Here is a 42,871-nt window from a genome sequence, read left to right as displayed (position 1 = left end):
ACGACTCACCGCCCTGGACAGCTGGGTGCACGACTACAACACTCGACGCGCCCACTCCGCCCTCGGCGGCCGGCCCCCGGCCACCCGACTCGCCGCATGACCGTCAACAAGGTGCCGGGTCACTACATCTAGGCGACCGCGAGCAGCGGCTCCGTGCTGTGTGCGGGCACCCGGGAACAGCGATGAGGCTGCTGATTGCGATGCTGACGCCGTGATGCTCCCCGCGCGTCGACTGGTCCTGGTGCACGCCCACCCGGACGACGAGACGCTGACCACCGGCGGCACCATCGCCCGCTACGCCGCCGACCCGGACGCCGCCGTCACCGTGGTGACCTGCACCCTCGGCGAAGAGGGCGAGGTCATCCCGCCGGAGCTGGCCCAGCTGGCGGCCGATCAGGCCGATCAGCTGGGTGGCTACCGGAGTGGTGAGCTGGCCCGCGCGACCGCCGCGCTCGGCCTGCGCGACCACCGCTTCCTCGGCGGAGTGGGTCGCTGGCGTGACTCCGGGATGGTGCTGGCCGGGCACGGCGTGCGCGCGGCACTCCCGGACGAGCTGCACCCGCGCGCGTTCGCCGCGCCGGAGAAGCTCGACGAGCAGGCCGGGATGCTGGCCGCGGTGCTCGCCGAGCTGCGCCCGCAGGTCGTCGTCAGCTACGCCGACGACGGTGGCTACGGCCACCCCGACCACGTCCGGGCGCACCACATCGCCGTCGAGGCTGCGGCTCGCACACCGGACGTGCAGAAGGTCTACTTCGCCGCCGTCGGCCGCTCGGCGCTCGACGCCGGGCTGGCCGATCTCGCCGGAGCCCCGGGCATGCCGTTCCGGCTGCCCGCCCCCGACGAGCTGCCCAGCGTGCCCGACGCCGAGATCACCACCCGGATCGACGTCACCGCGCAGCGGCGGGCCCGGATCGCCGCGATGCGCGCGCACGCCACCCAGATCGCGGTGTGGGAGGACCCCGGGCACGACAGCCGGGTCGCCTACGCGATGAGCAACAACGTCGCGCAGCCGCTGCTCGACGTCGAGACCTTCGTGCTGGCCGGCGGGGCGACCGCGCCGGAGACCGACCTGTTCGCCGGGATCAGGCCCTGATGCGCATCCTGCTGCTGGCGCTGCTGCTGGTCGACTCCGCGCTGCTGGCGGCGGGCGAGCTGATGTTCCAGCCGCTCTACCTGGGTGCGGTCCCGGCGCCGATCGGCACCCTCGCGGTGCTGCTGACGATGCCGTGGCTGGTCCGCAGCGCGGCCCTCGTCGCGCCCACCCCCGGCGTGGCGGGCTCCCCGGTGCTGATCTGGCTGCTGGTGGTCGGGGTGCTCGGACTCGGCGGCCCGGGCGGGGACGTGCTGCTGCCGGCCACCTGGCAGTCGCTGCTGCTCGTCGTCGCGGGCCTGGGCGCCGGGCTGCTGACCCTGCGGCGGGTCCTGGACGCCGGGTACGCCGACCGGGCGGCCGACGGCGGGGCGTCCCGCTGAGCCCACCGGCCGCCGATCACCGCGCGGTGGGCGGCACCAGGTAGTGGTAGCGGTGGTGCTCGGTGGCGCCGAGCCGGTCGTAGAACGCCCGCGCCCCGGTGTTGTGCACCGCGACCTGCAGCACCGCCCAGCGCGCGCCGTGCTCGAGCCCCCAGCGCGCCGCCGCAGCCGTCAGCGCCGCGCCCACCCCGCCGCGGCGCGCGCCGGGGACGACCGCCAGCCGGGCCAGGTGCAGGTGGTCCTCGACGACCGCGGCCCGGATCACCCCGAGCGGGCGGCCGCCGGGGTCGCGGGCCAGGCCGAACGCCGTCCGCGGGCCGCCGGGGCCCGGCTCCAGGACGTGGCGCTGCACCGCGGTCGGCGGGCCGCCGAGGGTGGCGTCCCACCACTCGCCGGTCGCGGTCCCGGCGAGCTCGACCTCCGCCGCGGACGCCGCGCCCAGCCGGTCGAGGCCGGCGACCAGCACCGCGACCTCGGCCCCGGCCTCGTGCCCGGAGTCGAGAACCCAGCCATGCCCGGCCACCGCCCGCGACCACGGGCCACCGATCGGGGTCTGCACCCGCGGCGCGATCCCGTGTTCCGCGGTGAACGCCCGGACGGCGTCGAGGGCGTCGGTGATCGGCAGCCCGGGGTCACCGATCGCCAGCGCGGCGTTCGCCCGGCCGGTGAAGCCGCCCGCGGCCCGCAGCCGCCAGGACCCGAGCTGCCGGTCGGCCTGCGCGGGCCAGGCGTCGGCGCACAGCGACTCGAGGCGGCCCACCGCCGACCACGAGGGCCGCTTCGGCGGCGCCGGCGGCACGGCGCGAACCGCCACGACGGCCGCCCGGTCGACCCGGACCGGTCCGCGCCGGGTCGAGACGACGACGGTGGCGACGCCGTCGCGCTCACCGCCGTCGGCGAGCTCGCCGACGGCGTCGGTGAACAACGGCCTGCCGTCGCGCTCGCCGATCCGGTACCGCAGCGACACGCGCGTGCCCAGCAGCCCGTCGATGTCGTCCACGGAGCCTTCCACCGCACCTTCCACTGCGCCGTTCACTGAGGGCATCCTCTCCTCTGACACGCGAGCACGCGCGGGCTAATCTGCCGTAGGCGTCACATCGCCCCGGCTCTTGATGCGATCACATCGCGATACATACTGAGAGCCGCCGTGCTGCCCGAGTGGAGGACCACCGAAGTGACCTACGTCATCGCCGAGCCCTGCGTCGACCTGCTCGACAAGGCGTGCATCGAAGAGTGCCCGGTGGACTGCATCTACGAGGGCGGGCGGATGATGTACATCCACCCGGACGAGTGCGTCGACTGCGGTGCCTGCGAGCCGGTCTGCCCGGTCGAGGCCATCTACTACGAGGACGACGTGCCCGAGCAGTGGGCCGCCTACACCAAGGCCAACGCCGATTTCTTCGCCGAGCTCGGCTCGCCCGGCGGCGCGTCGAAGGTCGGCAAGGTCGACAAGGACGTCGAGCCGGCCGCGAGCCTGCCGCCCCAGTCGCACGACGAGTGAGACCTGCTCGCAGAGTCGAAGCATCAGTGCAGGGCCGTACCGCTCTTCCCGATTTCCCCTGGGACTCGCTGACCGAGGACAAGTCCCTCGCCGCCGCGCACCCGGACGGGATCGTCGATCTCTCCGTGGGGACGCCGGTCGACCCGGTTCCCGCCGTCGTCCGCGCCGCACTGGCCGGAACGGCCGCCGACGAGCCGGGTTACCCGACGACGCACGGGCCCGCCGAGCTGCGCCAGGCGGTGGCCGAGTCCCTCGTCCGCCGGTTCGGCACCACCCCGGTCGACCCGGCGGCGGTGCTGCCGACGATCGGCTCCAAGGAGCTGGTCGCCTGGTTGCCCACGCTGCTCGGGCTCGGCCGCGGGGACATCGTCGCCGTGCCCGAGCTCGCGTACCCGACCTACGAGGTCGGCGCGCTGCTGGCCGGGGCGACGGTGGTGCGCCTCGCCGACGGCGAGACGCCCCCGCCGGGCACCCGGCTGCTCTGGCTGAACTCGCCGTCGAACCCGACGGGGCGGGTGCTGTCCGCGTCCGCGCTGCGCGAGGCCGTCGACACGGCCCGGGCCATGGGCGCGACCGTGGCGTCCGACGAGTGCTATCTCGCGCTGTCCGCGCCGCCGCACCGGGCGACGTCGGTGCTGCACCCCGATGTCAGCGGGGGCCGGCACGAAGGCCTGCTCGCGGTGCACTCGATGTCGAAGTCGTCGAACCTGGCCGGTTACCGGGCCGCGTTCGTCGCCGGCGACCCGTCGCTGGTCTCGGCGCTGCTCGAGGTGCGCAAGCACGCCGGCATGATCGTGCCGCGGCCGGTGCAGGCGGCCATGCAGGCCGCGGTGTCCGACGACGCGCACGTGGCCGCACAGGCCGCGATCTACGACCGGCGGCGGGCCCGGCTGCGCGCGGCGCTGGAGGCGGCCGGGCTGCGGATCGACCACTCCGAGGCCGGGCTCTACCTGTGGGCCACGGCGGGACGTCCGTCACGGTTGACGGTGCGGGACCTCGCCACGCAAGGTGTCCTGGTGGCCCCGGGAGAGTTCTACGGTCCGGCGGGCGCGCAGCACGTGCGCGTGGCCGTCACCGCAAGTGATGAACGGATCGAAGCAGCGGTGCGCCGGCTGACACCGGCGTGACCGCCTCCGATCCCGACAGGGCCCGCACCCGGCGGCCGGCCCGCACGGTGACCGTGCTGCTCGGGATGCTGGCGCTCGCCGCCAACCTCCGTGCGGCGCTGGCCGGCTACCCGCCGCTGCTGGAGACCGTGCGCAGCGACCTGGGCATCTCCGCCGGCGCGGCCGGGCTGGTCCAGGCCGCGGCGATCCTGATGATGGCCGCTGGCTCGTTCGCCGGCCCTGCGCTCGGCACCCGGTTCGGCCGGGAACGCGCCCTCGGCGCGTCCGTCGGGCTCGTCGGCCTCGGCAGCATCGTGCGCGGCTACCCGGCCTTGGCGCCGCTGATCGGCGGCAGCCTGCTGCTCGGGCTCGGCATCGGGCTGGCCGGCGTGCTGCTCACCGGGGTGGTCAAGGAGCACCTGGCGGCCCGGGCCGGCGCGGCCACCGGCGGCTACGTCGTCTCGATGATGGTCGGCGCCACGGTCGCCAGCGCGATCGCGGTGCCGGTGGCCGTGGGGCTCGGTGGCTGGTCGTTCTCGCTGGCGGTCTGGGCGGTGCCGGCCGTGCTGGCGGTGGTCGTGTGGATCCCGATCGCGCGCCGGATCGTCCCGCGGGATCAGGCCGCGCCGCGGATCCGGCTGCCGCTGCGCGACCGGTTCGCCCGGCAGGCCGCCTGCTTCCAGGCCGGCACCTCGGCGATGTTCTACGGCTGGCTGACCTGGCTGTCGCCGTACTACCAGAGCCACGGCTGGAGTTCGCAGCGCGCCGGGCTGCTGCTGGCGGTGTGGAGCGTCTCCCAGATCCCGGCCGCCCTGCTCACCCCGGCGCTGGCCGAGCGCCGGTACCGCTGGCGGTTCTGGTCGCTGGTGATGCTGGGCTCGTGCGTGGCCGGCACTCTGGGCGCGCTGCTGCTGCCCGACCCCCCGGTCGTCGGGGCCTGGCTGTGGGCGGTGCTGCTGGGCATCGGGCTGGGAGCGGGGTTCCCGCTGGGCCTGACCGTGATCGCGTGGCGCACCCCGCACGGGGCGGCCAGCGCGGCGACGAGCGGGCTCGCGCTCGGCGTCGGTTACCTCGCCGCCGGGCTCGGCCCGCTGCTGATGGGCCTGCTCATCGACGTCACCGGCGGGTTCGCCGCGGCACTCGCGGTGATCCTCGTGGCGGCCGCCCTGGAGGCCGGGGCGATCCTGCGGATCGGCGACCGACGCCCGGACGCGCCGACGGCCGAACCGGCGGACGGGGACGCCGCCGGCCCGGACCCGGGGCTCACAGCGCCGCGGCACGCTCCTTGACCTGCAGCCACGCCGCCCACCACTCGGTGCGCTTCTGGTCGGCCCGGGCGCGTTCGCGCTCCACGAGCCGGCCCGCGACGAACACGACGTGCGCGTCGGGGTACTCGCCCAGACCGTCGAGCAGCTCGCGGATCCGCTGCTCGGCGACGCACGCGTCCTGGTGGTCGCCGAGCACCTCCTGCAGCACCGCGGTCGCGCTGAGCAGCCGCTTCACCGGCTTGCCCAGTGCGGGCTCCACCAGCTCGCCGGTGTAGCGCACCCGCTTGCCGAGGATCCGCAGCGCGTGCAGCGTCTCGTCCGGCGGGTCCTCGCCCGCTCGTTCGACGGCCTTGCCCAGCTTGCGGGCCTCGGCGCGGACCAGGTCGGCCAGCTCCGGCTGGGCCCGGGTGGCCGACGGGGTGGGCAGCGGCAGCCGGATCGCGTCGACGATGCGCTCCAGCAGCGCCGTGTAGCGCGGCGCCTCGAGGGCCCGGAGCATGTCGGCCCGTGCCGTCTCGCGCTCGGCCACCAGCGCCGCGACCAGCCGCTCGGCGGCATCCTGCTCGCCGGCCGGCAGGGCGGCGGCCTCGCCGCGCAGCCGCAGCAGCATGACGTCGAGATCGCGGACCGGCCCCAGAGCCCGGCCCAGCCAACCCAGCTCGGCGCGCAGCCCGTCGGCCCACGCGGCGTCGAGCAGCGGCCGGGCCGCCTTCAGTGCCGCGCGCATCCGACGCACCGAGACCCGCATCTGGTGCAGGTCCTCGATGTCTTCCCCGGTGCGGGTGCCCGGGTCGTGCTTGAGCAGCGCGCGCAGCCGCAGGTCGAGCGCCGCGCGGACGTGGTGCGCCGGGGGGTCGGCAGGGGCGGCGGTCAGCGGCGTGGGCAGCGCGAGCAGCAACTGCGGCGCGTCGTTCCCGGAACGCTGCGCTCGGCGGGGGGCGGCGGAGGGCACGGGCGGAAACTCTATTCGAGCCCGCCGCCGCGTCCCCGGCGGCTCAGTTGGCGTGCAGGGCGGCGTTGAGCGCGATCCCGTCACCGGTCCGGGGGAGGGCCTCCACGGCGCCGGTCACCGAGTTGCGGCGCAGCAGCAGCCCGTTCTGGCCGGACAGGGTCCGGGCCGGGACCGTGCTGCCGTCGGGCAGCGTCACCTTCGTCCCGGCGGTGACGTAGAGCCCGGCCTCGACCACGCAGTCGTCCCCGAGCGAGATGCCGATCCCGGCGTTGGCGCCGATCAGGCAGCGCCGGCCCACCGAGATGACCTCCTTGCCGCCGCCGGACAGCGTGCCCATGACCGAGGCGCCGCCGCCGAGGTCCGACCCGTCGCCGACCACGACACCGGCCGAGATGCGGCCCTCGACCATGGAGGCGCCGAGCGTGCCGGCGTTGAAGTTCACGAAACCTTCGTGCATGACCGTGGTGCCCTCGGCCAGGTGGGCGCCCAGGCGCACCCGGTCGGCATCTCCGATGCGGACCCCGGACGGCACCACGTAGTCGACCATCCGGGGGAACTTGTCCACGCTGTGGACGGTGACCGGGCCGCGGGCCCGCAGGCGGGCTCGGACCAGGTCGAACCCGGCGACCGGGGCCGGACCGTGGTTGGTCCAGACGACGTTGGCGAGCAGCCCGAACTGCCCGTCGAGGCTGACCTCGTGCGGGCGCACCAGCCGGTGGCTGAGCAGGTGCAGCCGCAGGTAGACGTCGCGCGCGTCGACCGGCGGTTCGGCGAGGGAGTCGATCGAGGTGCGCACCACGACGGTCGAGACGCCGCGTGCATCGTCGGTGCCGGTGAGCGGTTCCAGGTCGGCGGCGACATCGGCGGCATCAGCCCCCAGCGCGGGGGCGGGGTACCAGGTGTCGAGAACGGTGCCGTCGGCGGTCACGGTCGCCAGGCCGGTGCCGGAGGCGCCTTCGTGGCGCAATGTGGTGCTCACGGACGTCGAATTTATCCGAGCGCGCGGCCGGCCGTCCTCCGGATGCGCCCCCGGGTAGCGTCGGCGACCGTGACCACCACCGTCCCGATGCTGGACCTCACCGCGGACCCCGTCGAGCTGACCGCGGCGCTGGTCGACGTGCCGAGCGTGTCCGGTGCCGAGGCGACGCTGTCCGACGCGCTGGAGCGCGCGCTGCGCGAGCAGGCCCCCCACCTCGAGGTGATCCGGTCCGGGGCGGCGGTGCTGGCCCGCACCCGCCTCGGCCGTGACCAGCGGGTGCTGCTGGCCGGGCACATCGACACCGTGCCGATCGCGGACAACCTGCCCAGCCACCGCGAGGGCGACCTGCTCTACGGCTGCGGCACGTCCGACATGAAGGCCGGCGACGCCGTCTTCGCCCACCTGGCCGCCACCTTGACCGAGCCCCGCCACGACCTGACGCTCGTGTTCTACGACTGCGAGGAGATCGAGGCCGACCGCAACGGGCTGGGTCGCATCGAACGCGAGCTGCCGGAGTGGCTGCGTGCCGACCTCGCGATCCTCGGCGAGCCGACGGGCGGCACCGTCGAGGCCGGCTGCCAGGGCACGCTGCGCGTGGAGATCCGCACCCACGGCCGGCGCGCGCACTCGGCGCGGTCCTGGCTGGGTGACAACGCGGTGCACCACGCCGCGGAGGTCCTCGCCCGGCTGGGCGCCTACAGCCCGCGCGACGTCGACATCGACGGCTGCGTGTACCGCGAGGGCCTGCAGGCGGTGCGTATCGCGGGCGGGGTCGCCGGCAACGTCGTCCCCGACGAGTGCGTGGTCACGGTGAACTTCCGGTTCGCCCCGGACCGCTCCGCCGACGCCGCGCTGGCGCACGTCCGGGACGTCTTCGCCGGGTACGACCTGACCGTCACCGATCTGTCGCCGGGTGCGCTGCCCGGCCTGACCGCCCCCTCCGCGCAGCAGTTCCTCGCCGCCACCGGTACCACCGCGCACGCCAAGTACGGCTGGACCGACGTGTCCCGGTTCGCCGCCCTCGGCATCCCCGCGATCAACTACGGCCCGGGCGACCCGAACCTCGCACACACCCGCGAGGAGCACGTCGACACCCGGGTGATCAACCGCAGCACGGACGTGCTCAGGCGTTTCCTGGGCTGACACCTCCGCTCACTACCCTGGCTTCATGACCATGAGTGGCGGCGACCAGCGTCCCGAGGAGAAACTGCGCGGTCCGGTCGTGCTGCGCCGCGAGCACCGCAAGGAGCTGACGACCACCGATCAGCGGCTGCTCGACTCGCGCGGCCCGAGCGACTGGGTGCACACCGACCCGTGGCGGGTGCTGCGCATCCAGGCCGAGTTCGTCGAGGGCTTCGGGGCGCTCGCCGAGCTGCCGCGCGCCGTCACCGTGTTCGGCTCCGCGCGCACCCCGCGCGACCACCCCGAGTACACCCAGGGCCGGGAGCTGGGCGCCGCGCTCGCCGAGGCGGGCTTCGCGGTGATCACCGGGGGCGGCCCGGGCACGATGGAGGCGGCCAACCGGGGGTGCTCGGAGGCCGGTGGGCTGAGCGTCGGGCTGGGCATCGAGCTGCCGTTCGAGCAGGGCCTGAACAACTGGGTCGACCTCGGCATCAACTTCCGGTACTTCTTCGCCCGCAAGACGATGTTCGTCAAGTACTCGCAGGCGTTCGTGTGCCTGCCCGGCGGATTCGGGACGCTCGACGAGCTGTTCGAGGCACTCACCCTGGTGCAGACCAAGAAGGTCACCAAGTTCCCGGTCGTGCTGCTCGGCCGGGATTACTGGGGCGGGCTCTACGACTGGATCGCGAGCTCCGTGCTCGGCAGCGGCAAGGTCGGCGAGAACGACCTGCAACTGCTGCACCTCACCGACGAGGTCGACGACGCGGTCAAGGTGGTCCACGAGGCCTACCGCGCCTGGGAGGAGACGCATTGAGCCGCACCGTCTGCGTCTACTGCGCCTCCTCGGAGGCCGTCCCGGCGCACTACAAGGAGCTGGCCGAGGAGGTCGGCCGGGAGATCGCCGCCCGCGGCTGGAGCCTGGTCTCCGGGGGCGGGCGGGTGTCGATGATGGGCGCCGTCGCGGCGGGCGCCCGGGCCGGCGGGGCCCGCACCACCGGGGTCATCCCGCGGGCGCTGGTCGACCGCGAGGTCGCCGACTCCCTCTCCGACGAGTTGCTGGTCACCGACACCATGCGCGAGCGCAAAGCGCTGATGGAGGCGCACGCCGACGCGTTCCTGACCCTGCCGGGCGGGATCGGCACGTGCGAGGAGCTGTTCGAGGTCTGGACGGCCGGCTCGCTGGGCATGCACGCCAAGCCGGTCGTGCTGCTCGACCCGGACGGGCACTACACCGGGCTGCTGACCTGGTTGAGCGAGCTGGTCGAACGGGGTTTCGCCAACACGCGTGCGCTGGATCGGCTGATCGTCGTCGCCGATGTGACGGCAGCCCTGGACGCCTGCGGCTCGCCCGCAGACGTGTCACGATCGGAGCTGTGATCAGCGCGGGGACGGCGACGCTCCGGTTCGGCAAGCGCGAGCCGGCGGCGGATCGGGCGCTGGTGATGGCGATCGTGAACCGCACCCCGGACTCGTTCTACGACCGCGGCGCCACCTTCGCCGACGACGCCGCGATGGCCGCCGTGGACCGCGCGGTGGGCGAGGGCGCCGACATCATCGACATCGGCGGGGTGAAGGCAGGCCCGGGCGCGGTCGTCGACGCCGGCGAGGAGATCCGCCGGGTGGTGCCGTTCGTCGCCGCCGTCCGCGCCAGGTACGCCGACATCGTGATCAGCGTCGACACCTGGCGCGGTGAGGTGGGCCGGCTCGCGGTCGCCGAGGGTGCGGACCTGCTCAACGACACCTGGGCCGGCGCCGACCCGACGCTGGGCGAGGTCGCCGCCGAGACCGGCGCCGGGATCGTCTGCTCGCACACCGGGGGTGCGGTGCCGCGGCGGCGCCCGCACCGGGTCCGCTACGCCGACGTCGTCGCCGACGTGCTGGCCGACGTCTGCGGGCAGGCCGAGCGGCTGGTCGAGCTGGGTGTGCCGCGCGAGGGCATCCTGATCGACCCGACGCACGACTTCGGGAAGAACACCTGGCACGGCCTCGCGCTGCTGCGTGGCGTCGACCAACTGGTCGCCACCGGCTGGCCGGTGCTGATGGCGTTGTCGAACAAGGACTTCGTCGGGGAGGCCCTGGGTGTGGGGCTGACCGAGCGACTGGAGGGCACGCTGGCCGCGACCGCGCTCGCCGCGTCCGCCGGAGCACGGGTGTTCCGCGCCCACGAGGTGGCTGCGACGCGGCGGACCGTCGACATGGTCGCGGCCATCGCAGGTACCCGGCTGCCGCGGCGTACCGTGCGCGCACTCGCCTGAGCTCCGCCCGCAGGCCCGTGCACCGGCACGGCAGCCGGCTCCCGGGCGTCACGCACCGGCACGCGTCGGCACCGGCAGCATCGGTCTGGCAGGTATCGGCAGGCAGGTATCGGCAGGCAGGTATCGGCAGGTAGGTATCGGCACTGAGAGGGGAGGCCCATGGACCCGGTCACCGAGCAGTGGTTCGCGCATCGCACGTGGCAGAGCCCCGATTGGCCCGTGGCGGACCTCACTGCGGGCAAGGACGGCCGGCGGGTGTCGGTGGTCCTGCCCGCGCTCGACGAGGAGGCCACCGTCGGCGCCATCGTCGCGGCCATCGTGCCGTTCACCCGGGGTCCGGCGCCGCTGGTGGACGAACTGGTCGTCGTCGACTCCGGGTCGACCGACCGGACCGTCGAGGTGGCCACCGCGGCGGGCGCCCGGGTGGTCCACCGCACCGACGTCGTCCCCGACCTGGAGCCGGTGCCGGGCAAGGGCGAGGTGCTGTGGCGCTCGCTGGCCGCGACCAGTGGCGACCTGATCGTCTTTCTCGACTCCGACCTCGTCGACTTCGATCCCGGATTCGTCCCGGCGCTGCTCGGGCCGCTGCTCACCGTGCCCGGGATCGGCCTGGTCAAGGGCTTCTACCGGCGCCCGCTGCGGCTGGAGACCACCCAGGCCGACACCGGCGGCGGCCGGGTCACCGAACTACTGGCCCGCCCCCTGCTGGCCGCGTTGCGCCCCGAGCTGTCCGGGATCGTTCAGCCGCTCGGTGGGGAGTACGCCGCCACCCGTGAGCTGCTCGAGTCGGTGCCCTTCGCGGCCGGCTACGGGGTGGAGATCGGGCTGTTGATCGATGCGTGCGACCGGCTCGGCCTCGACGGCCTGGCGCAGGTCAACCTCGGCGTCCGCAAGCACCGCAACCGCTCGCTGCTGCAGCTCGGGGTGATGGCCCGGCAGATCCTCGGTGCCGTGCTGCACCGCTGTGACGTGGCCGGGGGCAGATCCGACAGCGGCGCCGCGCTCACCCAGTTCCTGCAGATGGACGGCGAGTGGCTGCCGTCGACCCAGCACATCGAGGTGGTCGAGCGGCCGCCGATGAGGGAGATCTCGGCCCCGCGCGGTCGCGTGGGCTGAACCCGCGTGATGAGATTCGAGCATGGGTACGGCGCTGATCTACCTGCTCGTCGTCGGGGTGGTGGCCGCGGTGGTGTTCGCGCTGGCCGCCGCGGTCTTCGGGCGCGGCGAGGAGCTGGCCCCACTGGCGCCCGGTGCGACGCCCACCCGGCTGCCGACCGATGGGATCAGCGGCCAGGACGTGCGTGAGCTGCGGTTCCAGCAGGTGGTCCGGGGCTACCGGATGGGCGAGGTGGACTGGGTGCTGGATCGGCTGGCCGCCGAGTTGGACCGGGTGAGCGCGGACCGGGACGAGCTGCGGACCCGGATCATGGAGTTGGAGGAACGTGCCCCCGCGGGTGGCGCGCACCGCGCGGAGGACGGCGGATGAGTGCCGGCCGCGTCGAGCTGACCGTCCCGGTGGACGTGGCCGCGCCGGCCGAGGCCGTCTGGGCGGCGGTCACCGACTGGGCGGGCCAGGGCGACTGGATGCTCGGCACCCGGGTCGAGGTGACCGGCGGCGACGGCCGGTCGGTCGGCTCGACGCTGCGTGCGGTCACCGGGGTCGGGCCGCTCGGGGTACCGGACACCATGGAGATCACCGAGTGGACCGCGTCGGCACCGGGCGGCCCGTTCCGGTGCGTCGTCCGGCACACCGGCGCGGTGGTCCGCGGTGACGGCGTGTTCGAGGTCGCCGGGGTGGGCCCGGACCGGTCCCGGTTCCTGTGGAGCGAGCTGCTGGAGCTGCCGCTCGGGGCGCTCGGCCGGGCGGGCTGGCCGCTGGTCCGCCCGGCGTTCCGGGCGGGCGTGGCGTATTCGCTGGGACGGCTGGCGCGGCAGTGCGAGGCGGCGTACCAGCAGGGCCGGGCGCACTGAGGTGGCCGAACCCGCCGTGACGACCGCACCCGACGGCCGGGTGCGCTGCGCGTGGGCGACCTCCGCGCCGGAGTACGTCGCCTATCACGACGACGAGTGGGGCGTGCCGCTGCACGGGGTCGCCGCGTTGTTCGAACGGCTCAGCCTGGAGGGCTTCCAGTCCGGCTTGTCCTGGCTGGTCATCCTGCGCAAGCGGCCGGCGTTCCGGGCCGCGTTCGCCGGGTTCGATCCCGCGGCGGTGGCCCGCTTCACCGACTCCGACGTGGCCCGCCTGCTCGGGGACGCCGGCATCGTCCGCAACCGCAGCAAGATCGAGGCGACGGTGCACAACGCCCGGGTGGTGCTCGACCTGGGCACCCCGCTCGACGAGCTGTTGTGGTCGTTCGCGCCGGACCCGCAGCGACACCCGCGGCCCGCCACGATCGACGCCGTCCCGGCCACCACGCCGGAGTCCACGGCGATGGCGAAGGAACTCAAGCGGCGCGGGCTGCGCTTCGTCGGGCCGACGACGTGCTACGCGCTGATGCAGGCCGCCGGTCTGGTCGACGACCACATCGCGGAATGCTGGCGCGCCGCGCGGGCCGACCGCTAACGTGCGGCGACACAACGATTGCACAGTGTGAACGCCAGTCGTCTCCCAGACGAGTTGATCGCCTCGGTTGTACTCCACACAGAGCGATGGGGGAGAATATCCACACACATCCCGCCCGTGCGCGCTCCCCAAGCGCACCGGCGCCCTGAACGAGAGACAACGGAGGGAGCACGAGATGGCGGCGATGAAGCCCCGGACCGGCGACGGTCCCCTGGAAGTGACCAAGGAGGGTCGGGGCATCGTGATGCGCGTACCGCTCGAGGGCGGTGGTCGCCTGGTCGTGGAGATGACCCCCGAAGAGGCCAGCGACCTGGGCGACGCGCTGAAGGCGGCGTCGGGCTGACCGCCCACCCGGTGGCCCGGCCGGTGCTGCGGCCGGGCCACCGGAGCCACGCCGCCGCGACCCGCGCAGGCCGGCGCCGGCCACTCAGAGGCTTCGGTAGATCTCCATCGTCCGCTGCGCGGCCTGCTCCCAGGAGAACTCCCGCTCGGCGCGCTCCCTGCCCGCCCGGCCCATCTGCGCGGCCCGCTCGGGGTCGGCCAGCACCGTGTTGACCGCTTTCGCGAGCCCGGCCCGGAACTCCTCGACGTGGTGCTCGTCGAAGTGCACGAGCAGCCCGGTGACGCCGTCGTCGACGACCTCTGGGATGCCACCCACGTCGGAGGCCACCACCGCGGTCCCGCACGCCATCGCCTCCAGATTGACGATGCCCAGCGGCTCGTAGACCGAGGGACAGACGAACACGGTCGCCGCGGAGAGCAGCTGGCGGATCTCGGCGGTCTCGAGCATCCGGCGCACCCAGAGCACCCCGGGCCGCGCCGCGGACAGCTCGGCGACGGCCTTCTCGGTCTCCTCGGCGATCTCGCGCGTGTCCGGCGCGCCCGCGCACAGCACGATCTGGGCGTCGTGGCTGATCGCGTGCGCCGCCTCGACGAGGTGCCCGAGCCCCTTCTGCCGGGTGATCCGCCCGACGAACACGACGATGGGCCGGTCCGGATCGACCCCGGCCGCGCGCACCGCGTCGCGCGCCGGATCGGGCCGGTAGAAGCCGGTGTCGATGCCGTTGTGCACCACGTGCACCCGGGCCGGGTCGAGCGTGGGGTAGCAGTCCAGCACGTCGGAGCGCATGCCCTCGCTGACCGCGATGACGGCGTCGGCGTGCTCGTAGGCGGTCCGCTCCACCCAGGACGACAGCCGGTAGCCGCCGCCGAGCTGCTCGGCCTTCCACGGCCGGCGCGGCTCCAGCGAGTGCGCGGTCACCACGTGCGGCACGTCGTGCAGCACCTTCGCCAGGTGCCCGGCCATGTTGGCGTACCAGGTGTGCGAGTGCGCCACGTCGACGCCGGCCAGCCCGGCGACCATCGACAGGTCGACGCCGAGGGTCTGCAGCGCCGGGTTCGCGTCGGCCAGGGCGTCCGGCGGCTGGTAGGCGTAGGTGCCGGGCTGACCGTCCCGGGCCTCGCCGAAACAGTGCACGTCGACGGTGACGTCCGGGCTCAGCCCGCGTAGCGCCGGAACCAGGTGCCCGACATGGACGCCGGCACCGCCGTACACGTCGGGGGGGTATTCACGGGTGAGCAGACCGATGCGCACCCGGAGCACGCTACTTCCTCCGTGCGGCCGAGCCGAGTCCGCGCCATGCCGGGCTCTAGATGTGGCCGGTCCTTGTGAACTCCCACTAAGGTCCTCGGTGTGACCGCACGATGCCTGCTGGATGTCCGGTCCGGCGGAGCCTGGATGAGCGAGTGGCGTCGATGACCTCGGGGCGAATCCCTGCCGCACCCGGTGGGCTGCCGGCCAACGTGCTCGGCATCGTGCTGGCCGGCGGTGAGGGAAAGCGGCTGTGGCCGCTGACGGCCGACCGGGCCAAGCCGGCCGTGCCGTTCGGCGGGAACTACCGATTGATCGACTTCGTGCTGTCCAACCTGGTCAACGCCGGGCTGCACCGGATCTGCGTGCTGACGCAGTACAAGTCGCACTCGCTGGACCGGCACATCTCCACGACGTGGCGGCTGTCCAGCGTGCTCGGGCAGTACATCACCACGGTCCCGGCCCAGCAGCGGCTCGGCCGGCGTTGGTACACCGGCAGCGCTGACGCGATCTTCCAGAGCCTGAACCTCGTCTACGACGAGCGACCCGACTACATCGCGGTGTTCGGGGCCGACCACGTCTACCGCATGGACCCGGGCCAGATGCTCGCCCAGCACATCACCAGCGGGGCCGGCGTCACCGTGGCCGGGATCCGGGTGCCGCGCGCGGAGGCGAAGGCGTTCGGCTGCATCAACTCCGACGCCGAAGGCCGGATCGTCGACTTCCTGGAGAAGCCGTCCGAACCGCCCGCGGTGCCCGACGACCCGGACGTGACGTTCGCCTCCATGGGCAACTACGTCTTCACCACCGAGGTGCTGCTCGACGCGCTGCGCGCCGATGCCGAGGACGGCGACTCCGACCACGACATGGGCGGCGACATCATCCCGCGGCTGGTCCGCGAGGGTGACGCCCACGTCTACGACTTCGCCGACAACGTGGTCCCCGGCGCCACGGACCGCGACTCCGGCTACTGGCGCGACGTCGGCACGGTCGACGCTTACTACGACGCACACACCGACCTCGTCTCGGTACACCCGATCTTCAACCTCTACAACGACCGGTGGCCGATCCGCACGGCGACGCCGCCGCTGCCCCCGGCCAAGTTCGTCGAGGGCGGCATCGCGCAGGACTCGATCGTCGGTGCCGGCACGATCATCTCCGGGGCCATCGTGCGCCGTTCTGTGATCAGCCCGAACGTGATCATCCAGGCCGGTGCCGAGGTTTCGGACTCCGTGCTGCTGCCGGGTGCCCGGATCGGGCGCGGCGCGGTGGTGCGCGGCGCGATCCTGGACAAGAACGTGGTGGTGCCCGACGGCGCGCTCGTCGGGGTCGACCTCGCGCTGGACCGGGCGCGCTACACGGTGAGCCCGGGCGGGGTCGTCGTGCTCGGCAAGGGCGCGACCGCGCTCTGAGCGGGTGCTCCGCGACCGTGCCGGCGCGGGCCTACCGCACCTTCGTCGCCACGAGCAGACCCGCCCCGAGGGGTAGCAGCACCGAGACCAGTCGCTCGTCCGCGCGGACCTGGTGGGTCACCTCGCGCAGCGCGAGCGTGTCGGCGTCGTGGGCGCCGGGATCGGCCACCCGGCCGTGACCGAGGGCGTGGTTGAGCGCGACCACCCCGCCGGGGCGCAGCAGCCGGATCGCCTCGTCGAGGTAGCGGGTGTACTCGGACCGCTCCGCGTCGACGAACACCAGGTCGTAGCCGCCGTCGGTGAGCCGGGGAAGCACCTCCAGCGCCATCCCGTTGATCAGCCGCAGCCGGGAGGGCCCGTAGCCGGCCTCGATGAACCCGCTGCGGGCGCCGCGCTGCTGCTCCGGGTCGATGTCGATCGAGGTCAGCACGCCGTCGGGAGCCATCCCGCGCAGCAGCCACAGCCCGCTGACGCCCGTCCCGGTGCCGATCTCCACCACGGCGCGGGCCCCGATCGTCGCGGCCAGGAAGCACAGCCCGGCGCCGCCGCCGGGCCCGATCGGCACGCTCCCGGCATCCGCGGCGCGGGCCCGTGCGGCAGCCAGGACGTCGTCCTCGGCGAGGTAGGATTCGACGTAGTCGCGAACGGTGGCGCCGGTGGCGGCGTCGCCCGGGACGTCGTCAGCGGGGCCGGTCATGGTCAAGAGGCTACTGCGCTGCGGATTCGGCACTGCGCAGCGATACCGGTCCGTCGTATTCACAGGTTCTTCTCAGATGCTTCTCACCCGTCCTTCACGCCCATAAGGGACTGTTGTCACCAGCACGGTCGGGGTCGTCGACCGTCGCCCCGCCGGGGTCCGGGAACACGGGCACCGTGCGGGACGTTTCCCCACAGCGGTACGACCCGCCGCAGGAGGTGCGCTCCCCCGATGACCGACCGCCCAGCCACCGCACAGCTCGGTGCCCGGCCGACGGCGCAGGCCCCGACCGCTACCGTGCTGCCCGGGGAGGGCGCCGACTGGACGCCGCCGAGCTGGGACGAGGTCGTGCGCGAGCACGGTGACCGCGTCTACCGTCTCGCCTACCGGCTCACCGGGAACCCGCACGACGCCGAGGACCTCACCCAGGAGACGTTCATCCGGGTGTTCCGCTCGCTCGCGTCCTACCGGCCCGGCACCTTCGAGGGCTGGCTGCACCGCATCACGACGAACCTGTTCCTCGACATGGTGCGCCGCCGGGCCCGGGTCCGGATGGAGGGCCTGCCGGAGGACACCGACCGGATCCCCGGCGGTGGGCCCGAGCCCGAGGTCGTGTTCTCTGAGACCCATCTCGACCCGACACTGCAGGCGGCGCTCGACGAGTTGGCGCCGGAGTTCCGCGCCGCGGTGGTGCTGTGTGACGTCGAGGGCCTCTCCTACGAGGAGATCGGTGCCACCTTGGGCGTGAAGCTGGGTACTGTGCGAAGCAGGATCCATCGCGGCCGGGCAGCCCTTCGCAGTGCGCTGGAGCGTCGCCGGGCCACGGCGGAGATGACGGACATGGGCCCTGTCGTTCTTGCTGGGGAGGTCAACGGATGACCGATGCGCGCCGGCGCTTTTCGGTGAGCGCGCCGGACTGGGGTGAGGCGCATCTGACCCTGGATGCGATCGTCGCCTTCGTCGACGACGAGCTCACGGCCGGCGCGCACGCCCGGGCGAGCCAGCACGTCGCGCACTGCCCCGAATGTGCCGCCGAGGTCATCGCGCAGGGACAGGTCCGGGCAGCGCTGCGCTCCGCCGCCGGGCCCAGCATGCCGTCGTCGCTGCTGTCCAGCTTGCGGGCGATCCCGCAGGACACCGATCTCCCCGGCCCGCCCCCGGGGCTGGCGATGACGGCCGAGGGCCGGTTCGTCTCCGTGCTGCGGCCCACGCCGGCCGCGGTGCCGCCGCACCCGCCGGCCGCGGTGCCGCCGCACCCGCCGGAGCGCCCCGCCCCCGGCGCAGGCGTCCCCCGGAGCGTGCCCGACCGGCGCTCGACGATGCATCGCCGGATGCGCCTGGGCGCGGGCGCCGCCGTGTCCGGGCTCGCCCTGGGCGCGCTGGCCCTCGCCGCGCCGTCCGCCTCGATCGACGCGCCCACCGCGGTGCCGGCCGCCGACCGCGGCGTCCTCGGTGGTTCCCTGCTCGGCAACGGCGCGCAGGCCGGTGCCGTGCTCGACGCCCGGATGTCGCCGGCCTCCGGCGCGACCGCGACCCCCGCCGCGGCCGAGACCCCGTCCCCGACGGTGACGCAGACCGACCTGACCCACCGCCTGGACACGATGCCCCCCAGCTTCCCGGTCGCCGGGCAGCACTGACGGCCCCGGCGGCGCCCGGCTACGCGGACTTCACCCGGCCTGAGGCAGGCTGGGAGGCGAGTCTTCCGCCCGATCCCGCACCCAGGAGAGCCGGCCCGCGATGAGCGACGAGCAGGACGCCGCCGAGCGCGCTGCGGCCGGGCCGGAGCCGCCGCGGCTGGGACCGCGCCCGCTGGAGCGCCCGCCCGTGGACGCCGGGGCGGCGTCGGTTTTCGGTCGCCCCGACGGTGTGCGCGGCGGGTTCGCCCGCGGCGACCAGGTCAACGGCGGCCCGGTCGCGGGATCCTCGCCGGCGCCGCCGCCACCGCCCGCCCTGGCCGGCGCGTTCGGCCGCGGCCCCGGCGACACCACAGCGCTGCAGCGCCCGCCCGACCCGCAGCACAACGGCACGGACCCGGCCGGACCCGACACCTTCTGGAACGCGGGGGACGTCCCGGCCGACATCGACCCGTGGCGCAACCCGGGTAGCGCCGCCGAACTCGGCCCCCCCGCGCCCGCCGAGCCCGCGGCCGTGCCGGCTCCCGGGGGGCCGGGGGCACGACTGAGCGTGCGCGAGGTGCTGTTCGGCCGACGGGTCGAGCCGCGGGCGCTGGCGCTGCTCGGCATCATGGCGCTGCTCATCGGAGCCGCAGGCGGGCTGATCGGCCGGCTGACCGCGGACGGCGCTTCGGCGCTCACCGAGCCCGGGGCGACGCTCACCTCCGTGACCGCGGCGAAGGAACGTCCGCCGGGCTCCGTCGCGGACATCGCCGCACGCGTGGTGCCCGCCGTGGTCTCGATCGAGATCCGGGTGGGGGACCAGGGCGGGACCGGGTCCGGGATCGTCATCGACCCCTCCGGGTACGTGCTGACCAACAACCACGTCGTCGCACCCGCGGCCGACGCCCAGGGCTCCGACATCGAGGCGATCTTCAGCGACGGCACCCGCACACCCGCGCAGATCGTCGGGCGCGACCCGAAGACCGACCTGGCCGTGGTCAAGGTGGCGGTGAGCAACCCGACCGTGGCCCGTATCGGGTCGTCGCACTCGCTCGCGGTCGGCGACGGCGTGCTCGCCATCGGGTCGCCGCTCGGGCTGGCCGGCACCGTGACCGACGGCATCGTGAGCGCGCTGAACCGGCCGGTGCGCCTCGACAGCGGGGAGACCGGCGCCAACGCCGTGATCGACGCGATCCAGACCGACGCCGCGATCAACCCCGGCAACTCCGGCGGGCCGCTCGTCGACTCCACGGGGGCCGTGGTCGGCATCAACACCGCGATCCGCAGCCTCGGTCAGGGCGAGGGCGGCTCGATCGGCCTCGGGTTCGCCATCCCCATCGACGACGCCCGCGGCATCGCCCAGGAGCTGATCCGCACCGGGGTCGTCAAACACGCCGACCTCGGCGTCAACACCAAGTCGGTCACCGACGGCATCACCGACGGCGCCCAGGTGCAGAACGTGGTGGACGGCGGCCCGGCGGCCGCAGCCGGTGTCGTCGAGGGCGACGTGATCGTCAAGCTGGACGACCGGACCATCGCCGGGGCCGACGAGCTGGTGGTCGCGGTGCGCGAGCACAAGCCCGGCGACACGGTGCAGGTGCACCTGGTCCGGGACGGCCGCCCGCTCACGGTGCAGGCGGTGCTCGGCTCCGACTGATGCCGGGACCGAACCATCGCCTACGCTGACGTCGTGTTCGACAGCGTCGGCTGGGGCGAGATCCTGGTCCTGATCGTGGCCGGGCTGTTCATCCTGGGTCCCGAGCGGTTGCCCTCCGCCATGGCCTGGCTCGGCCGGACCGTGCGCCAGGTGCGCGAGTACGCCACCGGCGCCCGTGACCAGCTGCGCAACGAGCTCGGTCCCGAGTTCGACGAGCTGCGCAAGCCGCTCGAGGATCTGCGCGGGCTGCGTGACTTCAACCCCCGCACCGCCGTCCGGCGCACCCTGTTCGACGACGGCCCGGCCCAGAAGCCGAACGGGTTCGCCCCCGCGGCCGGCGCGCCCGCTGCCGGCGCGGGGCCGGCCGAGACCCGGCACCCGGCCACCGCCCCCGAACCCGAGCGCCTCGCACCCGGCGAGCGCCCGCCGATCGACCCCGACGCGACCTGACGCCCGCCGGGGCTCAAGACGCGAGCAGCGCCGGCCGGCGGCGGTGCCAGTCGGTCGCCTGCTGGAACGCGTCCGCGGCGGCCAGCACCACCGCGTCGGCGAGCCGGGGGCCCACGATCTGCAACCCGACCGGCAGCCCGGAGGCGGTGAACCCGCAGGGCACGCTGGCCGCGGGCTGCTGGGTCATGTTGAACGGGTAGGTGAACGGCGTCCACGACGTCCAGCGCGGGGGCGCCGACCCGGATGGCACCTCCAGTCCGACCGGGAACGCCGCGATCGGCAGGGTCGGGGTGAGCAGCAGGTCGTAGCTGCGGTGGAACGCGCCCATGAGCGTGCCGAGGTCGTTGCGGACGGCCATCGCGGTCAGGTACTCGACCGCGCTGTACCGGGCGCCCTGCTCGGCGATCTCCACCAGCGACGGGTCCATCGTCGCGCGCGTGGCCGCGTCGAGGTGTTCGATCGTCTTCGCCGCCCCGGCGAACCACAGCACCTCGAAGGGCTCGACGGGGTCGGCGAACCCCGGGTCGGCGAACTCCACCGTGGCGCCCAGCGTGGCGAACACGTCGGTGGCGGCTTCGAACGCCGCGGCCACCTCCGGGTCGACCGTCGCGTACCCCAGGGTCGGGCTCACCGCGATCCGCAGCCCGGCCACCCCGCCGGCCAGCGCGTCGGTGAACCGCCCGGTGGGCGGCGCGAGCGCCCACGGGTCCCGGTCGTCGGCACCGGAGACGACGTCGAGCAGCAGGGCGGCGTCGGTGGCGGTCCGGGTCATCGGCCCGACATGGGCGAGGGTGCCGAACGGGCTCGCCGGGTGGTGCGGGACCCGGCCGTAGGTCGGCTTGTGTGCGGTCGTGCCGGTGAACGCGGCGGGGATGCGCACCGAGCCACCGCCGTCGGTACCCAGGCTCAGCGCGCCCATGCCGAGCGCGACCGCGGCCGCGCTGCCCCCGCTCGAGCCGCCCGCGGTGAGCGCGGGATCCCACGGGTTGCCGGTGGCCCCGGTCAGCGGTGAGTCGGTGACGCCCTTCCAGGCGAGCTCGGGGGTCGTCGTCTTGCCGAGCAGTACCGCGCCGTGCTCGCGCACCCGGGCCACGGGCGGGCCGTCGACGTCGAAGGTGCCCTCGGCCGGCGTGGTGCGCGACCCTCGCCGGGTCGGCCAGCCGATGGTCAGCAGGATGTCCTTGATCGACGTCGGCACCCCGTCGAGGCGGCCCTGCGGGGCGCCGCGCAGCCAGCGCTGCTCCGACTCCTTCGCCGCGGCGAGCGCGCCGGCCTCGTCGACCAGGCAGAACGCGTTGACCGCCCCGTTGAGCTGCTCGATGCGGTCCAGCGTGTCCCGGGTGGCCTCGACGGGGGAGAGGCCCCCGCAGCGGTACGCGGCGAGCAGTTCGGTGGCGCTGAGGTCGGCGGCGGTGGTGCCGATGGCGCTCATGGCGGGTCTCCTGCCGTCGTGTTCGTGACGTAACCGCGTGTCTTGTCGACGACGTTGCGCAGCGGGGTGCCCGCGCGGTAGCGGTCCAGGTTGTCGGCGAACAGTTCGACCAGGCTCTCCCGCCAGCCGACCGTGTCACCGGACATGTGCGGGGACACGATCACGTTCGGCATCGTCCACAGCGGCGAGTCGGCGGGCAGCGGCTCGGTCTCGAACACGTCCAGTGCCGCCCCGGCGATCCGTCCTTCGCGGAGCGCGTCGACGAGGTCGGGCTGCACGACGAGCCCGCCGCGGCCCACGTTGATCACCCGCGCGGTGGGCTTGAGCCGGCGCAGCGCCGCGGCATCGAGCAGGCCCCGGGTGGCCTCGGTGAGCGGAGCGGCCAGGACGACGAAGTCGGCGTCCGGGAGCAGCCCGCGGAGTTCGTCGAAGCCGTGCACGCCGTCCGCGGCGCGCCGCCCCACCAGTGGAACCCGCAATCCGACGGCCGCGAGCAGAGCCGCGACGGCCCGGCCGATCGGCCCGCCGCCCACGACCACCGCGCAGCGGCCGGCCACGTTCTCGGTCTCCCGGTGCTGCCACTCGCCGCGCGCCTGTTGGGCCAGTGTGCGCGGCAGGTCCTTCGCGAACGCGAGCACCAGGCCGAGCACGTACTCGGCCATCGGGATGTCGAACACCCCGCGGGAGTTGGTCAGGGTGACGTCGGAACCGACGAGGCCGGGGAAGATCAACCGGTCGACGCCGGCGCTCGCGGTGTGTACCCAGCGCATCGCGTCGGCTGCGGGCCAGGCGTCGCGGACGGCGTCGGAGGTGAAGTCCCACACCAGCAGCACGTCGCAGCCGGGTAGCGCGTCGGCGAGGGTGCCGGCGGTGGCGAAGCGCAACTCGGCCCCGGACACGTGTTCCTCGAGTGCGGGCGGGCGGTCCTCGGCGTGTAGAACGGCGATCGTCGCCCTCGATCGGTGGCGCTGACCAGTAGAAACGGGCAAACGAACGGTCCTTTCGCGGGGGCCGGCCGGGGCATTGACACGCTAGGAAGCCCTCGTATGATTGTCAACAATCCGCGGCACAGGCGCGCGACGGAGAAGACCCGGACATCAACACTGCGCTCGCGGGGTGGTCAGTCTTGTCGAAACTCATCAGCATCACGCTCGGCCGTCGCGGCGTCTCGTGCGTGGCGGAGCTCCTGGAGAAGGACGCGCCGCGCACGTGCGCGGCCGTGTGGGATGCGCTGCCGCTCGCCGGGGACGCCCAGCACGCCAAGTACGCCCGCAACGAGGTGTACACGATGGTCCCGCGTTTCGGTGACGAGATCGGCTACGAGAACACCACCGTCACCCCGATCCCTGGTGACGTCGTGTACTTCTCCTTCTCCGGCGGGATGCTCGACCAGTCGTTCAAGGCCGACCAGAACGTCGACCACCTGCCCGGTGTCATCGACCTGGCCATCTTCTACGGGCGCAACAACCTGCTGCTCAACGGCGACGTCGGCTGGGTGCCCGGCAACGTCTACGCGACGATCGTGGAGGGCCTGGACGCCATGGCCGAGGCGTGCCACGACGTGTGGCGGTCCGGCAGCGTCGGCGAGCGGCTCGTCTACGAGAGGCTCACCGAGCGATCCGGCGTGCGGTAGCCGGGGAGCGAGCGCCGTGCCGATCGAACTGTCCGTCGGCCTCGTCGAGCCGGCCGGCGACGACGCGGACAACCCGCCGGGCATCGGGGTCATCGCCCCGTTCGACTTCGCCCTGGACCGCGAGCTGTGGCGCTGGGCGCCCGAGGACGTCTCGCTCTACCTCACCAGGCTGCCGTTCTTCACCACGCCGGTGACCGTCGAGATGGCCGTCGCCGTGGGCGACCGCCGGGCGCTGCGCCGGGCCACCCGGGACGTGCTGACCCCGCAGCCCGGGGTGGTCACCTTCGCCTGCACGTCCGGCAGCTTCGTCGGCGGGACCCAGGGCGAGTACGTGCTGCGCCGCACGATGCTGGAGGCCGGGGCGCCCACGGTGTCCACGACCTCGGGGGCGCTGATCGAGGCGATGCGGGTGCTCGGCGTGCATCGGCTGGCCATCGCCACGCCCTACATCGACGCGGTGACCGCCCGGCTGGTCCGCTACCTCGGTGAGCACGACGTGCAGACGGTGTCGAAGCAGGGCCTCGGCTTGCTCGGCAACATCTGGCGGGTCACGTACGCCGAGGTCGTCGAGATCGTCAAGGCGGTGGACCGGCCGGAGGCGGAGGCACTGTTCATCAGCTGCACCAACCTGCCCACCTATGACGTCATCGAGCCGCTCGAACAGGCCCTGGGCAAGCCGGTGCTCACGGCCAACCAGGTCACCATGTGGGCCGCCCTGCGTGCGATCGGCCGGTCGGCGGTCGGCGGGGGCCGGCTGCTCGCCGCGCCGGGCCGGCTCTCGGTCGCTTGACGACGGGACAGCTTTCGTATGATTGTCGACAATTATGCCTGAGATGACTGCGGCGACCCCGCCGATGCCGCCCCCGACCGTGGGCGTTCTCTACCCGGGCTACTCCGCCGAGGACGACTACCCGCGCGCCGAGAAGCTGCTCGGCGACGGCAGCCGGTTGCCGCTGGTGCACACCGAGATGCGCGAGGACGCCCACCGCGTCGACGCGCTGCTCGACATCGGCGGCGACGACGTCCTCGCCGACGGGGCCCGCGCGGTCGCCGCAGGCGGGCCGCTGGACGCGATCGTCTGGGCCTGCACCAGTGGCAGCTTCGTGTTCGGCTGGGACGGGGCGTCGGCCCAGGTCGCGGCGCTGCGGCAGACCGCGGGAGTGCCGGCGTCGAGCACCTCGTTCGCCTTCGTCGACGCGTGTGCCCGGCTCGGGATCACCCGGGTCGCGGTCGGCGCCACCTACCCCGGCGACGTCGCCGAGCGGTTCGTGGCGTTCCTGGCGCGGGGCGGGGTCGCGGTCCGGCAACTGTCGGCCCGCGGGATCGTCACCGCCGCCGAGGTGGGTACCCTGCCAGCCGATCTGGTCCTCGACTTCGCTGCGGCCGCCGACCACCCGCAGGCCCAGGCCGTCCTGCTGCCCGACACCGCGCTGCACACCGTCGAGTTGCTCGACGCGCTGGAGGCTCGCGTCGGCAAGCCGGTGCTCACGGCCAACCAGGTCAGCGTCTGGCAGGGGCTGCGACTGGCCGGCGCCGACCGGCCGCGGGCAGGCCTCGGGGCCTTGTTCGCCGCAGGCTGAGGGCGAGGATCCGGCGGGGTCCGGGTCGGCACAACAGAGGACGGGAAGAGCTCATGATGCTGGATGTCAGCGATCTGGAGCCGGTCAGCCGGCGGTCCACGGCGGCCATCGTGGCCGACCGGATCCGGCAGGCGATCATGCGCGGCACGTTCCCGCCCGGTACCCAGCTCGGCGAGGTCGAGCTGGCCGGCCGGCTCGGGGTGAGCCGCGGGCCGCTGCGGGAGGCGATGCAGCGGCTGGTCGCGGAGGGCCTGTTGCGCAGCGAGCGGCATCGCGGGCTGTTCGTCCGTGACCTCACCACCGCCGACGTCCGCGACGTCTACATCGCGCGTACCGCCGTCGAGCGCGCCGCGGCGCTGCTCGTCCTGGCCGGTGACCGGCCGGCCGCGACCGAGCGGCTCACCGCTGCCCTCTCCGGGATGGAGGCCGCCGCCGAGGCCGGGGACGCCGTGGCGCTGGCCGACGCCGACCACCACTTCCATCACGAACTGGTGGCCGCCGCCGGAAGCCCGCGGCTGCGCCGGATGGCCGACGCGCTGCTGGTGGAGACGCGGATGTGCCTGGCCGCGCTGCAGCAGAACCCGCCGCCGGCCGCGGACCTGCTCGCCGAGCACCGGGTCCTGCGCGACGCGGTGCGCGACGGCGACGCGGACCGGCTGGTGGCCACGCTCGAGGAGCACATGGCCGATGCCGTGGCCCGCATCCTCGGCGGGGCCCCCAGGGCCGGCACTGCCGGCACCGCCGGCACCGCCGGCACCGGAGGCGAACCCGCGCCGCCCGCCGTCCCGGCCTGACCTGCCGGTCACCCGCTGCGCCGCCGACCTGAGCGCCGCGGGTTTACAGACCCCGGGCAGCGTGGTTCCATCGTTGTTGTCGATTGTCGACAACTCGACAATCGCTACGGTGAACCGAGGTGGGAGCACGCGCATGGCACAGTTGTCCCCGGTCCTGAAGCAGGCCACGCCGGTCCTGGTCGCCCGCGGCGAGGGGGTCTACCTCTACGACACCGAGGGCCACCGGCACCTGGACTTCACCGCCGGGATCGGCGTCACCAGCACCGGCCACTGCCACCCCACCGTGGTCGCGGCCGCGCAGGAGCAGGTCGGCACGCTCATCCACGGCCAGTACACGACCGTCATGCACCAGCCGCTGCTGCGGCTCACCGAACGGCTCGGTGACGTGCTGCCCGCGGGCATGGACAGCGTCTTCTACCTCAACTCCGGCAGCGAGGCGGTCGAGGCGTCGGTCCGGCTGGCCCGGCACGCCACCGGCCGGCAACTGATCGTCGCGTTCGACGGTGGCTTCCACGGCCGGACCATGGGTGCCGCCGCGCTGACCACGTCGGGGGCCAAGATCCGGGCCGGGATCGGGCCGATGATGGGCGGCGTCGCGTTCGCGCCGTTCCCGTACGCGTTCCGCTACGGATGGACCGAGGAGGAAGCCGTCCGGTTCGCGCTCGCCGAACTCGACCGGCTGCTCGTCACCACCGCCCCGGCGAGCGACGTCGCCGCGATGCTGATCGAGCCGGTGCTCGGCGAGGGTGGCTACGTGCCCGCGCCGCCGGCGTTCCTGGCCGGGCTACGGGAGCGCGCCGACGCGCACGGCATCCTGCTCATCGCCGACGAGGTGCAGACCGGGTTCGGCCGCACCGGCAGGTTCTGGGGGCACCAGCACGCCGCCGGTGTCACCCCCGACATCCTGATCACCGCCAAGGGGCTGGCGAGCGGCTTCCCGCTCTCGGCGATCGCCGCGCCCGCCGCGCTGATGGCACGGGCCCGGCCCGGCTCGCAGGGCGGCACCTACGGCGGCAATGCGGTGGCCTGCGCCGCGGCACTGGCCACCCTCGACGTGATCGAGGGGGAGAACCTCGTCGCCAACGCCGCCGCGCAGGGCCTGCGCCTGCTGGAGGGACTGCGCTCGGTGGCCGCCGACCACCCCGGGATCGCCGACGTCCGCGGCCTGGGCCTCATGGTGGGCAACGAGTTCGTCACCGCGGACGGCGCACCCGACCCGGAGACGGCCACCCGCGCGCACGCCGCCGCGGCCCGGCACGGCCTGCTGCTGCTCACCTGCGGCGCCTACGGCAACGTGGTCCGGATGATCCCGCCCCTGATCGTGACGCCGGAGCAGGTCGATGCGGCCGTCGCCCTCTGGGCGAAAGCCGTCACCGACGCCACCTCCTGACCCGCCCCGCCCCCCGTGAACCCACGAAACGGGGCGGCGGTGGTGGCGGCTACTTGCGGACCGGGCTGATGTTCAGGGACATGCCGGCCAGGCCGCGGGCGCGCGCGGACAGCTTGTCGGCCACCGCCCGCAGCGCCTTGCCCGACGCCGAGTCCGGTTCGGCCAGCACGATCGGGGTGCCCGTGTCGCCGCACTCGCGTAGCCGGGTCTCCAGCGGGATCTGGCCGAGCAGCGGCACCGGCGCTCCGAGGGACCGGCTCAGCGAATCGGCCACGGTCTGCCCGCCACCGGACCCGAAGACCTCCATCCGGGAGCCGTCGGGCATCTCCATCCAGGACATGTTCTCGACGACGCCGGCGAGGCGCTGACGGGTCTGCAGTGCGATCGAGCCGGCCCGCTCGGCCACCTCGGCGGCGGCCTGCTGCGGGGTGGTGACGACCAGCAGTTCCGCGTTCGGGATCAGCTGCGCGGTGGAGATCGCGATGTCACCGGTGCCCGGCGGCAGGTCGAGCAGCAGGACGTCCAGGTCGCCCCAGAACACGTCGGAGAGGAACTGCTGCAGCGCACGGTGCAGCATCGGGCCACGCCAGACCACCGGCGTGTTGCCCTCGACGAACATGCCGATCGAGATGACCTTCACGTCGTGCGCCTGCGGCGGCATGATCATGTTCTCGACCTTGGTGGGCCGCGCGGTGGTGCCGAGCATGCGCGGCACCGAGTGGCCGTAGATGTCGGCGTCGACCACACCCACGCTCAGCCCGCGGGCGGCCATCGCGGCGGCCAGGTTCACCGTGACCGAGGACTTGCCGACCCCGCCCTTGCCGGACGCGACGCAGTAGACCCGGGTCAGCGAACCCGGCTGGGCGAACGGGATGACGGGCTCCGCGCTGTCGCCACGCAGCGACCGGCGCAGCTCGGTGCGCTGCTCGTCGCTCATCACGTCCAGCTCGACCCGGACCTCGCGCACCCCGGGCACCGCCGAGACCGCGGTGGTGACCCGCGAGGTGATGGTCTCGCGCATGGGGCAGCCGGCCACCGTGAGATAGACCCCGACGTGGGCGATGCCGCCGGGGGACACCGCGACGCCCTTGACCATCCCCAGTTCGGTGATCGGCTTGTGGATCTCCGGGTCCTCCACCTTGGCCAGCGCGGCCCGGACGGCCTGTTCCACGGTGTCGGCGTGTGCGTTTCCGATGACGGACATCAGGTTCTCCGCTGGACCTTCCTTGCGACGTCAGTGTGCGCGGCATTCGGCCGCGGCGACTCGCCGCCCATGCTACGTGCGTGGGCGGAATGGCCCGTGCGTCCGTAGCATCTACGGACGTGACGGACATCGCGGAGGCTCGGCCAGCAACGGACCGGGGGGCCAGGCCGAATCGCGAGGAGCTCGCCTCGTGGCGGGCGTTCCTGCGTGCACACGCCACCATCACCCGGATTCTCGAGGCCGAGTTGGTGACCGAGCAGCGATTGTCGCTGGCCGCCTACGACGTCCTGGTGCAGTTGGCGGAGGCGCCGCAGCGGCGGCTGCGGATGACCGAACTTGCCGACGCGGTGCTGCTGTCGCGCTCCGGGGTGACCCGGCTGGTCGACCGGTTGGAGCGGGCCGGGCTGGTCGCCCGGTGCCCGGTGGAGTCCGACGGCCGCGGGGTCGCCGCGGAGCTGACCCCCGCCGGCCTGGACCGGCTGCGCATCGCCGCTCGCACCCACCTGTCCGGGATTCAGCGCCACTTCGTCAACCGGCTGGACCCCGACGACCTCGCCACGCTGGAGCGGATCAGTCGCCTGCTGGCCGGCTGACCCGGTTGTTGCGGGGACGCTCGGCGCCGTCGCCCGTCTCACGCTGTCCCTGGTCCGGTGACTCCGTGGTGATCTTCTCGGCGAGCTTCTCGAGCTCGCCACGCAGGTAGTCGCGGGTCGCCACCTCACCCACGGCGAGGCGCAGCGCGGCGAGCTCGCGGGCCAGGTACTCGGTGTCGGCCTTGGTGCGCGTGGCCCGGGTCCGGTCCTCCTCCAGCGCGACCCGGTCGCGGTCGTCCTGCCGGTTCTGCGCCAGCAGGATCAGCGGCGCGGCGTATGCGGCCTGGGTGGAAAAGGCCAGGTTGAGCAGGATGAACGGGTACGGGTCCCACTGCAGCTGGACCATGGCCAGGTTGATGCCGATCCAGACCACGACGATCACGGTCTGGATGGCCAGGAACCGTCCGGTGCCGAGGAAGCGGGCGACCCGCTCCGAGAGCCGGGCGAAACCCTCCGGGTCGACCTCGAGGCGGCGCCGGCCCAGCCGTGGCTGGTCGAGGCGGCGGTTCGTGTACAGCTCAGGCACTGTCGACCTCCCCGGCCACCTCGCTCGCGAGCCTGTTCTCGCCACTGCCACTGCCGACGTAGCCGTCGGTGGGCTCGGTCATCTCGTCCCGCCAGCCGGCCGGCAACAGGTGGTCCAGCACGTCGTCCACGGTGACCGCGCCGAGCAGATGGTCCTCGCCGTCCACGACGGGACCGGCCACCAGGTTGTAGGCGGCGAAGTAGCGGGTGATCTCCTCGAGCGTGGCCTCCGGGGTGAGCCGGGCCAGCTCGCTGTCCACGATGCCGGCGACCAGTTCGAACGGCGCCTCGCGCAGCAGCCGCTGGTGGTGCACGCAGCCCAGGTAGCGGCCGGTGGGCGTCTCCGCGGGCGGCCGGCAGACGAAGACCATGCTGGCCAGCGCGGGCGGGATGTCGGGGTTGGCGATGTGCGCGAGCGCCTCGGCCACCGTCGCGTCCGGGCGCAGGATGATCGGCTCCGGGGTCATCAGGCCGCCCGCGGTGTCCGCGGAGTAGCGCAGCAGTCGCCGGACCGGTGCCGACTCCTCGGGCTCCATCAGCGCCAGCAGCCGGTCGGACTCGGCCGCGGGGAGCTCACCGAGCAGGTCGGCGGCGTCGTCGGGGGACATCGCCTCGAGCACGTCGGCGGCCCGCTCGGAGCCCAGGTGCCCGAGCAGCTCACGCTGGTCGGCCTCGGACATCTCCTCGAAGACGTCGGCCAGCCGCTCGTCGTCGAGACCGTCGACGACCTCGTGCTGCCGCTTGATCGGCAGCTCGGACAGCGCCGCGGCGACGTCGGCCGGGCGCATCGTCTCGAACACCGCCAGCAGGCCCTCGGTGCCCTGGCGATCGGACAGGGTGAGTCCGGAGACGGCGCTCCAGGGCACCACGTTGACCTGGGTGCGGCGGGTGAGCCGGGTGCGCCGGGGGCGGACCGCGAGCTGCCCGACCACCCAGTCCCGGGAGCGGGTCTGCTCGATCGAGGCGTCGACGACGACGGCGTCCTCACCTGATTCCATCAGCCGCACCGGGGCGTCGACGACCTGACCGATGACGAGCGCCTCGTTGGGCCGCTGGGTGAAGCGGCGCAGGCTCACCGAACCGGTGGACAGCGTGACCGCGCCCGGGTCGATGCTGGTGATGCGCAGCATGGGTACGAAGATCCGGCGGCGGGTGGCCAGTTCGACGACCAGCCCCAGCACCCGCGGGGGGCTGGGGTCGACGCGCAACGAGACGACCACGTCACGGACCTTGCCGATGCGCTCGCCGTCGGGGCCGAAGACGGCCAGCCCCGCCATCCGTGCCACGAAAACCCGCGCCGCGCCCATGAGGTCAGACTAGAGCCGGGTCAGGTGGCCGTCCGCGCTGGTCACCCTAGGGTCATCAGACGTGACGAACCTCCGGTATGACATCGTCGACGTGTTCACCGACCGGCCGTACGCCGGTAACCCGCTGGCCGTGGTGCACGGCGCCGACGGGCTGGCGACCGAAGCGCTCCAGGCGATCGCCGCCGAGTTCCACCTCTCCGAGACGGCGTTCCCGCTGCCGCCCACCCGGTCCGGCGCCGACTACCGGGTGCGGATCTTCACCCCGGCCGTGGAACTGCCCTTCGCCGGGCACCCGAGCGTCGGCACCGCGTGGGTGCTCGCCCGCGACGGGGTGATCGGGACCGGCGAGGTGGTGCAGGAGTGCGGCGCCGGGCTGCTGCCGGTGCAGGTCGACGGGGCCGGCGCCCGGGTCAGCGGGGGCACGCCGGAGGTCGGCGACGACCTCGACGCGGCCGCGCTGGCCGCGGCGGTGGGACTCGACCTCGACGACGTGGACGGCGCCGCGGCACCGGGGATCGCCGCCGCCGGGGTGCCCTACGCCTTCCTGCCGGTGCGGGCGGACGCCGTGGCCCGGGCCGTGCCCGACCCGATCACGCTGCGGGCGCTCACCGCGGACCTCACGGGCCTGGTCGTGTTCAGCATCGACCAGGCGGCCGAACAGGTGCACCTGCGGATGTTCGGCGCCGGGGTGGGCGTCGACGAGGACCCGGCGACCGGGTCGGCGGCCGTCGCGCTCGGGGTCTACCTGGTCGATCGCGGGCTGCTCGCCCCCGACGGGGAATCGGCGTTCACGGTCGCCCAGGGTGCGGAGATCGGGCGGCCGTCGACGCTCGAGGCGCTCGTGCGGGCCCGCGGCGGGGCGGCGGTGCAGACCTCGGTGCGCGGTGGCGTGGCCGCCGTGGCCGGCGGGGAGCTGGTGGCGCTGCCAGGTGGTGAGCAGGGGCGCGGGGGTCACCGCGCACAGCGCAAGTGACCCGTCGGTAACAACCGCTCACCTCGGCTGGGTGAGAAACCAATCACCCAACCGCGCTGCGGGGGCGGGAACGTGCCAGCATCTTTCCAACCCGCGCCGACCTCGACGAGGAGTCCGCTTGTGAGTACTCGTAACCGTGCCCGCCGTTCGTGTCTCGCGGTCCCGGGATCCAGTCAGAAGTTCATCGACAAGGCCCGGACGCTGCCTGCCGACCAGGTCTTCCTGGACCTCGAGGACGCGTGCGCGCCGCTGGCCAAGCCGGGCGCCCGCAAGACGATCGTTGCGGCCCTGAACGAGGGCGGCTGGGGCGACAAGATCCGCGTGGTCCGGGTCAACGACTGGACCACCGAGTGGACCTACCGCGACGTCACCGAGGTCGTGGAGGGCGCGGGGGCCAACCTCGACGCGATCATGCTGCCGAAGGTGCAGACCCCCGAGCAGATCGTCGCGCTCGACCTGCTGCTCACCCAGATCGAGAAGACCATGGGCTACGAGGTCGGCAAGATCGGCATCGAGGCGCAGATCGAGAACGCGCTCGGCCTGACCAACGTCAACGCGATCGCCACCGCGTCGCCGCGCGTCGAGACCATCATCTTCGGCCCGGCCGACTTCATGGCCAGCATCAACATGAAGTCGCTGGTCGTCGGCGAGCAGCCTCCCGGATACGACGTGGGCGACGCCTACCACCACATCCTGATGAGCATCCTGATGGCCGCCCGCGCGCACGACAAGCAGGCCATCGACGGGCCGTACCTGCAGATCAAGGACGTCGACGGGTTCCGCCGCGTCGCCGGCCGCTCGGCCGCGCTGGGCTTCGACGGCAAGTGGGTGCTGCACCCCGGCCAGATCGATGCGGCCAACGAGGCCTACAGCCCGCTGCAGTCGGACTACGACCACGCGGAGAACATCCTCGACGCCTACGAGTACTACACCTCGGAGGCCGGCGGGAAGCGTGGCGCGGCGATGATCGGCGACGAGATGATCGACGAGGCCTCGCGGAAGATGGCGCTGGTGATCTCCGGCAAGGGTCGGGCCGCCGGCATGGAGCGCACGAACAAGTGGACGCCGCCGGAGGCCTGAGGCCTGCCCGTCCCGCTTGCACCGCCCCTATCCAGGAGGAACACCATGGCCCGGCTCGCCCAGACCGCCGGTCTGACCGACATCCAGCAGGAGATCCTGTCCACCGTCAAGACGTTCGTGGACAAGGAGATCCTCCCGTACGCGAACGAGCTCGAGCACGCCGACACCTACCCGCAGGACATCGTCGACGGGATGAAGGAGATGGGCCTGTTCGGGCTCACCATCCCCGAGGAGTACGGCGGCCTCGGTGAGTCGCTGCTGACCTATGCGCTGGTCGTCGAGCAGATCGCGCGCGGGTGGATGAGCGTCTCCGGCGTGATCAACACCCACTTCATCGTGGCCTACATGATCAACCAGCACGGCACTGCGGAGCAGAAGCAGCGCTACCTGCCCCGGATGGCCACCGGTGAGGTCCGCGGCTCGTTCTCGATGTCCGAGCCCGACCTCGGCTCCGACGTGGCCGCGATCAAGACCAAGGCCGTGCAGGACGGCGATGACTGGGTCATCGACGGCGCCAAGATGTGGCTGACCAACGGTGGCACGTCCAACCTGACCGCGGTGCTGGTCAGGACCGACGAGGGCCAGTCCAAGCCCTACCAGAACCTGACGACGTTCCTGGTCGAGAAGCCGACCGGGTACGGCGAGGTCGCGCCGGGGCTGATCGTCCCCGGCAAGATCGACAAGATGGGCTACAAGGGCGTCGACACCACCGAGATGGTGTTCAAGGGCCACCGCGTGGCCGGCGAGCAGATCCTCGGCGGCAAGCGCGGCGGCGGCTTCGCGCAGATGATGGACGGTGTCGAGGTCGGCCGGGTCAACGTGGCCGCGCGCGCCTGCGGCATCTCGATCCGGGCCTTCGAGCTCGCGGCCGAGTACGCCCAGCAGCGCAGCACCTTCGGCAAGCCGATCGCCGAGCACCAGGCGATCGCGTTCAAGCTGGCCGAGATGGGCACCAAGGTCGAGGCCGCGCACCTGATGATGGTCAACGCGGCGCGGCTCAAGGACTCGGGGAGCCGCAACGACGTCGAGGCCGGCATGGCCAAGCTGATCGCGTCGGAGTACTGCGCCGAGGTGACCCAGGAGGCGTTCCGCATCCACGGTGGATACGGCTACTCCAAGGAGTACGAGATCGAGCGGCTCATGCGCGAGGCGCCGTTCCTGCTGATCGGCGAGGGCACCTCCGAGATCCAGAAGACGATCATCAGCCGGGGTCTGCTGCGGGAGTACAAGCTGCGGGGCTGAGCAACCGAATTGCCGGGCGGGGCTGCGTGCCGCCGGATCGGCACACGCGGTCCTGCCTTTCGTCCCCCGGCAGGTGGGGGGAACGTGGCTTTCCGGCAGCTGGCGAGGATCGTGCCTGAACGTGTGATGCGTTCCCGGGCACTGGGCGGCAACCTCGCGCGTTGACATGATGTGGGCCCCTGACAGCCAGGTGTCCCGACATCGAGGAGACGGTCCCGTGACGACCCCGTTCGGTGGCCCGGCGCGAACCGCGCCCGGGCTGCCCAACCTGCCCACTCCGCCGACCGGGTGGCCGGTCGGCTCGTACGCCACCTACGCAGAGGCCCAGCGGGCCGTCGACCACCTCGCCGACAGTGACTTCCCGGTCCGCGACGTCACGATCGTCGGAGTCGACCTGATGCTCGTCGAGCGCGTCATCGGCCGCCTGACCTGGGGTCGGGTGCTGGTGTCCGGGGCCGCCTCGGGCGCCTGGTTCGGTCTGTTCGTCGGTCTGCTGCTGAGCCTGTTCAGCTCGGGCAACAATCCGCTGGGGCCCATCCTGGTCGGCCTGGCCAGCGGTCTGCTCTTCGGGCTGATCTTCGCCGCGGTCGGCTACGGGGCGACCCGCGGCCGGCGCGACTTCACCTCCGCCAGTCAGATGGTGGCGGGCCGCTATGACGTGCTGTGCCAGCCGCGCAACGCCGAGAAGGCCCGTGAGCTGCTGGCGAAGCTGGCCATGGGGCCGAATCCCGCTACCTGACCCGCGTCCGATCGCCCCGGAATGTCTCGTTCCGGTCTCGTCCTCCGCGTCCCCAATTGCGGGGTCAGCCGCGCGCACTTAGGTTGCCACTGCCGGGGTGTTCGGTGACCGGCGTCACAGGCTGAACACGCCGTCGTGCGGCCCGACCACGGCCTTCCGGCGGCCCACGACGGGAGGCCGGCATGGCGGAGCCGCTGCATCCGCGGCACGGGTGGCGACCACGCAGGGGCCGCAGGCGCGGGCTCGCCGCCGCCGGGGGAGCGATGCTGGTGGCGGCCACGATCGCCGGCTGTGGGGCCGCCGCGGCGGGGCCACCGGTCCTGAGCTTCTACACCCCGGCCGACGGCGCGACGCAGTACGCCGCCGCGGCCAAGGCGTGCACGGCGGCCGCGGGCGGCAGGTACTCGGTGGTCCAGCAGACCCTGCCGAAGAGCGCGGACGACCAGCGCCTGCAGCTCGCGCGACGCCTGGTGGCGGGGGACCCGGCCGTCGACATCATGGGCATCGACGTCACCTGGACCGCCGAGTTCGCCGCCGCCGGATGGATCGAGAAGTTCCCCGACGCCGAGGCCGCCGCGGTCACGAGCGGCACGCTCCCCGGTCCCCTCGAGACCGGCACCTACCAGGGCGCGCTGTGGGCGGCGCCGCTGAACACGAACACCCAGATCCTGTGGTACCGCAAGGACCTCTCGCCGACGCCGCCGGCGACCTGGGATCAGATGATCAAGGACTCGCAGGCCCTGGCGGCCCGTGGGCTGCCGTCCTACATCGAGGTCCAGGGCGCGCAGTACGAGGGCCTGACCGTCTGGTTCAACACGCTGCTCAGCAGTGCCGGTGGGCAGATCGTCAACGAGAACGGCGATGTCCTGGTCGGCAGGGGCGACGCCGCCCAGCGTGCCGTGGACATCATGAAGCAGGTCGCGACGGCGCCGGGCTCGGACCCGTCGATCTCGGTGGCCAAGGAGAACGACGGCCGGCTGGCCATGGAGGCCGGGACGGCCGCGTTCCAGGTCAACTACCCGTTCGTCTACGCGTCGATCAACACTCCGCCGCCCGACGGCGGTGGCGGCGGAACGTTCATCGACGCCCAGGGCAGGCCGGCCGGTGTGAACACCGGCCGGCGGGTCATCGACGAGTTCGCCTGGGCGCCCTACCCGTCGGTCGTCGCGGGACAACCCGCGCACGTGACCATCGGCGGGCTCAACCTGGCCGTGAGTTCGACATCGCAGCACAAGGATCTCGCCTTCGAGGCCGTCCAGTGCCTGCGCAACCGGGACAACCAGCTGCGCAACGCCGTCGACGGCGGCGTGCCGCCGACGCTCGAGTCGCTCTACGGCGACCCGTCGTTCCAGCAGAAGTACCCGGCCTGGCAGGCGATCAAGGAATCGCTGGACAACGCGAGCGTGCGCCCGAAGACCCCGGCGTACCAGAGCATCTCCATCGTGATCTCCGATCTGCTGAACCCGCCGGCGCAGATCGACCCGAACACGGTGGTCGGCCAGCTCGCCGACCAGGTCGGCAAGGCGGAGAGGTCGGAGGGACTGGTCCCATGACGGTACCGACGGCACCAACGACCGAGTCGGCGCCCGCGCCGCCCGCGACACATCGCAGGAACGGCACCACGGCCCGCTCCGAGGGCGCGAAGGCCGAACGCCGGCTGGGGCTGCTGCTCTGCGCGCCCGCGGCGATCATCATGCTCGCCGTCACCGCCTATCCGATCGTCTACGCGGTCTGGCTCTCGCTGCAGCGTTACGACCTGCGGTTCCCCGCCGAGCGCACGTTCGCCGGCCTGGCCAACTACGGGGCCGTGCTCAGCTCGCCCTACTGGTGGAACGCGTTCGCCGTCACGCTGATCATCACGATCATCTCGGTGGCCGTCGAATTCGTGCTCGGCCTGGCGCTGGCGCTGGTCATGCACCGCACGATCGTCGGCCGCGGGCTGACCCGCACCGTCGTGCTGATCCCGTACGGCATCGTCACGGTGGTTGCGGCGTTCAGCTGGCAGTTCGCGTGGACGCCGGACAAGGGCTACCTGGCGGCGCTGCTCCCGGCGGGCTCGGCGCCGCTGACCGAGCAGGTCTCGGCGATCGCGCTGATCATCCTCGCCGAGGTCTGGAAGACCACGCCGTTCATGGCCCTGCTGCTGATGGCGGGCCTGGCGCTGGTCCCTGACGACCTGCTCAAGGCCGCGCAGGTCGACGGGGCGGGCCCCTGGCAGCGGCTGACCCGGATCATCCTGCCGATGATGAAGCCGGCGATCCTCGTCGCGCTGCTGTTCCGCACGCTCGACGCGTTCAGGGTCTTCGACAACATCTACATCCTGACCCAGGGCTCGAACGGCACCGGGTCGGTCTCGATCCTCGGCTACGACAACCTGTTCAAGGCGTTCAACCTGGGCATAGGGTCGGCGATCAGTGTGCTGATCTTCATCGCGGTGGCGCTGATCGCGGTGCTGTTCATCAAGATCTTCGGGGCCGCCGCGCCCGGCTCGGAACCGGACGGGAGGCGCTGAGCGATGGCCGCCATGACCGGAACACGGACGGGATCCCGCAAGGGCTGGTGGGCCGTGGCCGACCTGCTCGTCATCGTCTACGCGCTCGTCCCGGTGCTGTGGATCGTCAGCCTGTCGTTCAAGACAGCCGACACCGTCACCGACGGCAACTTCATCCCGCGCAGCTGGACCTGGCAGAACTACTCGCAGATCTTCCAGATCAGCCTGTTCACCAGCGCGCTGCGCAACTCCATCGGCATCGCCGTCATCTCCACGCTGCTCGCCGTGGTGATCGGGACGATGGCGGCCTACGCGATCGGCCGGCTCGCCTTCCCCGGCAAGAAGGCGCTCGTCGGGATCTCCCTGCTCATCGCGATGTTCCCGCAGATCTCGCTGGCGACACCGCTGTTCGACATCGAGCGTGCGCTCGGGCTGTTCGACACCTGGCCCGGTCTGATCCTGCCCTACATCACCTTCGCGCTACCGCTGGCGATCTACACCCTGTCGGCGTTCTTCCGGGAGATCCCGTGGGAGCTGGAGAAGGCCGCCAAGATGGACGGCGCGACGCCGCTGCAGGCGTTCCGCTCCATCATCGTGCCGCTGGCGGCGCCGGGGGTGTTCACCACGGCCATCCTGGTGTTCATCTTCTGCTGGAACGACTTCCTGTTCGCGATCACGCTGACCTCGACGAGCCGTTCGCAGACGGCACCCGTGGCGATCGCGAACTTCACCGGAGCCTCGCAGTTCGCCGAGCCGACCGGTTCGATCGCGGCGGCCGCGGTGCTGCTCACCATCCCGATCATCGTGTTCGTGCTGTTCTTCCAGCGCCGGATCGTCGCCGGCCTGACCTCCGGCGCAGTGAAGGGGTAACGACGTGGCCGAGATCGTTCTGGACCAGGTGACCAAGCGGTACCCGGACGGCACCGTCGCCGCCGACGACATCAACCTCGAGATCGCCGACGGCGAGTTCATCATCCTGGTGGGCCCGTCGGGCTGCGGGAAGTCGACCGCGCTCAACATGATCGCCGGGCTGGAGGACATCAGCTCCGGCGAGCTGCGCATCGGCGGCGAGCGGATGAACGAGCGGGCGCCCAAGGACCGGGACATCGCCATGGTGTTCCAGTCCTACGCGCTCTACCCGCACATGACGGTGCGGGAGAACATGGCGTTCCCGCTGAAGATCGCCAAGGTGGACAAGGTGGAGATCAACCGCAAGGTCGAGGAGGCCGCCAGGATCCTCGACCTGACCCAGCACCTGGACCGCAAGCCCGCCAACATGTCCGGCGGCCAGCGGCAGCGGGTGGCGATGGGCCGGGCGATCGTGCGCAACCCCAAGGCGTTCCTGATGGACGAGCCGCTCTCGAACCTCGACGCCAAGCTGCGGGTGCAGATGCGCACGATGGTGTCGAAGTTGCAGCAGCGCCTCTCCACCACAACCGTGTACGTCACCCACGATCAGACCGAGGCGATGACTCTCGGCGACCGGATCGTCGTCATGCGCGGTGGGGTCGTGCAGCAGATCGGCTCGCCGCAGGCGCTCTACGACCACCCGGCCAACCTGTTCGTCGCCGGGTTCATCGGCTCCCCGGCGATGAACTTCCTGCCGGCGCGGCTGGAGAACGGTGCGCTGCGGACCTCGCTCGGGGACCTCGCGATCTCCGACGCGCTGCGCCGCAGCCTCGATGCGGCCGACGCCCCGCGTGAGGTGATCATGGGCATCCGCCCCGAGCACTTCGAGGACGCAGCGCTGATCGAGGAGCACATGCGGTCCCGAGGCTCGGTGTTCACCGCCGAGGTGGACGTGCTGGAGTCGATGGGCTCGGACAAGTTCGCCTACTTCAGGCTCGAGGGCGAACAGGCGATGTCCGACGACCTGGCCGACCTGGCCGCCGACGCCGGCACGGCGGACGTCCCGGACAGCGCCGGGCAACTGGTCACCCGGCTCTCGGCGGCGTCCTCGGCGACCGAGGGCAGCCGGTCCGAGGTCTGGATCGACACCGACAAGATCCAGATCTTCCACCCGTCGAGCGGCGTCAACCTGACCGCCTAGTCCCGCGAGTCGGCACATTCGGGAGAGTGAGTCGGCGTTCTGGGGAGACGGGTTCGCACCCGCGTGCCGCCCCCGCGCTCCCCGAACTGCCGACTCGGGCGCCGGAAGGTGCCGACTCGCGGGGGTGGGTCAGGCGCCGGGGTTCGCGCGTAGCCGGTCGACGACCTCGTCGTCCCAGCGGTGCGTGCGCATCAACCGGTAGCGCTGGCAGGCGAGCTGCAGGTAGGCCTCGGCGTCGGTGCGCTCGCCGATCAGCTCGGCCTGCCGCAGCATCCGGACCACCGGCTTGAACTCCTCCGACCACCAGCGCCTGGCCACCGTCTCGCGGTCCAGGCAGCGGCCCTCGTGCTGCATCAGCCGAAAGCCCCAGGCCTCGACGGTCTCGCTGAGCTCGGCGTAGCTCCACGGGTCGGTCACCGTGATCGACGCCAGCGCGCACCCGGACAGCGGCACCCGGTCCAGGAACACCCGCCGCAGGTCCTTGGTGATCAGGTCGCCGCGGTGCACGATGCCGTTCGGGTCGATCTTCGTGGTGACCTCGACAACCTTCGCCTCGATGCTGCGCAGGCCGAGCGCGTGCGCGACCGAGACCCGGTGGTGGCCGTCGCGGACGAAGTGCAGGCCGCCGACGCGGTAGACGTCGATCGGCGGGATCTCCTCGCCACGCCGCTGCGCGCGGGCCAGCCGCTCCCAGCGCTCCCGGGTGCGCTGCGAGCGCGGCCGGAAGTACCGGTCGAAGTCCTTGGTGCGATCCACGCTGCCGACGATCGAGTCGAGCGGGATGACCCGCAGGCCGAGCGGGCGCTCGCCGGTGCGGCCCAGCGCGGCGACCACCTCGTCGAACGGGAGGATCTCGGAGACATCGTCGGGCTCGCGGCGCAACCACGCCGCCAGCCGGGACAGCACCTGTCTGCGGCGGACGCGCAGAAAGTCGTTCTCGGCGTCGGCCTGGGGAAAGCCGGTGTCCATCCCTCAGGCCTCCAAGATCCGTCGGCCCACCATGTTCACCACGCGCGTGTCCCCCAGGAATCGGTCCGCCAGGTGCTCGCCGTACGGATGGATGTGCCCGTGCACGAGCAGTCGTAGCCGCAACGCCGCGACGACGTCGTGCAGGCACTCGAAGCCGTGGTGCGGACCGTCCTCCCGGTCCCCGCAGCCGCGCAGCGGGGCGTTGGGTGAGCAGCACGTCCACGCCGCGCCCGTCGCGGCGGTGGTGGCGGCGCGCCGTCCGGACCAGCTTGCGTCCCCGCCGGGCCTGCCGGGCCTGGGTCCACTGGTTGGGGCCGGGCCGGTAGCGCACGCACCCGCCCAGGCCGGCGATGCGCACCCCGGCGACGTCGCTGATCCGGCCGGCCGCGTCCTCGTAGCCCGCCGGGCCGGCCAGTGGCACGGCTGCCCGGCCCGGCTCCACAGCCCGGCTCGCTGCGTGTAGCCGGTCAGGTCGGCGTCGTGGTTGCCGGGGACCAGCACGCCGGGGCGGTCGATCCGGTCGGACAACTCGGCCAGGTAGTCGAAGGGCAGATCGCCCGCGGCCAGCACCAGGTCGACGCCGAGTTGCCGGGCCGCGTCGGTTCGCAGCCCGGCGACCACCTCGTCGCTCACCGCGAGTGCGCGGACCATCGCAATCAGAGTACGGGCACGAGCGCGTTCCGCTTGGGTGGAATCGGTAGATGCGACAGGATGCGGGCGTGTCCGCGCCGGTGAGCCAGCGATGCACCCGGCGGCCAGCGACAGCGAGGAGAGGTCGTGACTCCACCGGAGCCGAGCCGATCGATCGGGCCGACGAGCGTGCCCCGCGCCTTCGACGCTCACGCGCGCAGCTACGACAAGCTGGTCAACGCCAACCCCGGCTACCACGAGCACCTGCGCATGTCCGCGCGGCGGATGGGGCTCAAGCGCAGGCCTGGGCTGCGGCTGCTCGATCTGGGGTGCGGGACCGGTGCGTCGACGGCAGCGCTGCTGGACGCGGTGCCCGGCGCCGAGGTCGTCGCGGTGGACGGCTCCGCCGAGATGCTGGCCCAGGCGCGACGCAAGAACTGGCCGCCGGGGGTGCGGTTCGTGCATTCCCGGTTCGAGGATCTGGCACGGGCCGGTGTCACCGGGCCCTTCGACGGGATCCTCGCCGCCTACCTGGTGCGCAACCTGCCCGACCGCGACGACGGCCTGCGGCGGATGTACGACCTGCTGCGCCCGGGTGCCCCGCTGGCGGTGCACGAGTACTCGGTGCGCGACTCGCTGCGCAGCAGGCTGATCTGGAACTCGGTGGCCTGGGGCGTGATCATCCCGATGGGCCGGCTGCGGACCGGCTCGGCCGACCTCTACACGTACCTGTGGCGCAGCGTGCGGGGCTTCGACGGGGTGAAGGCGTTCGCCGCGCGAATGGTGGGCGCCGGGTTCACCGACGTCCGGACCCAGACCATGACCGGCTGGCAGACGCACATCGTGCACACCTTCCTGGGCCGCAGGCCGGCTGCGGAGGACGCCGCGGACGCCGCCGGCCCGACCGCCCCGGAAGGACTCGATCTGTCCGACGCCGACACCCCACCCCAGGGCACCCCGACCGCCGGCTGAGCGACCCCGCCCCCGCGAACACCACGAACGGCACTCTCGTTCAATAGGTTTGAACGAAAGTGCCGTTCGTGGCAAAAGGAGGCGGGGGAGACGCCGCGCCGGGCGGCTCAGCGGCTGCGCAGGGCGTACCGGCGCTCCGCGTAGGCGATGTCGTCGCGCCACAGCCGCCGCGCGGTGGCGCCGATCAGCGGGCGCAGTGCCCCGGCCACCCGCCGGGCGTGGGTGAACCCCGGCCGGTCGGAGTGTGCGACGACGGCTTCGATCACCGCCGTCCGCGGCAGCCCGTCCGGGCCGGGACGCAGCGGCGTCGCGTGCGTCTCCACGACGCTGCCGGTGCCCTCACCGTCGACGATCTCCATTGTGACGGTGCGCGGGTCGGGGCAGCTGAACGCCGCGTGCACCGGAACACCGAGCCCGGCCGAGACCCGGAACGACACCTCGACGAGGAACCGGTCCTCGGCAGGTGGGCAGTCGGCGGCCGGGGCGCTCAGCACCCGCAGCGCCGCGAAGGAGTACGGGTGGAACCAGGCGCCGTGCCAGGGGTCGAGGCGGTTGGCCACCACGTCCTCGGGCTCGCAGCGCCCGACGACCGTGGCCACGGTCGCGATGCTGCGAGCCCGAGGAC

At 72.9% G+C, this 42,871-nt stretch carries 48 protein-coding genes; 35 read left to right on the top strand and 13 right to left on the bottom strand.

Annotation, left to right across the window (positions count from 1 at the left end):
• The first annotated feature begins 13 nt into the window (after window positions 1-13).
• From HF526_RS25825 to HF526_RS25815, 3 genes are all read left to right on the top strand, one after another.
• Window positions 14-100, top strand: a complete 87-nt coding sequence (locus HF526_RS25825; RefSeq protein ID WP_420821637.1) for an integrase core domain-containing protein — start codon at window positions 14-16, stop codon at window positions 98-100.
• Window positions 101-214: 114 nt separating this feature from the next.
• Window positions 215-1,093 (top strand): N-acetyl-1-D-myo-inositol-2-amino-2-deoxy-alpha-D-glucopyranoside deacetylase, encoded by an 879-nt coding sequence (gene mshB, locus HF526_RS25820; protein WP_169384169.1) that lies wholly within the window; start codon window positions 215-217, stop codon window positions 1,091-1,093.
• Window positions 1,093-1,473: a hypothetical protein gene (locus HF526_RS25815; protein WP_169384157.1), complete on the top strand. Its 381-nt coding sequence runs from the start codon at window positions 1,093-1,095 to the stop codon at window positions 1,471-1,473. Before mshB ends, HF526_RS25815 begins: the two co-directional genes overlap by 1 nt.
• A 16-nt stretch (window positions 1,474-1,489) precedes the next feature.
• Here the strand turns inward: HF526_RS25815 and HF526_RS25810 are convergent, their stop codons facing one another.
• Entirely contained in the window at window positions 1,490-2,473 is a 984-nt protein-coding gene (locus tag HF526_RS25810) for a GNAT family N-acetyltransferase (RefSeq protein ID WP_338051747.1), read from the bottom strand.
• 174 nt (window positions 2,474-2,647) lie between these two features.
• Between HF526_RS25810 and fdxA the strand changes: the two genes are divergently transcribed.
• From fdxA to HF526_RS25795, 3 genes are read left to right on the top strand one after another with little or no spacing between them, the layout of a single operon-like run.
• Window positions 2,648-2,974, top strand: coding sequence for a ferredoxin (fdxA, locus tag HF526_RS25805; RefSeq protein ID WP_169384156.1), 327 nt, complete (start codon window positions 2,648-2,650; stop codon window positions 2,972-2,974).
• A gap of 26 nt (window positions 2,975-3,000) precedes the next feature.
• The gene (dapC, locus tag HF526_RS25800; protein ID WP_169384155.1) at window positions 3,001-4,101 is read left to right on the top strand and encodes a succinyldiaminopimelate transaminase; all 1,101 of its coding nucleotides are present in this window, start codon (window positions 3,001-3,003) and stop codon (window positions 4,099-4,101) included.
• Window positions 4,098-5,369 carry an MFS transporter gene (locus tag HF526_RS25795; RefSeq protein ID WP_338051746.1) on the top strand — a complete coding sequence of 424 codons (1,272 nt, stop codon included), beginning with the start codon at window positions 4,098-4,100 and terminating at the stop codon, window positions 5,367-5,369. Before dapC ends, HF526_RS25795 begins: the two co-directional genes overlap by 4 nt.
• On the opposite strand, the gene HF526_RS25790 is transcribed toward HF526_RS25795, so the two are convergent.
• Both HF526_RS25790 and dapD read right to left on the bottom strand, forming a co-directional pair.
• Window positions 5,344-6,300: a CHAD domain-containing protein gene (locus HF526_RS25790; protein WP_338051745.1), complete on the bottom strand. Its 957-nt coding sequence runs from the start codon at window positions 6,298-6,300 to the stop codon at window positions 5,344-5,346. The genes HF526_RS25795 and HF526_RS25790 overlap by 26 nt on opposite strands.
• A 43-nt stretch (window positions 6,301-6,343) precedes the next feature.
• Entirely contained in the window at window positions 6,344-7,279 is a 936-nt protein-coding gene (gene dapD / locus HF526_RS25785; RefSeq protein WP_338051744.1) for a 2,3,4,5-tetrahydropyridine-2,6-dicarboxylate N-succinyltransferase, read from the bottom strand.
• Window positions 7,280-7,366: 87 nt separating this feature from the next.
• Here dapD and dapE point away from each other — a divergent pair, with 87 nt between their 5' ends.
• The 9 genes from dapE to HF526_RS25740 all read left to right on the top strand — a co-directional run bounded on the left by dapE (window position 7,367) and on the right by HF526_RS25740 (window position 13,562).
• Window positions 7,367-8,422 (top strand): succinyl-diaminopimelate desuccinylase, encoded by a 1,056-nt coding sequence (dapE, locus tag HF526_RS25780; RefSeq protein ID WP_239029156.1) that lies wholly within the window; start codon window positions 7,367-7,369, stop codon window positions 8,420-8,422.
• 25 nt (window positions 8,423-8,447) lie between these two features.
• A complete protein-coding gene (locus tag HF526_RS25775) occupies window positions 8,448-9,215 on the top strand; it encodes an LOG family protein (RefSeq protein WP_169384153.1) in 768 nt (255 codons plus the stop codon).
• The gene (locus tag HF526_RS25770) at window positions 9,212-9,778 is read left to right on the top strand and encodes an LOG family protein (protein WP_239029151.1); all 567 of its coding nucleotides are present in this window, start codon (window positions 9,212-9,214) and stop codon (window positions 9,776-9,778) included. The genes HF526_RS25775 and HF526_RS25770 overlap by 4 nt, the downstream gene beginning before the upstream one ends.
• Window positions 9,779-9,843: 65 nt before the next feature.
• On the top strand, window positions 9,844-10,656 hold the full coding sequence (folP, locus tag HF526_RS25765; RefSeq protein ID WP_169384163.1) for a dihydropteroate synthase: 813 nt from the start codon (window positions 9,844-9,846) through the stop codon (window positions 10,654-10,656).
• Window positions 10,657-10,815: 159 nt separating this feature from the next.
• Window positions 10,816-11,772: a glucosyl-3-phosphoglycerate synthase gene (locus HF526_RS25760; RefSeq protein WP_169384152.1), complete on the top strand. Its 957-nt coding sequence runs from the start codon at window positions 10,816-10,818 to the stop codon at window positions 11,770-11,772.
• Window positions 11,773-11,794: 22 nt separating this feature from the next.
• Window positions 11,795-12,142, top strand: coding sequence for a DivIVA domain-containing protein (locus tag HF526_RS25755; protein WP_169384151.1), 348 nt, complete (start codon window positions 11,795-11,797; stop codon window positions 12,140-12,142).
• Window positions 12,139-12,627: an SRPBCC family protein gene (locus HF526_RS25750; RefSeq protein ID WP_169384150.1), complete on the top strand. Its 489-nt coding sequence runs from the start codon at window positions 12,139-12,141 to the stop codon at window positions 12,625-12,627. Before HF526_RS25755 ends, HF526_RS25750 begins: the two co-directional genes overlap by 4 nt.
• Before the next feature lie 16 nt (window positions 12,628-12,643).
• Window positions 12,644-13,219, top strand: a complete 576-nt coding sequence (locus HF526_RS25745; RefSeq protein WP_338051743.1) for a DNA-3-methyladenine glycosylase I — start codon at window positions 12,644-12,646, stop codon at window positions 13,217-13,219.
• A 175-nt stretch (window positions 13,220-13,394) separates the two neighbouring features.
• Window positions 13,395-13,562 (top strand): DUF3117 domain-containing protein, encoded by a 168-nt coding sequence (locus HF526_RS25740; RefSeq protein ID WP_169384148.1) that lies wholly within the window; start codon window positions 13,395-13,397, stop codon window positions 13,560-13,562.
• Between the two features lie 84 nt (window positions 13,563-13,646).
• On the opposite strand, the gene glgA is transcribed toward HF526_RS25740, so the two are convergent.
• Window positions 13,647-14,813, bottom strand: a complete 1,167-nt coding sequence (gene glgA / locus HF526_RS25735; protein WP_169384147.1) for a glycogen synthase — start codon at window positions 14,811-14,813, stop codon at window positions 13,647-13,649.
• A 161-nt stretch (window positions 14,814-14,974) separates the two neighbouring features.
• Here glgA and glgC point away from each other — a divergent pair, with 161 nt between their 5' ends.
• Complete coding sequence (glgC, locus tag HF526_RS25730; protein ID WP_169384146.1) at window positions 14,975-16,222, top strand: glucose-1-phosphate adenylyltransferase; 1,248 nt, start codon at window positions 14,975-14,977, stop codon at window positions 16,220-16,222.
• A 31-nt stretch (window positions 16,223-16,253) separates the two neighbouring features.
• Here the strand turns inward: glgC and HF526_RS25725 are convergent, their stop codons facing one another.
• Window positions 16,254-16,919: an O-methyltransferase gene (locus tag HF526_RS25725; RefSeq protein ID WP_169384145.1), complete on the bottom strand. Its 666-nt coding sequence runs from the start codon at window positions 16,917-16,919 to the stop codon at window positions 16,254-16,256.
• A 231-nt stretch (window positions 16,920-17,150) separates the two neighbouring features.
• Here HF526_RS25725 and sigE point away from each other — a divergent pair, with 231 nt between their 5' ends.
• The 4 genes from sigE (at window position 17,151) to tatB (ending at window position 20,642) form a co-directional block, all read left to right on the top strand.
• On the top strand, window positions 17,151-17,798 hold the full coding sequence (gene sigE, locus HF526_RS25720; RefSeq protein WP_169384144.1) for an RNA polymerase sigma factor SigE: 648 nt from the start codon (window positions 17,151-17,153) through the stop codon (window positions 17,796-17,798).
• Window positions 17,795-18,556: an anti-sigma factor family protein gene (locus HF526_RS25715; protein ID WP_169384143.1), complete on the top strand. Its 762-nt coding sequence runs from the start codon at window positions 17,795-17,797 to the stop codon at window positions 18,554-18,556. The genes sigE and HF526_RS25715 overlap by 4 nt, the downstream gene beginning before the upstream one ends.
• 100 nt (window positions 18,557-18,656) lie before the next feature.
• A complete protein-coding gene (locus HF526_RS25710; protein ID WP_169384142.1) occupies window positions 18,657-20,192 on the top strand; it encodes a S1C family serine protease in 1,536 nt (511 codons plus the stop codon).
• A gap of 33 nt (window positions 20,193-20,225) precedes the next feature.
• Complete coding sequence (tatB, locus tag HF526_RS25705; RefSeq protein WP_169384141.1) at window positions 20,226-20,642, top strand: Sec-independent protein translocase protein TatB; 417 nt, start codon at window positions 20,226-20,228, stop codon at window positions 20,640-20,642.
• Window positions 20,643-20,655: 13 nt separating this feature from the next.
• Here the strand turns inward: tatB and HF526_RS25700 are convergent, their stop codons facing one another.
• Window positions 20,656-22,074: an amidase gene (locus HF526_RS25700; RefSeq protein WP_169384140.1), complete on the bottom strand. Its 1,419-nt coding sequence runs from the start codon at window positions 22,072-22,074 to the stop codon at window positions 20,656-20,658.
• Window positions 22,071-23,063 (bottom strand): D-2-hydroxyacid dehydrogenase, encoded by a 993-nt coding sequence (locus HF526_RS25695; protein ID WP_211177794.1) that lies wholly within the window; start codon window positions 23,061-23,063, stop codon window positions 22,071-22,073. Before HF526_RS25695 ends, HF526_RS25700 begins: the two co-directional genes overlap by 4 nt.
• Window positions 23,064-23,200: 137 nt before the next feature.
• Between HF526_RS25695 and HF526_RS25690 the strand changes: the two genes are divergently transcribed.
• The 5 genes from HF526_RS25690 (at window position 23,201) to HF526_RS25670 (ending at window position 27,471) form a co-directional block, all read left to right on the top strand.
• On the top strand, window positions 23,201-23,707 hold the full coding sequence (locus tag HF526_RS25690; RefSeq protein WP_211177793.1) for a DUF3830 family protein: 507 nt from the start codon (window positions 23,201-23,203) through the stop codon (window positions 23,705-23,707).
• Between the two features lie 22 nt (window positions 23,708-23,729).
• Window positions 23,730-24,497: a maleate cis-trans isomerase family protein gene (locus tag HF526_RS25685; RefSeq protein ID WP_338051749.1), complete on the top strand. Its 768-nt coding sequence runs from the start codon at window positions 23,730-23,732 to the stop codon at window positions 24,495-24,497.
• A gap of 43 nt (window positions 24,498-24,540) precedes the next feature.
• Window positions 24,541-25,287: a maleate cis-trans isomerase family protein gene (locus HF526_RS25680; RefSeq protein ID WP_420821656.1), complete on the top strand. Its 747-nt coding sequence runs from the start codon at window positions 24,541-24,543 to the stop codon at window positions 25,285-25,287.
• A gap of 53 nt (window positions 25,288-25,340) precedes the next feature.
• Complete coding sequence (locus tag HF526_RS25675) at window positions 25,341-26,081, top strand: GntR family transcriptional regulator (RefSeq protein WP_169384138.1); 741 nt, start codon at window positions 25,341-25,343, stop codon at window positions 26,079-26,081.
• A 133-nt stretch (window positions 26,082-26,214) separates the two neighbouring features.
• Complete coding sequence (locus HF526_RS25670; protein ID WP_169384137.1) at window positions 26,215-27,471, top strand: aspartate aminotransferase family protein; 1,257 nt, start codon at window positions 26,215-26,217, stop codon at window positions 27,469-27,471.
• A 49-nt stretch (window positions 27,472-27,520) separates the two neighbouring features.
• On the opposite strand, the gene HF526_RS25665 is transcribed toward HF526_RS25670, so the two are convergent.
• Window positions 27,521-28,675: an Mrp/NBP35 family ATP-binding protein gene (locus HF526_RS25665; protein WP_169384136.1), complete on the bottom strand. Its 1,155-nt coding sequence runs from the start codon at window positions 28,673-28,675 to the stop codon at window positions 27,521-27,523.
• 119 nt (window positions 28,676-28,794) lie between these two features.
• Between HF526_RS25665 and HF526_RS25660 the strand changes: the two genes are divergently transcribed.
• The gene (locus HF526_RS25660; RefSeq protein ID WP_338051741.1) at window positions 28,795-29,268 is read left to right on the top strand and encodes a MarR family winged helix-turn-helix transcriptional regulator; all 474 of its coding nucleotides are present in this window, start codon (window positions 28,795-28,797) and stop codon (window positions 29,266-29,268) included.
• On the opposite strand, the gene HF526_RS25655 is transcribed toward HF526_RS25660, so the two are convergent.
• Both HF526_RS25655 and HF526_RS25650 read right to left on the bottom strand, forming a co-directional pair.
• On the bottom strand, window positions 29,246-29,794 hold the full coding sequence (locus tag HF526_RS25655) for a DUF1003 domain-containing protein (protein WP_169384135.1): 549 nt from the start codon (window positions 29,792-29,794) through the stop codon (window positions 29,246-29,248). The two genes, HF526_RS25660 and HF526_RS25655, sit on opposite strands and share 23 nt — an antisense overlap.
• Window positions 29,787-31,100: a magnesium transporter MgtE N-terminal domain-containing protein gene (locus HF526_RS25650; protein ID WP_169384134.1), complete on the bottom strand. Its 1,314-nt coding sequence runs from the start codon at window positions 31,098-31,100 to the stop codon at window positions 29,787-29,789. Before HF526_RS25650 ends, HF526_RS25655 begins: the two co-directional genes overlap by 8 nt.
• Window positions 31,101-31,161: 61 nt before the next feature.
• Between HF526_RS25650 and HF526_RS25645 the strand changes: the two genes are divergently transcribed.
• The 8 genes from HF526_RS25645 (at window position 31,162) to HF526_RS25610 (ending at window position 39,675) form a co-directional block, all read left to right on the top strand.
• The gene (locus HF526_RS25645; RefSeq protein ID WP_169384133.1) at window positions 31,162-32,073 is read left to right on the top strand and encodes a PhzF family phenazine biosynthesis isomerase; all 912 of its coding nucleotides are present in this window, start codon (window positions 31,162-31,164) and stop codon (window positions 32,071-32,073) included.
• A 120-nt stretch (window positions 32,074-32,193) separates the two neighbouring features.
• Window positions 32,194-33,153, top strand: coding sequence for an aldolase/citrate lyase family protein (locus tag HF526_RS25640; protein ID WP_169384132.1), 960 nt, complete (start codon window positions 32,194-32,196; stop codon window positions 33,151-33,153).
• A 45-nt stretch (window positions 33,154-33,198) separates the two neighbouring features.
• Window positions 33,199-34,395, top strand: coding sequence for an acyl-CoA dehydrogenase family protein (locus HF526_RS25635; protein WP_169384131.1), 1,197 nt, complete (start codon window positions 33,199-33,201; stop codon window positions 34,393-34,395).
• Between the two features lie 217 nt (window positions 34,396-34,612).
• Complete coding sequence (locus HF526_RS25630; RefSeq protein ID WP_169384130.1) at window positions 34,613-35,134, top strand: general stress protein; 522 nt, start codon at window positions 34,613-34,615, stop codon at window positions 35,132-35,134.
• 182 nt (window positions 35,135-35,316) lie between these two features.
• A complete protein-coding gene (locus tag HF526_RS25625) occupies window positions 35,317-36,687 on the top strand; it encodes an ABC transporter substrate-binding protein (RefSeq protein WP_169384129.1) in 1,371 nt (456 codons plus the stop codon).
• Window positions 36,684-37,646 carry a carbohydrate ABC transporter permease gene (locus tag HF526_RS25620; RefSeq protein ID WP_211177791.1) on the top strand — a complete coding sequence of 321 codons (963 nt, stop codon included), beginning with the start codon at window positions 36,684-36,686 and terminating at the stop codon, window positions 37,644-37,646. Before HF526_RS25625 ends, HF526_RS25620 begins: the two co-directional genes overlap by 4 nt.
• Window positions 37,647-37,658: 12 nt before the next feature.
• Complete coding sequence (locus HF526_RS25615) at window positions 37,659-38,495, top strand: carbohydrate ABC transporter permease (protein ID WP_169384128.1); 837 nt, start codon at window positions 37,659-37,661, stop codon at window positions 38,493-38,495.
• Between the two features lie 4 nt (window positions 38,496-38,499).
• Window positions 38,500-39,675, top strand: a complete 1,176-nt coding sequence (locus tag HF526_RS25610) for a sn-glycerol-3-phosphate ABC transporter ATP-binding protein UgpC (protein WP_169384127.1) — start codon at window positions 38,500-38,502, stop codon at window positions 39,673-39,675.
• A gap of 129 nt (window positions 39,676-39,804) precedes the next feature.
• Here the strand turns inward: HF526_RS25610 and HF526_RS25605 are convergent, their stop codons facing one another.
• Window positions 39,805-40,644 (bottom strand): ParB N-terminal domain-containing protein, encoded by an 840-nt coding sequence (locus HF526_RS25605; protein ID WP_169384126.1) that lies wholly within the window; start codon window positions 40,642-40,644, stop codon window positions 39,805-39,807.
• A 3-nt stretch (window positions 40,645-40,647) separates the two neighbouring features.
• Window positions 40,648-41,295 (bottom strand): metallophosphoesterase, encoded by a 648-nt coding sequence (locus HF526_RS25600; RefSeq protein WP_169384125.1) that lies wholly within the window; start codon window positions 41,293-41,295, stop codon window positions 40,648-40,650.
• A gap of 126 nt (window positions 41,296-41,421) precedes the next feature.
• Here HF526_RS25600 and HF526_RS25595 point away from each other — a divergent pair, with 126 nt between their 5' ends.
• Window positions 41,422-42,246, top strand: a complete 825-nt coding sequence (locus HF526_RS25595; RefSeq protein ID WP_338051740.1) for a class I SAM-dependent methyltransferase — start codon at window positions 41,422-41,424, stop codon at window positions 42,244-42,246.
• Window positions 42,247-42,353: 107 nt separating this feature from the next.
• On the opposite strand, the gene HF526_RS25590 is transcribed toward HF526_RS25595, so the two are convergent.
• Window positions 42,354-42,871: DUF5914 domain-containing protein (locus HF526_RS25590; RefSeq protein ID WP_239029150.1), on the bottom strand; the 518-nt coding region annotated here is incomplete at its 5' end.

This window comes from Pseudonocardia acidicola (assembly GCF_012911935.1).
Lineage (GTDB): Bacteria > Actinomycetota > Actinomycetes > Mycobacteriales > Pseudonocardiaceae > Pseudonocardia > Pseudonocardia acidicola.
Note: the sequence above shows the minus strand (reverse complement) of the source record. Positions and strands in the feature narration are given on the sequence as shown.

Excerpts from the sequence above, each read along its gene's own strand:
- mshB (WP_169384169.1), top strand. The coding sequence starts at position 215 with ATGCTCCCCGCGCGTCGACTGGTCCTGGTGCACGCCCACCCGGACGAC.
- HF526_RS25815 (WP_169384157.1), top strand. The coding sequence starts at position 1,093 with ATGCGCATCCTGCTGCTGGCGCTGCTGCTGGTCGACTCCGCGCTGCTG.
- dapE (WP_239029156.1), top strand. The coding sequence starts at position 7,367 with ATGCTGGACCTCACCGCGGACCCCGTCGAGCTGACCGCGGCGCTGGTC.
- HF526_RS25775 (WP_169384153.1), top strand. The coding sequence starts at position 8,448 with ATGACCATGAGTGGCGGCGACCAGCGTCCCGAGGAGAAACTGCGCGGT.
- folP (WP_169384163.1), top strand. The coding sequence starts at position 9,844 with ATGGCGATCGTGAACCGCACCCCGGACTCGTTCTACGACCGCGGCGCC.
- HF526_RS25760 (WP_169384152.1), top strand. The coding sequence starts at position 10,816 with ATGGACCCGGTCACCGAGCAGTGGTTCGCGCATCGCACGTGGCAGAGC.
- HF526_RS25755 (WP_169384151.1), top strand. The coding sequence starts at position 11,795 with ATGGGTACGGCGCTGATCTACCTGCTCGTCGTCGGGGTGGTGGCCGCG.
- HF526_RS25750 (WP_169384150.1), top strand. The coding sequence starts at position 12,139 with ATGAGTGCCGGCCGCGTCGAGCTGACCGTCCCGGTGGACGTGGCCGCG.
- HF526_RS25740 (WP_169384148.1), top strand. The coding sequence starts at position 13,395 with ATGGCGGCGATGAAGCCCCGGACCGGCGACGGTCCCCTGGAAGTGACC.
- glgC (WP_169384146.1), top strand. The coding sequence starts at position 14,975 with ATGACCTCGGGGCGAATCCCTGCCGCACCCGGTGGGCTGCCGGCCAAC.
- HF526_RS25725 (WP_169384145.1), bottom strand. The coding sequence starts at position 16,919 with ATGACCGGCCCCGCTGACGACGTCCCGGGCGACGCCGCCACCGGCGCC.
- sigE (WP_169384144.1), top strand. The coding sequence starts at position 17,151 with ATGACCGACCGCCCAGCCACCGCACAGCTCGGTGCCCGGCCGACGGCG.
- HF526_RS25715 (WP_169384143.1), top strand. The coding sequence starts at position 17,795 with ATGACCGATGCGCGCCGGCGCTTTTCGGTGAGCGCGCCGGACTGGGGT.
- HF526_RS25710 (WP_169384142.1), top strand. The coding sequence starts at position 18,657 with ATGAGCGACGAGCAGGACGCCGCCGAGCGCGCTGCGGCCGGGCCGGAG.
- HF526_RS25700 (WP_169384140.1), bottom strand. The coding sequence starts at position 22,074 with ATGAGCGCCATCGGCACCACCGCCGCCGACCTCAGCGCCACCGAACTG.
- HF526_RS25680 (WP_420821656.1), top strand. The coding sequence starts at position 24,541 with ATGACTGCGGCGACCCCGCCGATGCCGCCCCCGACCGTGGGCGTTCTC.
- HF526_RS25675 (WP_169384138.1), top strand. The coding sequence starts at position 25,341 with ATGATGCTGGATGTCAGCGATCTGGAGCCGGTCAGCCGGCGGTCCACG.
- HF526_RS25670 (WP_169384137.1), top strand. The coding sequence starts at position 26,215 with ATGGCACAGTTGTCCCCGGTCCTGAAGCAGGCCACGCCGGTCCTGGTC.
- HF526_RS25665 (WP_169384136.1), bottom strand. The coding sequence starts at position 28,675 with ATGTCCGTCATCGGAAACGCACACGCCGACACCGTGGAACAGGCCGTC.
- HF526_RS25650 (WP_169384134.1), bottom strand. The coding sequence starts at position 31,100 with ATGGGCGCGGCGCGGGTTTTCGTGGCACGGATGGCGGGGCTGGCCGTC.
- HF526_RS25635 (WP_169384131.1), top strand. The coding sequence starts at position 33,199 with ATGGCCCGGCTCGCCCAGACCGCCGGTCTGACCGACATCCAGCAGGAG.
- HF526_RS25625 (WP_169384129.1), top strand. The coding sequence starts at position 35,317 with ATGGCGGAGCCGCTGCATCCGCGGCACGGGTGGCGACCACGCAGGGGC.
- HF526_RS25620 (WP_211177791.1), top strand. The coding sequence starts at position 36,684 with ATGACGGTACCGACGGCACCAACGACCGAGTCGGCGCCCGCGCCGCCC.
- HF526_RS25615 (WP_169384128.1), top strand. The coding sequence starts at position 37,659 with ATGACCGGAACACGGACGGGATCCCGCAAGGGCTGGTGGGCCGTGGCC.
- HF526_RS25605 (WP_169384126.1), bottom strand. The coding sequence starts at position 40,644 with ATGGACACCGGCTTTCCCCAGGCCGACGCCGAGAACGACTTTCTGCGC.
- HF526_RS25600 (WP_169384125.1), bottom strand. The coding sequence starts at position 41,295 with ATGGTCCGCGCACTCGCGGTGAGCGACGAGGTGGTCGCCGGGCTGCGA.